The organism is Sphingomonas sp. Root720 (assembly GCF_001428605.1).
Lineage (GTDB): Bacteria > Pseudomonadota > Alphaproteobacteria > Sphingomonadales > Sphingomonadaceae > Rhizorhabdus.
Genome location: NZ_LMID01000011.1, coordinates 565,091 through 619,518, shown reverse-complemented (window position 1 = coordinate 619,518; position 54,428 = coordinate 565,091). Strand labels below are relative to the sequence as shown.

The 54,428-nt window shown below is 66.5% G+C and carries 63 protein-coding genes (2 of these 63 running past the window's edge); 19 read left to right on the top strand and 44 right to left on the bottom strand.

Annotated elements, in window-relative coordinates; genetic code table 11:
* On the bottom strand, positions 1–1,515 hold the 5' portion of the coding sequence (locus ASE22_RS13670; protein WP_056360268.1) for a TonB-dependent receptor domain-containing protein. The gene continues 1,266 nt to the left of window position 1, outside the view; the window shows 1,515 of its 2,781 coding nt (coding positions 1–1,515); it begins with the start codon at positions 1,513–1,515; its stop codon lies beyond the left edge, outside the window.
* Between the two features lie 367 nt (positions 1,516–1,882).
* Here ASE22_RS13670 and ASE22_RS13665 point away from each other — a divergent pair.
* On the top strand, positions 1,883–2,446 hold a 564-nt coding region (locus ASE22_RS13665), incomplete at its 5' end, for a VOC family protein (protein WP_235538157.1).
* Between the two features lie 186 nt (positions 2,447–2,632).
* Entirely contained in the window at positions 2,633–3,301 is a 669-nt protein-coding gene (locus ASE22_RS13660; protein ID WP_235536348.1) for a GntR family transcriptional regulator, read from the top strand.
* A 30-nt stretch (positions 3,302–3,331) separates the two neighbouring features.
* On the opposite strand, the gene ASE22_RS13655 is transcribed toward ASE22_RS13660, so the two are convergent.
* Genes ASE22_RS13655 through ASE22_RS13645 form a run of 3 tightly spaced genes read right to left on the bottom strand, consistent with a single transcriptional unit; the run spans position 3,332 to position 5,644 of the window.
* On the bottom strand, positions 3,332–4,291 hold the full coding sequence (locus ASE22_RS13655) for a quinone oxidoreductase family protein (protein WP_056360262.1): 960 nt from the start codon (positions 4,289–4,291) through the stop codon (positions 3,332–3,334).
* 34 nt (positions 4,292–4,325) lie between these two features.
* Positions 4,326–5,222, bottom strand: coding sequence for a fumarylacetoacetate hydrolase family protein (locus ASE22_RS13650; RefSeq protein WP_056360259.1), 897 nt, complete (start codon positions 5,220–5,222; stop codon positions 4,326–4,328).
* Entirely contained in the window at positions 5,219–5,644 is a 426-nt protein-coding gene (locus ASE22_RS13645; RefSeq protein WP_056360256.1) for a nuclear transport factor 2 family protein, read from the bottom strand. The genes ASE22_RS13650 and ASE22_RS13645 overlap by 4 nt, the downstream gene beginning before the upstream one ends.
* A 214-nt stretch (positions 5,645–5,858) precedes the next feature.
* Here ASE22_RS13645 and ASE22_RS13640 point away from each other — a divergent pair, with 214 nt between their 5' ends.
* Positions 5,859–6,632, top strand: a complete 774-nt coding sequence (locus ASE22_RS13640; protein WP_056360253.1) for a TetR/AcrR family transcriptional regulator — start codon at positions 5,859–5,861, stop codon at positions 6,630–6,632.
* Positions 6,633–6,641: 9 nt separating this feature from the next.
* On the opposite strand, the gene ASE22_RS13635 is transcribed toward ASE22_RS13640, so the two are convergent.
* Together ASE22_RS13635 and ASE22_RS13630 are read right to left on the bottom strand one after the other, a co-directional pair.
* The gene (locus ASE22_RS13635) at positions 6,642–6,833 is read right to left on the bottom strand and encodes an aromatic-ring hydroxylase C-terminal domain-containing protein (RefSeq protein WP_056360250.1); all 192 of its coding nucleotides are present in this window, start codon (positions 6,831–6,833) and stop codon (positions 6,642–6,644) included.
* 86 nt (positions 6,834–6,919) lie between these two features.
* Positions 6,920–7,702 (bottom strand): SDR family oxidoreductase, encoded by a 783-nt coding sequence (locus ASE22_RS13630; protein WP_235536347.1) that lies wholly within the window; start codon positions 7,700–7,702, stop codon positions 6,920–6,922.
* A 180-nt stretch (positions 7,703–7,882) separates the two neighbouring features.
* Here ASE22_RS13630 and ASE22_RS27315 point away from each other — a divergent pair, with 180 nt between their 5' ends.
* Positions 7,883–8,047: a hypothetical protein gene (locus tag ASE22_RS27315; protein WP_200933172.1), complete on the top strand. Its 165-nt coding sequence runs from the start codon at positions 7,883–7,885 to the stop codon at positions 8,045–8,047.
* A gap of 10 nt (positions 8,048–8,057) precedes the next feature.
* On the opposite strand, the gene ASE22_RS13625 is transcribed toward ASE22_RS27315, so the two are convergent.
* Genes ASE22_RS13625 through ASE22_RS26800 form a run of 3 tightly spaced genes read right to left on the bottom strand, consistent with a single transcriptional unit; the run spans position 8,058 to position 9,556 of the window.
* Positions 8,058–8,831, bottom strand: a complete 774-nt coding sequence (locus ASE22_RS13625) for an EAL domain-containing protein (protein WP_056360247.1) — start codon at positions 8,829–8,831, stop codon at positions 8,058–8,060.
* The gene (locus ASE22_RS13620; RefSeq protein ID WP_056360245.1) at positions 8,824–9,207 is read right to left on the bottom strand and encodes a response regulator; all 384 of its coding nucleotides are present in this window, start codon (positions 9,205–9,207) and stop codon (positions 8,824–8,826) included. Before ASE22_RS13620 ends, ASE22_RS13625 begins: the two co-directional genes overlap by 8 nt.
* Positions 9,208–9,214: 7 nt before the next feature.
* Complete coding sequence (locus ASE22_RS26800) at positions 9,215–9,556, bottom strand: hypothetical protein (RefSeq protein ID WP_156397223.1); 342 nt, start codon at positions 9,554–9,556, stop codon at positions 9,215–9,217.
* A gap of 478 nt (positions 9,557–10,034) precedes the next feature.
* Here ASE22_RS26800 and ASE22_RS13615 point away from each other — a divergent pair, with 478 nt between their 5' ends.
* A complete protein-coding gene (locus ASE22_RS13615) occupies positions 10,035–10,439 on the top strand; it encodes a hypothetical protein (RefSeq protein WP_056360242.1) in 405 nt (134 codons plus the stop codon).
* 137 nt (positions 10,440–10,576) lie between these two features.
* Positions 10,577–11,836, top strand: a complete 1,260-nt coding sequence (locus ASE22_RS13610) for an MgtC/SapB family protein (protein WP_056360239.1) — start codon at positions 10,577–10,579, stop codon at positions 11,834–11,836.
* Here ASE22_RS13610 and ASE22_RS13605 read toward each other — a convergent pair.
* Complete coding sequence (locus ASE22_RS13605; RefSeq protein WP_056360236.1) at positions 11,807–13,399, bottom strand: MBL fold metallo-hydrolase RNA specificity domain-containing protein; 1,593 nt, start codon at positions 13,397–13,399, stop codon at positions 11,807–11,809. The genes ASE22_RS13610 and ASE22_RS13605 overlap by 30 nt on opposite strands.
* 150 nt (positions 13,400–13,549) lie before the next feature.
* On the opposite strand from ASE22_RS13605, the gene ASE22_RS13600 reads away from it, so the two are divergent.
* Positions 13,550–14,104 carry a hypothetical protein gene (locus tag ASE22_RS13600; RefSeq protein WP_056360231.1) on the top strand — a complete coding sequence of 185 codons (555 nt, stop codon included), beginning with the start codon at positions 13,550–13,552 and terminating at the stop codon, positions 14,102–14,104.
* Between the two features lie 52 nt (positions 14,105–14,156).
* Here the strand turns inward: ASE22_RS13600 and ASE22_RS13595 are convergent, their stop codons facing one another.
* The 8 genes from ASE22_RS13595 to ASE22_RS13560 form a co-directional block, all read right to left on the bottom strand.
* The gene (locus ASE22_RS13595; protein WP_082545445.1) at positions 14,157–14,837 is read right to left on the bottom strand and encodes a PEPxxWA-CTERM sorting domain-containing protein; all 681 of its coding nucleotides are present in this window, start codon (positions 14,835–14,837) and stop codon (positions 14,157–14,159) included.
* Between the two features lie 68 nt (positions 14,838–14,905).
* Complete coding sequence (locus tag ASE22_RS13590) at positions 14,906–15,163, bottom strand: YdcH family protein (RefSeq protein WP_056360227.1); 258 nt, start codon at positions 15,161–15,163, stop codon at positions 14,906–14,908.
* A gap of 32 nt (positions 15,164–15,195) precedes the next feature.
* On the bottom strand, positions 15,196–15,738 hold the full coding sequence (locus ASE22_RS26225) for a TraR/DksA family transcriptional regulator (RefSeq protein ID WP_082545444.1): 543 nt from the start codon (positions 15,736–15,738) through the stop codon (positions 15,196–15,198).
* A 217-nt stretch (positions 15,739–15,955) separates the two neighbouring features.
* A complete protein-coding gene (gene arsH / locus ASE22_RS13580) occupies positions 15,956–16,657 on the bottom strand; it encodes an arsenical resistance protein ArsH (protein ID WP_200933171.1) in 702 nt (233 codons plus the stop codon).
* A gap of 62 nt (positions 16,658–16,719) precedes the next feature.
* Positions 16,720–17,781 carry an ACR3 family arsenite efflux transporter gene (gene arsB / locus ASE22_RS13575; RefSeq protein WP_056360221.1) on the bottom strand — a complete coding sequence of 354 codons (1,062 nt, stop codon included), beginning with the start codon at positions 17,779–17,781 and terminating at the stop codon, positions 16,720–16,722.
* Positions 17,778–18,209 carry an arsenate reductase (glutaredoxin) gene (arsC, locus tag ASE22_RS13570; protein WP_056360218.1) on the bottom strand — a complete coding sequence of 144 codons (432 nt, stop codon included), beginning with the start codon at positions 18,207–18,209 and terminating at the stop codon, positions 17,778–17,780. Before arsC ends, arsB begins: the two co-directional genes overlap by 4 nt.
* Positions 18,209–18,736, bottom strand: coding sequence for an arsenate reductase ArsC (locus ASE22_RS13565; protein WP_056360215.1), 528 nt, complete (start codon positions 18,734–18,736; stop codon positions 18,209–18,211). The genes arsC and ASE22_RS13565 overlap by 1 nt, the downstream gene beginning before the upstream one ends.
* Positions 18,737–18,747: 11 nt before the next feature.
* Positions 18,748–19,080 (bottom strand): ArsR/SmtB family transcription factor, encoded by a 333-nt coding sequence (locus tag ASE22_RS13560; RefSeq protein ID WP_056360212.1) that lies wholly within the window; start codon positions 19,078–19,080, stop codon positions 18,748–18,750.
* A gap of 123 nt (positions 19,081–19,203) precedes the next feature.
* Here ASE22_RS13560 and ASE22_RS13555 point away from each other — a divergent pair, with 123 nt between their 5' ends.
* From ASE22_RS13555 to ASE22_RS13545, 3 genes are read left to right on the top strand one after another with little or no spacing between them, the layout of a single operon-like run.
* Positions 19,204–20,241: a zinc-dependent alcohol dehydrogenase family protein gene (locus ASE22_RS13555; RefSeq protein WP_056360209.1), complete on the top strand. Its 1,038-nt coding sequence runs from the start codon at positions 19,204–19,206 to the stop codon at positions 20,239–20,241.
* Positions 20,238–20,912 carry a hypothetical protein gene (locus ASE22_RS13550; protein WP_200933170.1) on the top strand — a complete coding sequence of 225 codons (675 nt, stop codon included), beginning with the start codon at positions 20,238–20,240 and terminating at the stop codon, positions 20,910–20,912. Before ASE22_RS13555 ends, ASE22_RS13550 begins: the two co-directional genes overlap by 4 nt.
* Positions 20,913–20,940: 28 nt before the next feature.
* Positions 20,941–21,738: a universal stress protein gene (locus ASE22_RS13545; RefSeq protein WP_056360206.1), complete on the top strand. Its 798-nt coding sequence runs from the start codon at positions 20,941–20,943 to the stop codon at positions 21,736–21,738.
* A gap of 61 nt (positions 21,739–21,799) precedes the next feature.
* On the opposite strand, the gene ASE22_RS13540 is transcribed toward ASE22_RS13545, so the two are convergent.
* Positions 21,800–22,228: a BLUF domain-containing protein gene (locus ASE22_RS13540; protein WP_056360203.1), complete on the bottom strand. Its 429-nt coding sequence runs from the start codon at positions 22,226–22,228 to the stop codon at positions 21,800–21,802.
* A 151-nt stretch (positions 22,229–22,379) separates the two neighbouring features.
* Between ASE22_RS13540 and ASE22_RS13535 the strand changes: the two genes are divergently transcribed.
* Positions 22,380–23,177, top strand: a complete 798-nt coding sequence (locus ASE22_RS13535; protein WP_056360200.1) for a universal stress protein — start codon at positions 22,380–22,382, stop codon at positions 23,175–23,177.
* On the opposite strand, the gene ASE22_RS13530 is transcribed toward ASE22_RS13535, so the two are convergent.
* Together ASE22_RS13530 and ASE22_RS13525 are read right to left on the bottom strand one after the other, a co-directional pair.
* Positions 23,174–24,766, bottom strand: a complete 1,593-nt coding sequence (locus ASE22_RS13530) for a bifunctional aminoglycoside phosphotransferase/ATP-binding protein (protein WP_056360197.1) — start codon at positions 24,764–24,766, stop codon at positions 23,174–23,176. The two genes, ASE22_RS13535 and ASE22_RS13530, sit on opposite strands and share 4 nt — an antisense overlap.
* The gene (locus ASE22_RS13525; RefSeq protein ID WP_082545443.1) at positions 24,763–25,821 is read right to left on the bottom strand and encodes a zinc-dependent alcohol dehydrogenase family protein; all 1,059 of its coding nucleotides are present in this window, start codon (positions 25,819–25,821) and stop codon (positions 24,763–24,765) included. The genes ASE22_RS13530 and ASE22_RS13525 overlap by 4 nt, the downstream gene beginning before the upstream one ends.
* Positions 25,822–26,046: 225 nt before the next feature.
* On the opposite strand from ASE22_RS13525, the gene ASE22_RS13520 reads away from it, so the two are divergent.
* Together ASE22_RS13520 and ASE22_RS13515 are read left to right on the top strand one after the other, a co-directional pair.
* Complete coding sequence (locus ASE22_RS13520) at positions 26,047–26,778, top strand: ATP-binding protein (protein ID WP_056360193.1); 732 nt, start codon at positions 26,047–26,049, stop codon at positions 26,776–26,778.
* Entirely contained in the window at positions 26,775–27,428 is a 654-nt protein-coding gene (locus ASE22_RS13515; protein WP_056360190.1) for a BON domain-containing protein, read from the top strand. The genes ASE22_RS13520 and ASE22_RS13515 overlap by 4 nt, the downstream gene beginning before the upstream one ends.
* A gap of 63 nt (positions 27,429–27,491) precedes the next feature.
* On the opposite strand, the gene ASE22_RS13510 is transcribed toward ASE22_RS13515, so the two are convergent.
* The 3 genes from ASE22_RS13510 to ASE22_RS13500 all read right to left on the bottom strand — a co-directional run bounded on the left by ASE22_RS13510 (position 27,492) and on the right by ASE22_RS13500 (position 31,141).
* On the bottom strand, positions 27,492–28,076 hold the full coding sequence (locus tag ASE22_RS13510; RefSeq protein WP_056360187.1) for an NAD(P)H-dependent oxidoreductase: 585 nt from the start codon (positions 28,074–28,076) through the stop codon (positions 27,492–27,494).
* A 3-nt stretch (positions 28,077–28,079) separates the two neighbouring features.
* Positions 28,080–30,752, bottom strand: a complete 2,673-nt coding sequence (locus ASE22_RS13505; protein ID WP_056360184.1) for a bifunctional acetate--CoA ligase family protein/GNAT family N-acetyltransferase — start codon at positions 30,750–30,752, stop codon at positions 28,080–28,082.
* Between the two features lie 197 nt (positions 30,753–30,949).
* Complete coding sequence (locus tag ASE22_RS13500) at positions 30,950–31,141, bottom strand: hypothetical protein (RefSeq protein ID WP_056360181.1); 192 nt, start codon at positions 31,139–31,141, stop codon at positions 30,950–30,952.
* A 131-nt stretch (positions 31,142–31,272) separates the two neighbouring features.
* On the opposite strand from ASE22_RS13500, the gene ASE22_RS13495 reads away from it, so the two are divergent.
* The 5 genes from ASE22_RS13495 (at position 31,273) to ASE22_RS13475 (ending at position 35,236) form a co-directional block, all read left to right on the top strand.
* The gene (locus tag ASE22_RS13495) at positions 31,273–31,728 is read left to right on the top strand and encodes a potassium channel family protein (protein WP_056360178.1); all 456 of its coding nucleotides are present in this window, start codon (positions 31,273–31,275) and stop codon (positions 31,726–31,728) included.
* A gap of 221 nt (positions 31,729–31,949) precedes the next feature.
* Complete coding sequence (locus ASE22_RS13490; RefSeq protein WP_082545506.1) at positions 31,950–33,842, top strand: PAS domain-containing sensor histidine kinase; 1,893 nt, start codon at positions 31,950–31,952, stop codon at positions 33,840–33,842.
* Positions 33,835–34,449 (top strand): response regulator transcription factor, encoded by a 615-nt coding sequence (locus ASE22_RS13485; RefSeq protein WP_056361243.1) that lies wholly within the window; start codon positions 33,835–33,837, stop codon positions 34,447–34,449. Before ASE22_RS13490 ends, ASE22_RS13485 begins: the two co-directional genes overlap by 8 nt.
* A 111-nt stretch (positions 34,450–34,560) precedes the next feature.
* On the top strand, positions 34,561–34,929 hold the full coding sequence (locus tag ASE22_RS13480) for a response regulator transcription factor (protein WP_321163640.1): 369 nt from the start codon (positions 34,561–34,563) through the stop codon (positions 34,927–34,929).
* Between the two features lies 1 nt (position 34,930).
* Positions 34,931–35,236 carry a response regulator transcription factor gene (locus ASE22_RS13475; protein ID WP_056360172.1) on the top strand — a complete coding sequence of 102 codons (306 nt, stop codon included), beginning with the start codon at positions 34,931–34,933 and terminating at the stop codon, positions 35,234–35,236.
* A gap of 129 nt (positions 35,237–35,365) precedes the next feature.
* On the opposite strand, the gene ASE22_RS13470 is transcribed toward ASE22_RS13475, so the two are convergent.
* Entirely contained in the window at positions 35,366–35,614 is a 249-nt protein-coding gene (locus ASE22_RS13470) for a hypothetical protein (protein ID WP_056360169.1), read from the bottom strand.
* Positions 35,604–36,920: an oxygen-independent coproporphyrinogen III oxidase gene (gene hemN / locus ASE22_RS13465; RefSeq protein WP_056361241.1), complete on the bottom strand. Its 1,317-nt coding sequence runs from the start codon at positions 36,918–36,920 to the stop codon at positions 35,604–35,606. The genes ASE22_RS13470 and hemN overlap by 11 nt, the downstream gene beginning before the upstream one ends.
* Before the next feature lie 130 nt (positions 36,921–37,050).
* Between hemN and ASE22_RS13460 the strand changes: the two genes are divergently transcribed.
* Positions 37,051–37,704 carry an OmpW/AlkL family protein gene (locus ASE22_RS13460; RefSeq protein WP_056360167.1) on the top strand — a complete coding sequence of 218 codons (654 nt, stop codon included), beginning with the start codon at positions 37,051–37,053 and terminating at the stop codon, positions 37,702–37,704.
* A gap of 109 nt (positions 37,705–37,813) precedes the next feature.
* Here ASE22_RS13460 and ccoS read toward each other — a convergent pair whose 3' ends face one another.
* The 18 genes from ccoS to ASE22_RS13375 form a co-directional block, all read right to left on the bottom strand.
* Complete coding sequence (gene ccoS, locus ASE22_RS13455) at positions 37,814–37,966, bottom strand: cbb3-type cytochrome oxidase assembly protein CcoS (protein ID WP_056361237.1); 153 nt, start codon at positions 37,964–37,966, stop codon at positions 37,814–37,816.
* Complete coding sequence (locus tag ASE22_RS13450) at positions 37,963–40,083, bottom strand: heavy metal translocating P-type ATPase (protein ID WP_056360164.1); 2,121 nt, start codon at positions 40,081–40,083, stop codon at positions 37,963–37,965. The genes ccoS and ASE22_RS13450 overlap by 4 nt, the downstream gene beginning before the upstream one ends.
* Positions 40,080–40,523, bottom strand: a complete 444-nt coding sequence (locus tag ASE22_RS13445; protein ID WP_056360162.1) for a FixH family protein — start codon at positions 40,521–40,523, stop codon at positions 40,080–40,082. The genes ASE22_RS13450 and ASE22_RS13445 overlap by 4 nt, the downstream gene beginning before the upstream one ends.
* Positions 40,520–41,971 (bottom strand): cytochrome c oxidase accessory protein CcoG, encoded by a 1,452-nt coding sequence (gene ccoG, locus ASE22_RS13440; protein WP_056360159.1) that lies wholly within the window; start codon positions 41,969–41,971, stop codon positions 40,520–40,522. The genes ASE22_RS13445 and ccoG overlap by 4 nt, the downstream gene beginning before the upstream one ends.
* On the bottom strand, positions 41,968–42,837 hold the full coding sequence (gene ccoP / locus ASE22_RS13435; protein WP_056360155.1) for a cytochrome-c oxidase, cbb3-type subunit III: 870 nt from the start codon (positions 42,835–42,837) through the stop codon (positions 41,968–41,970). The genes ccoG and ccoP overlap by 4 nt, the downstream gene beginning before the upstream one ends.
* Positions 42,830–42,991, bottom strand: coding sequence for a cbb3-type cytochrome c oxidase subunit 3 (locus ASE22_RS26220; RefSeq protein ID WP_235536345.1), 162 nt, complete (start codon positions 42,989–42,991; stop codon positions 42,830–42,832). The genes ccoP and ASE22_RS26220 overlap by 8 nt, the downstream gene beginning before the upstream one ends.
* Positions 42,991–43,725, bottom strand: coding sequence for a cytochrome-c oxidase, cbb3-type subunit II (gene ccoO, locus ASE22_RS13430; RefSeq protein ID WP_056360154.1), 735 nt, complete (start codon positions 43,723–43,725; stop codon positions 42,991–42,993). The genes ASE22_RS26220 and ccoO overlap by 1 nt, the downstream gene beginning before the upstream one ends.
* Positions 43,726–43,737: 12 nt before the next feature.
* Positions 43,738–45,387, bottom strand: coding sequence for a cytochrome-c oxidase, cbb3-type subunit I (gene ccoN / locus ASE22_RS13425; RefSeq protein ID WP_056361234.1), 1,650 nt, complete (start codon positions 45,385–45,387; stop codon positions 43,738–43,740).
* 77 nt (positions 45,388–45,464) lie between these two features.
* Positions 45,465–45,647 (bottom strand): hypothetical protein, encoded by a 183-nt coding sequence (locus tag ASE22_RS13420; protein ID WP_056360151.1) that lies wholly within the window; start codon positions 45,645–45,647, stop codon positions 45,465–45,467.
* 223 nt (positions 45,648–45,870) lie between these two features.
* On the bottom strand, positions 45,871–47,850 hold the full coding sequence (locus ASE22_RS13415; protein ID WP_056361232.1) for a hybrid sensor histidine kinase/response regulator: 1,980 nt from the start codon (positions 47,848–47,850) through the stop codon (positions 45,871–45,873).
* Complete coding sequence (locus ASE22_RS13410) at positions 47,840–48,469, bottom strand: chemotaxis protein CheX (protein ID WP_056361228.1); 630 nt, start codon at positions 48,467–48,469, stop codon at positions 47,840–47,842. The genes ASE22_RS13415 and ASE22_RS13410 overlap by 11 nt, the downstream gene beginning before the upstream one ends.
* 8 nt (positions 48,470–48,477) lie before the next feature.
* On the bottom strand, positions 48,478–48,861 hold the full coding sequence (locus tag ASE22_RS13405) for a response regulator (RefSeq protein ID WP_056360148.1): 384 nt from the start codon (positions 48,859–48,861) through the stop codon (positions 48,478–48,480).
* A 67-nt stretch (positions 48,862–48,928) separates the two neighbouring features.
* The gene (locus tag ASE22_RS13400; RefSeq protein ID WP_056360145.1) at positions 48,929–49,174 is read right to left on the bottom strand and encodes a hypothetical protein; all 246 of its coding nucleotides are present in this window, start codon (positions 49,172–49,174) and stop codon (positions 48,929–48,931) included.
* Positions 49,171–51,099, bottom strand: coding sequence for a chemotaxis protein CheA (locus ASE22_RS13395; RefSeq protein WP_056360141.1), 1,929 nt, complete (start codon positions 51,097–51,099; stop codon positions 49,171–49,173). The genes ASE22_RS13400 and ASE22_RS13395 overlap by 4 nt, the downstream gene beginning before the upstream one ends.
* Positions 51,099–51,923, bottom strand: a complete 825-nt coding sequence (locus tag ASE22_RS13390) for a CheR family methyltransferase (protein WP_056360138.1) — start codon at positions 51,921–51,923, stop codon at positions 51,099–51,101. Before ASE22_RS13390 ends, ASE22_RS13395 begins: the two co-directional genes overlap by 1 nt.
* Positions 51,920–53,044: a chemotaxis-specific protein-glutamate methyltransferase CheB gene (gene cheB, locus ASE22_RS13385; protein ID WP_056360133.1), complete on the bottom strand. Its 1,125-nt coding sequence runs from the start codon at positions 53,042–53,044 to the stop codon at positions 51,920–51,922. Before cheB ends, ASE22_RS13390 begins: the two co-directional genes overlap by 4 nt.
* The gene (locus ASE22_RS13380; protein ID WP_056360131.1) at positions 53,041–54,396 is read right to left on the bottom strand and encodes a chemotaxis protein CheW; all 1,356 of its coding nucleotides are present in this window, start codon (positions 54,394–54,396) and stop codon (positions 53,041–53,043) included. Before ASE22_RS13380 ends, cheB begins: the two co-directional genes overlap by 4 nt.
* Before the next feature lie 5 nt (positions 54,397–54,401).
* Positions 54,402–54,428, bottom strand: partial view of a methyl-accepting chemotaxis protein gene (locus ASE22_RS13375; protein ID WP_321163639.1) — the final stretch only. Its footprint extends 1,680 nt past the window's final position; 27 of the gene's 1,707 nt are visible here — the last part of the coding sequence; its start codon lies off the right edge, out of view; the stop codon is at positions 54,402–54,404.

Here is a 54,428-nt window from a genome sequence, read left to right as displayed (position 1 = left end):
CGCCTCGCCAAGGATATAGTCCTTTGCAGCCCGGGATATGTTGCCCGTGCCGAAGACGTTGAACGGCACGCAGCCATTGCCCGGGTTCGCCAGGCTCGACCGGCAGACGATATTGCCGTTGGCGACCCCGTTCCGGATCAGCCCCTGGTCCACCGCATCGACCGCGTTGTTGTAGTTGGCGGTGATGACGTTGTTGATCGCGGCGGTGTCGAACAGCGTCCGCCCATATTGGTAATAGGCGTCGTAGGACCAGGTGCCGCCGAACGAGCCGGTCGCGCCGACCACGCCGCCGATCAGCTCGCGGCTGCTCTTGACCTTCGCCACCGGAAGGTCGGTATGGATCTTGCCGAGCTGGAAGCTCGTCTGCCCCGCCGCATCCATCCGCGCCGCCGTCGCGGGATCGAGATAGGCGTTCTGGCGGCTGATCGCGATATTGCCGTCGCGCTGGTACAGCCGCACCGAATAGGAGGAGTCCGCCTTCGCATAATTGCCGTCGGCGAACAGGGTGAGCGCCGGCGCAACCTCATATTCGGCGCGCGCGTAAACGGTGTCCCAGTTGACCGGGGTCAGCAGTTGCTGGTCCTGGCCCGCCAGATAGCCGTCGCCGCCATAGGAGAGCAGGCCGCTGACCGAGCCGGGATTGAACGGCGCGGGCTGGCCATTGGCCTGGAACTGGGTGTTCGCCAGCGGGCCCGCCGAGATCAGGCCTCCGGGCGTCGAGCGCGAAAGGCCGACATTGGGCACCAGCAGCCGCATCGGTGCGGAGCCGCCCGCGACATAAGCCGGGTTGTTGACGATGTTCCATCCCTTGTACCAGCCGCGCGAGCCGGCCCGGGGAATGTCCTTCAGCTCGCTATGCTCGACGCTGGCGATGAAATGCCCGCGTCCGTCCGCGAAGGGCGTCCCGAAGCTGAGGTTCGCCTTGAACTGTCCGCCGTCGCCATGGTCCGAGATGCCGTTGACGATTTCGCCCTTGAGGCCCTTGAACGCGCGGTCGAGCACGACGTTGACGACGCCCGCGACCGCGTCCGATCCCCAGGCCGACGAAGCGCCGCCCGTGACGATGTCGACCCGCTGTACGAGCGCCTGCGGCAGCAGGGCGAAATCGACATTGCCGGTCAGCGACGAGGGGGTGACCCTTCGGCCGTCGAGCAGGACGAGCGTGCGGTTGATCCCCAGGCCGCGCAGGTTGAGAAAGCTCGCGCCCGACGACGATCCGTTGCGATTGGTGGTCGGCGACAGCGAATTGGAGAGCTGCGGCAGCTGGTTGATATAGTCCGCCAGCTGGACCTGTGACGATTTCTGGATCTCCGCCACGCCGACGACGGTGGTCGGGGTCGGCGCGAGATAGCCGTCGCGCACCACGCGCGTACCGGTGACGACGATGTCGCTCGAGGCGGGCTCCCCCCCGGCCGGTGCGGGCGACGGCAGGCCCTGCGCCATGGCCGGCGGCGCGAGCAGCGCGATCGTCGCCGCGCCCGCCAGACATGCTTGCCGAAGATTCTTGTGCCTCATGCTGCTCCCTCCCTGGTGGCGCCATTGCGCCCGATCCTCCGATCGCACCCGCCGCTCGTAAACATTGTCGGATGCGTTCTTTATGATTGTCGACCATCGGACAACCTGAACAAGCCATGTTCGGCGCGATCCGTCAACCCCTTGTTGACATTAATATCGTATTATGGTCGACAATATCCAGATTGATGAGCGACGGATGTCGCTGTCAGCCGCGAACCGCGAAAGGACGAGCATGACCACCGCCGAGCCGCGGAGCCTTTCCGCCACCTATCCGGAGCCGGTGAAGCCGTCGAAGCTGGCGCATGTGGTGATCCGGACGCCGCGCTTCGAGGCGAGCAAGGCGTGGTGGTCGAGCGTGCTCGACGCNTATCCGGAGCCGGTGAAGCCGTCGAAGCTGGCGCATGTGGTGATCCGGACGCCGCGCTTCGAGGCGAGCAAGGCGTGGTGGTCGAGCGTGCTCGACGCGCAGCCCTCCTACGAGAATGCGCAGCTCAGCTTCATGACCTATGATGACGAGCACCACCGCATCGGCATCATCAACATGCCCGACCTCAAGGATCAGGATATGGCCAATGCCGGTCCCGAGCACATCGCCTTCACCTATGCGGACCTCGGCGCCCTGCTCGCCACCTATCGCCGGCTCAAGGCCGAGGGGATCGCACCCTTCTGGACGATCAACCACGGCCCGACCATCTCGATGTACTATCGCGATCCCGACGGCACCAAGGTCGAGCTCCAGTACGACGTCTTCGACGTCGACGGCGTCGAGCGCTTCTTCGCTTCGGGCGCCTATGAGGAGAACTTCATGGGCATCGTCTTCGACCCCGAAGCCATGATCGCCGACTTCGAGGCCGGCATCCCCCTCGACACCATCACCCGCCGACCGACACTCCCGGACGGGAAGACGCCCTGGGACATGCACAGGGCCTGANGAGAACTTCATGGTCATCGTCTTCGACCCCGAAGCCATGATCGCCGACTTCGAGGCCGGCATCCCCCTCGACACCATCACCCGCCGACCGACACTCCCGGACGGGAAGACGCCCTGGGACATGCACAGGGCCTGACGACGGATGGCACCTTGTCGACAGTATGCCGGATGCGATACCCAGCGTTCATGAACGACACCCGCATCCAGCGCTCTTCCCTCCAGTCCGAAGTCTGCAACCGCCTCCGGCAGGAGATCATCGACGGGGTTTGGCGCCCCGGCGCGCGGCTGCAGGAACGCGCGCTGTGCGAACGCTATGGCATTTCGCGATCGCCGCTCCGCGAATCCTACCAGAGCCTCGTCGCGGAGGGGTTGATCGAGGTGACGCCGAACCGCGGCGCCGTCGTGACAGCGCCGACGCGCGAGAAGACGATGCAGAATTTCGAACTGCTCCGCGCGCTCGAGCTGCTGGCCGTCCGCCTGGCATGTCGCAACGCCGACGAGGAAACGCTGGGCCGGATCGCCGGCCTCGACGAGGACATGCGCGACACCGTGGCGCGGAACGATATCCACGACTTCCTCAGGCTCAACAATTCGGTCCACCGGGCGATCGTCCTGGCCAGCGGCAACGAACCGCTGGCGGACGTCCACCTGGTCACGTCGCGCCAGATCATCCGGGTGCAGAATCTCGATCGCACCGTCACCCATCTCGCGAGCGAGGGCATGCACCAGCATGACGAGATCATCGCCGCGCTGGTAGCCCGCGACGAGGCCCGCGCGGTACGGCTGTTCGAGGAGCATCTCGACACGGTCGAGGAGAATCTGCGAAGCCGGCTTCGCGAATTCGAGCCGGCCTGAGAAGGATCGGGCGCCGCCCCCCTCCACCGTCTATCCGATCGTGACGACCGGCCGCCGTTCGGCGGCTTCCGCTTGCCGCCAGGCCTGCGCGACGTCGGCGATCGGCCAGGTCTCGATGTCCACCGCAAGACGCCCCTGCGCGGCCAGCGCCAATATGTCCGACGTGATCCGCTTCATCCGGTCGAGCGGCGGCATGTTGGCGGTGCCGCTGCCGAGCAACTCGATCCGCGATCCGCGCAGCATGGCCGATGGCAAGGTGATGCTGCCGCCGCCCATCTCCCCGACCGAGACCAGCCTGGTCGGCGTTCCCCGGCCAGCGGCATGGAGGTCCCCCGTCGCCAGGCTTTCGAGCAGCGCCTCGACGGGCGTGCCCCAGACATAGTCGACGATCACGTCCGGCCCATCGCCGATCACGGCCGAGAATTGCGCGACCAGTTCCTTGCGCGGCAGCGACAGGTCGACGGTCGCGTCGGCCTCAAGCCCGGCAAGGACCGCGCGGTTGCGGCCGGCGGCGATGACCCGTCCGGCCCCAAGCAGCCGGGCGACCGTCACCGCCATGCGGCCGGCATTGCCGGTGGCGCCAAGGATCAACACCGACTGGCCGGGCTCCAGCCGCCCGCGCCAGTCGAGCGGCAGCCAGGCGGCGATCGCCGGGTTCACTACCGCGGCGGCGGCGGCCGTATCCAGCGCGTCCGGCACCGGCACGGTCCATGCGGCCGGAGCCAACTCCGCCATCGCCCCATAAGGCCGGCGTGTCGCCATGAAATAGGCGCGCTCGCCCCGCGCGTCGGTGCCCACCCCGTCCATGCCGCACACCACCGGCAGCAGTTTCGGGCTGGCATAATGAGTGCCCGCCGCGATCGCCCGGTCGATCGGCTTGACCGCGGCGGCGGACACCCTGACCAGCGTCTCGCCGTCCCGGACATCGGGTTCGGCGAAATCGGCAAAGCGCGGCAGCGCGCCCAATCGGTCGAGAACCGCCGCCTTCATTCTCCTGCCTCCAGGCAGCACATCGCGGTTCTTCTCATTGGATGAAGGTGGTTTCGGCGAGGGGTTCGGCCACGACCCGGTTCTCGAGATGGCCGAGGCCCTCGATCTCGACGCGGACGATCTGCCCTTCGCGCAGCCAGGTCGGCGGCGTGTGGCCGGCGGCGACGCCCTTCGGCGTTCCGGTGAGCAGGATGTCGCCAGGCTCGAGCGTCATCACCTGAGTCAGATAGGCGATCATCGCATCGATGCCGTTGACCAGTTCGCTCGTCCGTCCGTCCTGCACGACCCTGCCGTCGACCAGCGTTCGGATCGCGAGATCGTCGGGGGCGGCGACTTCGTCGGCCGTCGTGATCCAGGGACCGATCGGGGCGTGGGTATCGAACGACTTGCCGAGCGTCGCGGTCGGCGCCTTGAGCTGCCAATCGCGTACGCTGACGTCGTTGCCCACCAGATAGCCCGCGATGACCTTGCGCGCATCGGCTTCGGGGACGTGGCGGCAACGCCGGCCGATGACGATGCCGAGCTCGCATTCATAATCGAGCTGTTCGGACACGGCCGGCAGATGGATCGGATCGAACGGGCCCGTGATCGCGCTGACCTGCTTGTTGAACCAGATCTGGTTGCGCAGGTCGGGAATCGGCAGTCCCTTGGCGCGAACCTCCTCGACATGGCTGGCATAGTTGAAGCCGATCCCGAGCAGCTTGCCGGGCCGAGACAGCGGCGCAAGCAGCCGCACCTCGTCCAGCGACAGCCCCTCGCCCGGCCGGTCGGCCGCGCGGCGTAATCGCGCGAACGCCTCCTCGCCGCCGGCGAACAGCGCCTCGATCGAGCCCGGCAGCTCCGGCGACAGATGCCGGAAGGCGATCGCCCTCCCGTCCCGGACGATCGCCGGCGCAGCCGCGCCATCGAGCCATATCGTCGCGAGCTTCATGCGGCGCCTCCGTCCACCGGCAGCCGTCCCTCGAAAGCGATATCGAGCTGGCGACGAGCGAACAGCGCACGCCCGCCCTCGAAGACCAGCTCGTCGGTCGAGGTACCCACCGCGACCCGCGCGGCCTCACCGGTCGGCAGCAATATCGTGACCATCGAGTAGGCGGTGACCTCCATCGTGCCGTCCTCGCGCTCGTCGAAGCGAAGGTTCGAGAGAAGATGGCGCACCGTTCGCTCGCCCGGCTTCGCGCGCTCGCTGAACCAGGCGTCGATCTGCTCGCGCCCCGCTAGGCGGAAATGCGGCGTCGCCACGGTAGCGTCGTCGGTGAAGAGTTCGGCGATGCCCGTCCCCGCCCCGCTGTCCGCGCGCCAGCAGAATTCATGCAGCAAATCGGCGGCCAGCGCCCGCTTCTCCAGATCCATTCGGCACCCTCCCAGTCGACTGGCGGCCACCTTGTATGATTGTCGACCATATTTCAATATGCGTTTCAGACAAATCAATGCGATGGATATTGCTGCCACGCGATGCAGTTGGCCTTTCCGCAGGCGTGATCGGACCGGGTGGCGCGCTCGTTGGTCTTGAACTACATCGTCAAGACAGCGGCCTTCACGACCCGCGGCAAAGGAGAATGAATCTTTGAAGGATGGAGCGTCGCGCCCGGAGTCGAGCGATTCCGCCAAGCCGGTCCGACGCAAGGCCAAGACGGCTGCCCGCTCGTCGCGCCTGAACCCCGTCCAGCTCGCCCGCAGGGTGGAGGTAGGCGAGCAGCGGCGCGCCAAGTCGCGTCACAAGCTGATGCAGGCCGCCTATCGGCTGTTCGCCGTCCATGGCGCCGAAGCGCCGACGATCGACGACGTCATCGCCGAAGCGAAGGTGGCGCGCGGGACCTTCTACAACCATTTCAAATCGCGCGACGAACTGTTCCGCGCGGTCGGCAACGACGTTTCCTTCGCGATCAACTCGGTCATCTCTGGCGCGATCGACGGCATGGAGAATCCGATCGAGCGGATCGTCCTGTTCTTCCGGCTGTTCGTCCGCTTCGCGGTAGCGGATTCGGCGCGCGGCTGGATATTGCTGCGGACGATGCCGCTGGCCGGGCCGTTGAACGCCGGCGCCAAGGATTTCATCGCCGCAGAATTCGAGGCCGCCTTCCAGACCGGCCGGCTGCGGCGAATGCCTATGGCGGTCGCGATCGACCTCGGCCTGGGCATGCAGATCATGACGATCCATCGGGTACTGGTCGAAAAGGTCGGCAATGATCACATCGACCTGGCTGCCGAGGGGATGGCGATCGCATTGGGCCTCGACGCGGCGGAGGCCCGGCGTCTCGCCTCTCTCCCGATCAAGGACGACGAGGGGCCGAAACCCGCAGTCGGCCGGGCCTATCCGCTATCGGCAGAGCCAGCTTAGAGCGCTGCGCTACGGCTGGCGTCCCAGCAAGGTCGCCACCCCATCCCGAAGCTCGCGGCCGGCCTCGACCGAGAAGCCGTGCGCCGTCCACGCGACATGCGTGTCGGGCCGGACGAGGATGGCCCCGGAACCGATGCCGCGCAGCTCGCGCCACCCCTGATAGCTGTCCCGATAGTCGCCGGCGGGGACGATCGACGTCACCGCGATGTCGAGTCCGAACCGGCGGCCGCGCGACGGCCGGTTGGCGGCGATGGCCGGCGGCCGGCGGGGAAAGAGCGCGGGACTGCTTATCCGCGGCCGAGGAACGGAATCTTGTTCTGGACGACCAGGGCTTCGTAGAAATTGAGGTGATCGGGCATGTCGGCCATGTGGACGATCACGTCGGCGATATCCTCCGGCTCGGCGGTGAGATCGGCGGGGCGTTTGGTGGCGCCACCGCCCAGTTCGGTCGCGACGATGCCGGGGTGCATGATCGAAACCGCGATATTATGCGCGCGGCCATCGATCGCCAGCGCGCGGGTGAGGCCGTCGAGGCCCCATTTGCTCGCGGTATAAGCGGGGCTTTCGGCGCGAGGGACACGGGCGGAGATCGACCCGACGTTGATGATCCGCCCATGGCCCCGGCGCTTCATGACGCGGATCGCCGCGCGGGCGCAGAGGAAGGCGGAGGTCAGGTTGGTGTCGATGATCTTGTGCCAGTGCGCAAGTTCGAGCTCGTCGGCGGGCGTGCTGTCGGCGATGCCGGCATTGTTGACCAGCACGTCCACCCCGCCGAACCGGTCCACCGCGCGCGCGAAGAGATGCGCGACCGATTCCTCGTCGGTCACGTCGGTCGCCACCGCCAGCGCCGCGCCACCCGCCTCTTCGAGCCGCGCCACCAGCGCGTCCAGCCTGTCGGCGCGCCGGGCGGCGAGGACCATTTTGGCCCCCTTGCGGGCGAAGGCGACGGCGCAGGCCTCGCCAATGCCGGAGCTCGCGCCCGTGATCACGACCACCCGATCCTGCAATATGCCCATGGCGCCAAGCTCCTCGCTGTCGTCCGGCGACCACGCCCGTCGCGGATCTTCCATCCCATTCTCCGCGATCGGCGCGGGAGGCGGCCTTGCCGATATCCTGTCGGTTATCATCGACCGGCGCGACCACCGTCCAATGCCGTATCTTCGGTCTTCGATAGCGGCTCGGCATGAATCGCGGACGGTCGCGGATCATTCCGCGGGATAGAGGATTATAGATCGGCAAGGAGCTCCATCATGCCCGATCTCGACCCCGCGGCGCTCGCCGCCGAAGCCGCCAAGATGACCGACGAAGAGCTGATCGACACCTGGCGAACGGCTTCCGACATGGAGACGGAAAATCTGCCTCCCCTTCTCCAGGCAGTCGTCGCCGAGATGGGAAAGCGCGGGATCGGCCTCTGACGATCCCCGATCAGAAGTTGGCCCATTTCAGGAGCGCTGCCGAAGACATGGGCCGGGCAAAATAGAAGCCTTGGCCCAGGTCGCATCCGAGTTCGGCCAATATCCTGCTTACCGGCGCCGTTTCCACGCCCTCCGCGACCACGCGCAGGCCAAGTTCGTGGGCGAGGTCGATCGTATTCCGCATGAACACCCGGCCCGCTTTCGTCACGTCCACGTCGGTAACGAACAGGCGATCTATCTTGACCTCCGAAAAGGGCAATTGCTTGAGGCGGACGAGCGAGGAATAGCCGGTCCCGAAATCATCCAGCGAAACGCCGATCCGCTTGATCCGGAGGCGACCCAGCGTATCGAGCAGATGGACCATATCCTGCGTGGCGCTTTCGGTCAGTTCGACCGTCAGGTGGTCGCAGGGCATCCCATGCGCCGCGCAGATCCGCTCAACGGTATCGGGGAAGTCGATCTTCCCGAGGTTCCGCGCGGAGACGTTGACGGCTATGCATGTGGTGAACCCCCGCCGGTGCCAGTCGGCCCAGTCCGCCGCAGCGGTCGCAACCACCCATTGTGTGAAGGGATGGATGAGTTCATCCTCCTCGACCAGGGGAATGAAGATGTCGGGCGAAACGTCGCCCCACACCGGATCGTGCCACCGGGCGAGCGCCTCGACGCCCCATATCTCATTCGAACCGATGACGACCTTCGGCTGGTAGACGAGCGACAGCCGCCCGATGCGCATCGCTTCGGCGAAGGCGCCGATGCTGACCGGCGGCGGCGGGGGCTCAGTCACGCCTCGACGCTTCCCGCACGCTTTCGAGCAGCGCATGCAGTTCGGCGAGGCATATCGGCTTGGAGATGACGCCCGCCATGGCGAGGCCACGGGCCTCGCCCAGGTCGCGCGCCGACTCCAGTACCTTATGGTCGAAGCCGCTGGCGATCAGGATCTGCGCCCGGCATCCGATTTCCGCCAGATAGCGCAGCAGTTCGATCCCGTCGCAATCCGGCATCGAAAGGTCGAGGCTGATGACGTCGGGATCGAATGCGGTACAGGCTGCCTTGAACGCGTTCGGCTCGGTGGTGATCTGAACCTCGAAACCGCTCGTCTCCGCGACCCGCCGAATGAAAACGCCAATCAGTGGTTCGTCATCGATCAAAAGCAGGCGCATGAACCCATCATCCCGACACTGTCCAGCCACGCGCGACCATGCCCGTCATCACGCGTGGGACTCGCTTCATGAACGGACCACATCCACCGAGCGTGCTCGGGATTCTCTCGGCAAGATCCAGCTCGCGATAGGGCTCGCCAATCACTTCGACTTGCTGCGCATCCCGCCCTCGCCTCTGACGAAGGCCTCCGAAGATCCCGTCGTCGGCAATATCTCGCTCCGGGAGCAGGAATCCCAGTCGACCGCCGCCACATTGAGTCCGGGCATAGCGATATCCGGGAAGATCGGATCCCGTCGCATGGCCGTCGCCTGCCCGAGCGGCCGGCTTGAAGTCGATCAGCGGCGCCATCGACGCCGATCTCCGCTTCTGGCCCCGGGAGCGAACCGACCCGAATGCGATCTCGCCATGGAAAGCCCATCCGTCCTTTCGCAGCCGCCCAAATGATGACGGCTCCCCCCCGCGCGACCGGCATATCGCGGGTTCATGCCACCGGCATGATGGCGTGCCCGTTCATACCGATCAGCCCCCTCGGGCGACGCCCGTTAACTTCGATTAAAGGCTGCTGAAATGGGTACAACATCGGGTTTGTGCGTATCGGAACGGCCGTTACGTCGGTCCCCGACAACCAAGGGGGAGCCGCCCCGTAGCCGGTACGAGGCCGATGGCGCGCCTCTGTCGCGCGACGACGACAGGGATGCGGCATCCCTGTCGTTCGGAGGCCAAATATCTTTCGTCCTAATGTCTAATTGCACGGCTCCCGTAACGGAAGCTAGATGGCCCCCAGTAATTTGCTTTCCCTGATGACACCATTCTTGGAAGGGTTACGATGATCGATCAAGCTGCCGCGACGCCGCACAATGATGAAGCCGGCCGTTCCAACAAGATATTCGTCCTGCGGGAAAAGCGCCACGACGTGAGGATCGAATCGCATGTCCGCATCGCGCTCGACAGCGAAACCGCGGACGGCGATGCGATAACAGACGTCACGCTCACCAACATGTCCTGTGGCGGCTTCGCCACCGAAGCCGGCTGCCTCGTGGCCGGAACGCGCGTGATGCTGAACGTTCCGCTGGTCGGCTGGCGGGAGACGGACGTTCTCTGGGTCGCCGAGACCCGCGCCGGATGCCGCTTCGTCACCCCCCTCACCCATGAAGAGCTGCGGACCGCGATCTCGACCGACGGTTCCTTCGCCCACTGTTTCCCCGGCATGGTTCCGGCCCTCGCGGCCTGATCGATCCAGCCTGGCCCGATGACCGATATCGCCACGCGACCGCGGATACCGCGCGGCACCGGGCGTAAGGGGAAATACGCATAGCGGCGCGCTCCTCGATCGCCTGTGGTTGCGACCAGCTACATTGAGGGGAGCCCTTGTCGATTCCCGATCTACCCTCCGCCCTCGTCAATCTGGGCTATGCAGGCGCAGCCGGCCTGCTCATCGGACTTGAGCGGGGCTGGACCCTCCGGGAGGGAGCGCAAGGCAGCCGCGTCGCCGGGGTGCGGACGTTCACGCTGCTCGGTCTCGGGGGCGGAATCTCGGCCCTGCTTCCGCCATTGCTCGCCGCGATACTGATCGCCGGCTTCGGCCTGAGCCTCATCGCCGGCTACGTCCTGATCGCGCGGCAACCCAATCGGCAGAGCATCACCGCGACGATCGCCGCTCTTTCGACGTTGGGACTGGGCGCGCTCGCAACCGCCGGCGCTCCGGACATCGCGATCGCCGGTGCCGCGACGATCACGATCGTCCTGGCCTCCCGCCAGCCTCTCCACCGTTGGCTCCGTGGCATGCATGAACCCGAAATCCGGGCAGGGGCCCGTTTCGCCGTGATCGCCTTCGTCCTCCTGCCGCTGGCACCCGACGTGGCGATGGGCCCCTATGCCGCATGGAACCCCCACAAGCTGTGGTTGATCGTGGTGCTCGTGTCCGGCCTGTCGTTCGTGGGTTACCTGTTCCATGCGCGCGCAGCGGGCCGACGCGGCGTCGTGGTCACCGCGCTCGCCGCCGCCGTCGTTTCCTCCACGGTCGCAACGGTCACCCTGGCCCGCCGGCTCGATGCCGCGCCAAAATCATCGCTGTTCGGCACCGCCATCGTCGCAGCGAACATCATCATGCTGATGCGCATCCTCGTGATCGTGGCGATGTTCGCTCCATCGATCCTGCCCCATCTGACGATCTTCCTGGCACCGGCGCTCGGCCTGTCGGTGCTGGGCAGCCTCCTCGGCCTTCGCCACATCCCCGTCGAGGACCCCGCCGAGACCGAAACCTCCATTCCGATCGGCAACCCCCTGGATCTCGGCGCGGCCATCGGGCTTGCCCTAGTGGTTGCCCTTGCATCGCTTGCCGGTCACTGGATCCTGGCGCGGTTCGGCAATCTGGCGCTCGGTGTCGTGCTGGCGCTGATCGGGTTGTTCGATGTCGACGCGGCCGTTTTCACGATCGCGGGATTGCCGGCCGATCGGATCCCGCCGCTCGCCGCCGCCGGGGCGCTCACGGTTCCGGTGCTCCTCAACATGCTGGCCAAGGCGGGACTGACCCTCGGATTCGCCGGTTATCGCGGTGGATACAGGCCCGCCCTCTGGCTCGGCGCCGGCGCCGCGCTATCAGCCGCGACGCTGGTGGCGATGCTGTGAGATCCTGCCCTTGGCACGCTGATACGTGACCAGAACCTGCCGCATTTCGCCAATGGCGCGCCGACGATCGGCGGGATCGTCGATCAGCTCGAGTTCCCGTTTCAGCCGAAGCGAGAACTCGGCATAGTCGTTCTGCCAATCGCGTTCGACGGATGCGTGGAGGACCGGATCGCCGGTCTTCGTGCGTCGCGCGGGTTCGCCGGGGTTCAGATGGAACCGCTCGCCCAGCGACGGGCATCGCACGTCGCCCTTTCCCGAGCAGGCGAGCGCCAGCGACGCGATCGCATCGGCCTCGCCATGGTTGAGGAACAGGCTGCCGCGGATCGGGCGCCGAGCCTCGATCCAACCGAGCAGATCGTCACGATCGGCATGTGCCGAATAGGTGTCGATCGAGCGGATCTGTGCGCGCACCGCGACATCATGCCCGGAGATGCGCACGCGATCGGCACCTTCCAGGATGAGCCGGCCGAGCGTTCCGTGCGCCTGGTAGCCGACGAACAGGATCGTGGAGTCCGGACGGGCGAGATTGTGGACGAGGTGGTGGCGAACGCGACCACCCTCGCACATGCCCGAGCCGGCCAGGATGATCGCGCCGGACATGGCGTTGAGCCTGATCGATTCGGCACTGCTCTCGGTGAAGTGAAACGCACTGTGCGAAAAGACCGCACCGTCTCGCGTGTTCTCGATCCCGCTGCTGGCGAACACCGAGGTGATGCGCGTCGCGAGAGGCGAGTCGATGAAGACCGGCCGGGGCTGCACGTCGCCGCCGTCGAACAGCGTCGCGATATCGAGCAGCAGTTCCTGGGTACGCTCGACCGCGAACACCGGGATGATCAGGTTGCCGCCGGCCCGCATCGCGCCTTCGATCTCGGTCTTGAGCGCGCGCCGCCGTTCGGCGAGATCGATGTCGGGCCGTACCCGGTCGCCATAGGTCGACTCGCAGATGACATGATCGATCCCGGCGGGACCGCAGGGCGGTGCTTCCAGGGACGCGATATTGCCGCCGAGATCGCCCGAGAAGAACAGCGACACGCCGCCTGCCTCGATCTCCACCGATGCCGCGCCCAATATATGTCCAGCGTCCCAGAACCGGGCGCGCACGTCGGGGCACGGTTCGAACCATTGGTTCAGCTCGGCCAGCCGCGCGAGGTCGACCGAGCGCTCCGCATCGATCGGGGTGTAGAGCGGTTCCTGCCTGCGCCCGTCGGCGCGGTCGCGGCGCAGATTGTGATGGCGTGCGTCGCCGACCTGGATGCGGGCGGCGTCGGCGAGCAGATAAGCGATAAGATCGCGCGTCGGCGGGGTCATCCAGATCGGGCCTTCATAGCCTTCGGCGGCGAGGCGCGGGAGCAGCCCGCTATGATCGATATGGGCATGGGTAAGAATGACCGCGTCGATCGACCGCACATCGAAGCCGAACGGCTGGAAATTGAGATGCTCCAGGCTGCGGGGGCCTTGAAACAACCCGCAGTCGACGAGCAGATGGGTATTGCCGACGATGACCTCGGTGCATGAACCCGTCACGGTCTGGGCCGCGCCGTGAAACTGGATGTCGAGCGCCATGAAATCTCTCCTTCACGGCGCTCGTGCCCGATCGGGCGACGAGCTCGAATAGGTGATTGTCCCAAGCGGGGCACGGCGCGCTTTCGTAGATTTCCCAATGGTGCCGGCCGCTGCCTGCGGGGAGACTGATCGTCGGCACAGGAGGTGAGCATGTTCAAGACCATCGTCGGTTCGGACCGTGACGAGGCCAGATTGCGACAGCGTTCGGTTTCGATCGGCGCGGCGCTTTTCATCCTTGGGATCACCGGTTGCGTCGCCCTGGTGCTGATCGACAAGCTCTCCACCGCGGAAATCAGCATCGCGATGCTGGCGGCCGGGGTCCTGCAGGTCAGCCACGCCCTGGCGGCGCATCGCAGGGGATGGCCGACCTTCACCGTCATCGCCGCCCTTCTCTACCTATGTGCGGCTCTGGCCATTCTCTTCCAGCCATTGGTCGCAATGGAATGGATCGAGCTGATCCTGGTCGGTTCGCTGGCCATGGCCGGTATCAGCCGGCTTGCCACGGCCGCGCGCCTGGACGCGTCGTTGCGCGGTTGGGAGGCGCTGTCGGGGCTCACGACATTGGGAGTCGCCGCCGCGATCGGAGCGGGCCTGCCCGAAATGTCGCTATGGCCGCTCGGCTTCGCGATCGCCCTCGACCTGATCGTCGAAGGCGGCGCGCTGGCCAATATCGGCTGGGCGATGCCCGGCGCGCGCGACCGGTAGTCGCCCCGGACGAACCCGAGGCCGTTTCAGCACCGCCACGGCCCGAGATCATTTATCCTGAACGTGCTTCGGTCCCGTCGCCCCCATCGCTCGACAGCCGCCGCCGGCGCAGCGCGATTCCAACCGCTGCGAAGCCGCTGACCATCATCAACCAGGTCCCCGGCTCGGGGGCGGCCGGCAGCGCCGGTTCCGGGCGATGGCGGCGAGGACGGCGCTGGCGCTTCTGGAGGAGCTTCTGGATCGCGACGTCATCAGTCGCGACCGGCTCCATGAGCCGCGCCATCTCATCGGCGAAGGGTTCGACCGTGACTATGCGCGGCTCGAAATAGAAGCATTCCACATGGGGCCGCGGCGTCGATGTCTTCGCCGCCAGGGGCGTCCGGGCCGCCCGACGATGGCGCACCTTGACGGGGCGGCGGACCTGGTGGTGCGCGCGTGCCGAGACCGCCTTGCGGCGCGGACTGCGCGCTTTCACGGGCGGAACCACCTCGACACCTGGTACGACCCAGCAGGTCGCAGCCAACGGGACGCGCGCCACTGCGGGCGTGGTCAATTGAGATCCCGAAGCCTCGGACAGCAGGGCGCCGTTGCCCGCTTCCGCGCTCAGCAGGAGCAGGACGGTCGAGCAGCCGACAAGGAAGCGGGCAGCGGGGAAGGAGAGTCGGGTCACGTTAAAGCTCATGCAACATGGATATTGTAATATGCCTTCCACGCGGACCGCGCGGCCGGCCATGCGTAGTAGCCCGAAGCTGGCGGCGGTCGCGGAGCCGCGATCGGCGATCTCCGCAGGCGAAAATCAGTTCATCCCTTTTCAGCCTGCCTCTTCGTCGCGATCATCGAGGCGACTTCGTCGAGCGATACCAAACGCTCCTTCTTGAGCGCCTCGAGGCGCTCGTCGGCCCCGGCGTCGAGCCCCGCGTCCAAATTGAAAATCTCCTCATTCAGCGCGTGATAACGCAGCCAGAGCTCGCGGAACTTCGCCGAATCGGTTTTCAGGGCGACCAGTATGTCGTGGTCGTCGGGAAAGGCTGCGTGAAGGTCGTGGCCATGTTCGCTCATATCGAAATCCTCGGTGGTGGATGGGTGCTCGATCAGGCGAGCCGGTCTTCCTCGGCGCACGCCATGCAAAGCGAAGCGGTGGGGAGCGCCTCAAGTCTCGCATCGCCGATCGGTCCGCCGCAGCGAACGCATGATCCATAATCTCCGCGCTCTATCCGCAGCAAAGCCCGACGGATATCGGCGACTTCCTTCAGCAACACGGCGTCGAGTTCTGCCAGGGCCTGGTCATCGGCGAGGTCGGTTGCCTGCTCGACGGAATCGGCATCCAGGCCGTGCCGAAGCTCATCTTCGACGTTATTGCTGCGGCGGAGGAGATCGCCGAGCCGCTGGGTCAAGGCCTCTGCGACAGCGTTGCGATCCGCCAAACATCCTGTCGACGGCGAACATTTGATCGTTCGGGCGTGCAGTTGCCAGTCGGTGACGTCCTCGGTCCGCTCGAACTCGGCGATCGCCTGCTCGATGGCTTGCGCTTCGTCCTGGGCTTCGGCGATTTCGATGGTGCGTTGGCATACATGATGATCGTGCCCGGTCGAGTCCGGCAGCTCGTTGTAGAACGCTACGGTGAAACGGGTCATGGGGTCGCTCCGTTCTGGCCCTGGTCGCCTGAAGTGGAAGCGCCGCGCGCTTCCGCAGCTGACCTGAATCGGGCTCGTTCACAGGGTTGCGGCCTGCTTCGACGATCAAGGCCAAGCCTGATCGATTGCGATAAGCATCACGCGAGGAAGCCGCCTTACGTAATGTTCCGGTCCATCCAGGACCGAGGAGAGTCCTGCGCCTCGGGAATCGCTGGGGTCAGGCGATCGATCTGGTGGCAAGGTCGCTTGTTGCGCCCTCGCTCGCGGCGGCCTTGCGTTCCGAATAGCGATCGACGAGCTTGCCGGCATGGCCCCGGGTGAGGACGGTGAACCGCACCAGTTCCTCCATCACATCGACGATTCGATCATAATAGCCGGATGGTTTCAGCCGGCCCGCTTCGTCGAATTCCTTCCACGCCATCGCGATGCTCGACTGGTTCGGAATCGTGAACATGCGCATCCAGCGACCGAGCAGGCGCAGGGTATTGACCGCGTTGAAGGATTGCGACCCGCCCGACACCTGCATGACCGCGAGCGTCCGGCCCTGGGTCGGTCGCAAACCGCCGAACTCCAGCGGGAGATGATCGATCTGCGCCTTCATGATGCCGGTAATCTGCCCATGGCGCTCGGGACTGCACCAGACCATGCCCTCCGACCAGAGCGCATGTTCGCGCAGTTCGTGGACCGCCGGATGATCGTCCCCTTTCACCTGATCGGGAAGCGGAAGATCCGAAGGATCGAATATCCTCGTTTCGGCCCCGAACAGGATCAGCAGCCGCGCCGCTTCCTCCACCGCGAGGCGGCTGAACGACCTTTCCCGCAGTGAGCCGTAGAGCAGGAGAATGCGCGGGGGACGATCGAGCGACCCCAGGCCGGCGGCAAGATCGGGGCGCACGATCGCGCGATCGAGCGCCGGCATATTGTCGGGGTCGGCAAGGACGCGAAGGCGGGACGAGCCGACTCTCGAAGCCGATGCCGCGGTCATGCCGGCACGCGCCGCTCGTACCAAGGACGCGTGGCCTTCGCGATCCGGACCACCGACAGCATTACCGGCACCTCGACCAGCACACCGACCACGGTCGCCAGCGCGGCGCCCGAATCCAGCCCGAAAAGGCTGATCGCCGCCGCGACGGCGAGCTCGAAAAAGTTCGAGGCGCCGATCAGCGCGGCGGGCGCCGCCACGCACCAGGCGACACCAAGGCGATTGCTGAGCCAATAGGCCAGCCCCGCATTGAAATAGACCTGGATGAGGATCGGCACCGCGATCAACGCGATCACCAGCGGATGGGCAATGATGGCCTGGCCCTGGAAGCCGAACAGCAGCACCAACGTCGTCAGCAGCGCGAGCAGCGATACGGGCCCCATGGCCCCGAGCAGTCGATCGAGGGCCTGCTGTCCGCCCACCGATATCAGCGCGTTGCGCAGGAGTTGCGCCGCGATCACCGGCACGACGATGTAGAGCGCTACCGAAAGCAGCAGCGTGTCCCAGGGAACCGCGATCGAGGCGACGCCGAGCAGCAGCGCGACGAGAGGCGCAAAGGCGAACATCATGATGACATCGTTCAAGGCGACCTGGCTGAGCGTATAGGTCGGCTCGCCGTCGCACAGGTTCGACCATATGAACACCATCGCCGTGCATGGCGCCGCCGCCAGCAGGATCAAGCCGGCGATGTAGGGGCCGATCTCCGACTGCGGCAGCAATGGCCGGAATAGAACGCCCAGGAACAGGGTGCCAAGCATCGCCATCGAGAAGGGCTTCACCGCCCAGTTGATGAAGAGCGTGACGCCTACCCCCTTCCAATGCCGGCGGACCGACCCCAGCGCGCCGAGGTCGATCTTGAGCAGCATCGGGACGATCATCAGCCAGATGAGCAACGCGACGACGAGGTTGACGCGTGCGATCTCGGCCGAAGCGATTGCGGCGAAAAGGGCGGGAAAGGCATATCCGAGCGCGATCCCCACGACGATGCAGAGCGCGACCCAGGCGCTCAGATAGCGCTCGAAGCCGCCGATCGCAGGCTTGGCCGAGACGGTCGCGTTCACGAGCCGACACCGTTGCCGGCAGTCTCGACGTCCTTTCCGCCATCCTCCGCGGCGGAAGCGCCTCGCCGGGCATCCGGCAGAAGATCGAGCACGGTTTCGGATGGACGACATAGCTTCACGCCGACCGGCGATACGACGATCGGCCGGTTGATGAGGATCGGATGCTCGATCATCGCATCTATGAGTTCGTCGTCGCTGAGCGTGGGATCGCCCAGGCCGAGATCCGCGAAGGGCGTGCCTTTTTCGCGCAGCAGGGCGCGAGGCGGAATCCCCATCCGGGCGATGAGCGAAACCAGGCGCGGACGATTGGGCGGCGTCTTGAGATACTCGATGACGTGCGGCTCGATGCCGGCGTTGCGGATCGCCGCCAGCGCGTTGCGCGACGTCCCGCAATCGGGATTGTGGTAGATCACGATATCGATGGACATCAGGCGGCATCCCCGCGACGTCTGCTCGCACCTTCGCCATGGCCGATTTCCCGGACGCGCGCCCGAAGTGCCATCGCGTCGAGCCGATCGAACGGCAGGGCGACGAAGAGCTTGATGCGGTTCTCGAGATAGCGGAGCGCGGTGACGAAGGCGGTCTCCCGCTCGACCGAGGTTCCCTGCACAAGGCTCGGGTCCTCGATGCCCCAATGCGCGGTCATCGGATGACCCGGCCAGATCGGGCAAATCTCACCCGCGGCGTCGTCGCAGACGGTGAAGACGAAATCCATGACCGGGGCGTCGGGTCCGGCAAACTCGTCCCAGCTCTTCGAACGCAGGCCGGCGGTCGGATATTCGATCCGCTCGAGCAGGGCGATCGCGTCGGGATTCACCGCGCCCTTCGGGAAGCTTCCGGCGGAATAGGCGCGGAAGCGACGGGCGCCCAATTCGTTGAGCGCGCTCTCCGCAAGGATCGACCGGGCGGAATTGCCGGTACACAGGAACAGGACGTTGAAGACGCGATCGGTCATGATGGGCTCCGTCAGCAGCAGGGGACGAGCTCGGCGACGAGCGGTTCGCACAATTCGGGTTTGCCGCCGCAGCAATCCTTGACGAGGAACAGGGTCAGCGCCCTCAGCCGATCGAGATCGGCGCGGTAGATGATCGAGCGGCTTCGACGCTCCGATCGGATCAGGCCGGCGCGCGAAAGCGCGGCGAGATGAGACGACATGGTGTTTTGAGGGGTGTCGAGCTGGCGGGCGACCTCCCCCGCGGCGAGGCCTTCGGGCTCGCATTTCACCAGCAGCCGGAAGGCATCGAGGCGCGTACCTTGCGCCAGCGCACCAAGACTCTCTATTGCCGACTCGATATCCATATATCCAGAATAGTGGATATATTGAGCGTATCAAGAGCGGACGTGCGGGAATCTACGAATGTCTCGAGGGCTTGCCCTCCCCCCATAAACCGCGAGGCGCATTCGACCCGAGGGAGCCCCGCAGTGAAGGCACTCATCTACCACGGTCCGGGGCTCAAAAGCCTCGACGATCACCCGAAGCCGCAAATCGTCGCACCGGGCGATGCGGTGGTCCGGATCTCGCACACCACGATCTGCGGGACCGACCTCCACATCCTCAAGGGCGACGTGCCGAGCTGTACGCCTGGCCGCGTCCTCGGCCATGAGGGAGTCGGCGTGGTCGATTCCGTCGGCGCGGGCGTATCGACCTTCAAGCCCGGCGATCATGTCCTGATCTCGTGCATCTCGAGCTGCGGGCGATGCGAGTCGTGCCGGCGCGGCATGTATTCGCATTGCGAAACCGGCGGATGGATTCTGGGCAATATGATCGACGGAACGCAGGCCGAATATGTGCGCATTCCCCACGCCGACACGAGCCTGTACCGCATTCCCGCCGGCGCCGACGAGGAGGCGCTCGTCATGCTCAGCGACATCCTGCCGACGGGCTTCGAGTGCGGCGTGCTCAACGGCAAGGTCCAGCCCGGGGCCAGCGTCGCGATCGTCGGCGCCGGGCCCATCGGGCTGGCAACCTTGCTGACCGCCCAATTCTACTCGCCGGCCACGATCATCATGATCGATATCGACGACCATCGCCTCGACATGGCGCGCCGCTTCGGAGCGACCCATGTCGTGAACAGCTCCCGAGAAGACGCCGCAGCCGTGGTGCGCGACATCACCGCGCAACGCGGGGTCGATACCGCGATCGAGGCGGTGGGCGTTCCCGCGACGTTCGAGCTGTGCCAGGATCTCGTCGCCGCGGGCGGCATCATCGCCAATATCGGCGTCCATGGCCTTAAGGCCGACCTTCATCTCGAACGGCTATGGTCGCAGAATATCGCGATCACCACGCGACTGGTGGACACCGCGACGACATCGATGCTGCTCAAGACGGTATCGGCGGGCAAGGTCGATCCCCAGAAGCTCATCACCCACCGCTTCACCCTCGATGCCATTCTCGACGCATATGACACATTCGGCCGTGCGGCCGAGACGCAGGCGCTCAAGGTGCTGATCACGCCATGACCAAGCGCATGACCGCGCTGGCCGACGAGATCGTCCGGCTGCAGGGCGAGTTGGACCGGGAAATCGAGCGCCGCCGCACGGTGCTGGGCTGGTCGCTCAAAGGCCGCCTGGTCTCCTTCGAGAAAGGTCTTGTCGCCGAGCACCGCAAGCTCCGCATGGGCCTCGCGCCCTATCTCGGCCGCGCGTCGCTCGGCGCGGTACTGACCGCTCCCATCATCTATTCGCTGATCGTCCCGATCGTCCTGATCGATATCTGGACGACGGTGTATCAGGCGATCTGCTTTCGGGCCTATGGCATCGTGCGGGTCCGGCGCGGCGACTTCATCGCTCTCGATCGAGGCCGGCTCGCCTATCTGAACGGCATCGAGGCGCTCAACTGTCTGTATTGCGGCTACGCCAATGGCGTGGTGGCCTACGTACGCGAAGTGTCCAGCCGCACCGAGCAATATTGGTGTCCGATCAAGCACGCCGTGCAGATCAGCCCTCCCCATGAGCGCTATCGCGCCTTTCTCGATTATGGCGATGCCGAAGGCTATCGGGGCCGGCTCGAGGCTTTCCGCGCCGCCCTGCGCGCGGAGGGGGATTCTGCGGCCGCCGAGGCCCCGCGCGCGGAAGGAGCGGCGGCTCCATCCGTATCATCACGCATTCCTGGCGGGCCGGGCGCGCCCTAGCCTGCTGTCGGCCAAGATGGAGGCGGCAATGAAGAATATCCTGTTGCTCGTGCATGACGATGCTGGCCAGGAGGCGCGGTTGCAGGCGGCGCTCGACGTCACGCGGGCGCTCGACGGCCATTTGCGGTGCATCGACGTCGCCGTCTTCCCGGCGATCGTCGGCGATCCTTACAGTGGTGCGGCCAGCGCGATGCTCCTCGCCGAGGAACGCGAGCGCGAAAGCGCCAACAAGACGGCGCTGACCGCGCGTCTCGCCCATGAGGATGTCGCCTGGGACTGGGCCGACGTCACCGGCGCGATCGCCGAAAGCGTCATCGCGGCGGCAACCCTCGCCGACATGATCGTGCTCAACCGCCAGCTCGACGACCTGCCCTACCCCGACATGCGCGACATCGCGAGCCGGATCCTGACGCAGGTGCGCAAGCCGGTGCTGGCGGTGCCTGACAGCCTCGAGCGCCTCAAGCTCGATCGCGCGCTGGTCGCGTGGGACGGCCGGGAGTCCGCCGCCGCGACGATGCGGGCCAGCGTGCCTCTGCTGGCGCTTGCCCAGGAGGTCGAGATCTTCATGGCACGTGATGGCGGCGAGCGCGCCGAGCCCACCGAAGCGGCCGAATATCTTTCCCGGCACGGCATCCACGCGTCGGTGCGGACCGTCGATGACCGACGGCAGGCGGCCGACCGTCTCATCGCCGAGGAGGCCGAGCGGTGGCGCGCCGACTATGTGGTCATGGGGGCGTATAACCATGGCCGCCTGATGGAAGCCTTCGGCGGCGTGACGAAGCGCCTGCTCTCCACGAGCGCCCTGCCGTTGCTGCTCGGCCATTGAGGACGCCCCTGGGGCTTTCGGCCGGGCGAGTCTGCGTCCCGGCGTCGATCCCGAGTAGCGGTCACAAGGGTGATCGAACGAATTCGCGGAGCAGGCGAATGAGCCGGTCTGTGTCGGGCAGGGAACCGAGCCCCGATCGCGTAAAGAGAGGCGCGATGTCGCGGTCGACATAGCCCGCTGCCCCGGAATAGGCCATCGACCAGCCATCGAAGCGACGGGCCGAAAGCGCCTCGCGGCGAACCACCGTCACCTCCCGGTGGCGCCAATCACGCGCTATGCTTGCCATGAGTTCGTCGAGCGCCGCATCCGGACCTTCGAGGATCTGCGCAAAGAAGCGGTAGGTCGCGATGAGGGCGCCCGTCACGTCGAGGGCGCGGTTCCTCTCGCGCGAGACCTCGATGATCCTGGCGATTTCGAGGTCGTCCCGCGGACGCACCAGGCAGCTGTGGCTGACATAGAGCAGCGACTGAGGATGGGACCCGTCGATCATCGGGCGATGATGGGACGGTGATGGCCATGTCTCCATCCGCAATCCTCCCAGCCGCGCTCCCCCCATTCGTATAATTCCCGATTTTTCGCCTCGGCCCGAGCCCATAGCGATACGGACATCGCTATTTCGCGCACGGCCGAAGGAGGCACCGATGAAGACGATCCTGCTTCTCGTTCATGACGACCCTGGCCAGGAAGCCAGATTGCAGGCGGCGCTCGATGTGACGCGCGCCTTCGAGGGCCACCTCGTCTGCCTAGACGTCGCGCTGATGCCCGTCGTGATGGGCGACTTCTATGCCGTCGCCGGCACCGTCGACCTGCTGGCCGAGGAGAGCGCCACCGAGACGATCAATCGCGCGAAACTCGAAGCCCGGTTCGCCAGCGAGGATGTGCCCTGGTCGATGATCGATATGACGGACCCGCTCATCCCCAGTCTCAAACGCGCGGCGGGCCTCGCCGACCTGATCGTGGTCAATCGCCACATCGACGCCTTTCCCGTTCCCGACATGCGTAGCGCCGTCGGCGAAATCGTGCTGGCCAGCGGCAGACCGGTGCTGGCGGTGCCGCAGGACACGCGCGGGATCGATGTCGGCGGGCGGGCGCTCATGTGTTGGGATGGCTCGGCGCCGGCCCATGCGGCCCTTCAGGCGGCGGTCCCGTTCCTTCAACGCGCCAGCGACGTCGATCTGATCGAGCTCGGAGATCGCCAGGCGGCGGTGCCCATCGAGGACGCGGCGGCCTATCTGTCGCGCTACGACATCCATGCCCAAATTTCGCGCCGTCCCGGTGTCAGGCATGTCGCGGATGCCATCCTCGCCCAGGCCAGCTCGGGCTACGCCTATGTCGTGATGGGCGGTTTCAACCATAGCCGTTTCCGGGAAGCCCTGTTCGGCGGCGTTACCCGCACGATGCTCGACAACAGCCCGGTACCGCTGCTTCTGGCGCATTAGTGCCGATGACCGGCGGGCCGGTCCGGTCCGAAAAGATCGAGGTTAAGCCTCGAACGAACCTCGGCGACGATCTCATCGATCGTACCGACGGCCGATACCGCTATCCAGTCCACCGGCGGTACGGCCGATGCCGCACCTTGTGCATGCACGACCGCCGGCGTCGCATCCGAGGGATCGGGACCGCGCGAGGCGACCCGCGCCGCACGCATGTCCTCGGGCGCATCGAGCCAGATCCCGCTGAAGTCGACCTGTGCCTCCGCCGCGACCGCGGCGATCGCCGCGCGGCCAACCTCATCTGCAAAGACGGCGTCGGCGATGACGGCCTGGCCATCGCTCAGAACCAGGCGCGCATGGTGCATAAGGTCCGCATAGACAGCACGCCGTTCTGCGGGCGTATAGGCGCCGGGCGGAAGCCGAACCTCGAGCAGAAGGCCCGCGCGCTGCTTGCGCAGCACGTCGGAGCGTAGGATGCGCGCGCCGGGCGGGCGTCCAAGCGCACCCGCTACCTGTCGCGCGACGGTTGACTTGCCGGTGCCCGACAGGCCGCCGATCGCCACGAGGCTCGGCTTGACCGGCTCGAGCAGCTTCTCGGCGAGGAGGAGATATTCCGCGGCCTCGGATCGAGCGGTTCGATCCTGCCCCTGCACCGACCGCGCCGCCGCGACATGCGCGCGAACCTGCGCGCGCACGGCCATGAAGAGCGGCAATAGTCCGATCGCGTCCTCTTCGGCTGGCATGAGATCGAGATAGCGGTTGGCCACAAGATTGGCCTCCACCGGCAGGTCCCGGTGCCAAAGGTCCATAAGCAGGAAGCCCAGGTCGTACAACACGTCGGTCGTGGCGAGCTCGTCGTCGAACTCAAGGCAGTCGAACGGCGTCGGCTTGCCGTCGATGAGGGCGATATTGGCGAGGTGGAGATCACCATGGCAGCGCCGGACATGCCCGCGCCGGCCTCGCGCTTCCAAGCGGGCGGCCTGCGCCTTGCCGAGGGCGGAAATCCGATCGCCAAGGACTTGCGTGCGCTCCGGATCGAGCTGGTCGGGATAGCGCGCCATCGCGACGCGATTGGCATCGGCGACCTTCTGGAATCGCCGCGCGGCGCCGGGTCCCAAGACGATCTCCGCCATGCCGTGGAAACGCGCGATAGAGTCGCCGAGCGCGAGACTGATGCCCGGTTCGAGCCGTCCCCGCGCCGCGCGATCGCTCAGGAGGGCGTCATCGGGAAAGCGCTCCATTTCGAGCAGCCAGTCGACAGGCGTACCGGGGCCGTCGAGCGAGAGTTCGTCATGCCCGTCTCGCGTGATCGCGCGGACCCCATGGTACAGCCCGGGCGCCGTGCGCCGGTTGAGCCGGTCCTCGGCGACGAGCGCGGCGTGGCGCGCCTCGATCGTGGAGAAATCGAGATAACCGAGATTGACGGGCCTCTTGAGCTTCCAGGCACGGGTCGCGGTGAGGAATATGCTCGCAGCATGGGTGTCGATCCGCCGCGACGGCCGCTCGCCGCCGAAGGCTTGCCCCGAGGTGAGAAACGCCGATATTTCCGGATCGATCGCGCCGCCGCGCAACGGCGGAATCCCCTCTGGGATCATGCCCCGACCCTGGCGCCGCGGCTCGGCACGGTGGTCTCGACATCGCTCGCGGGGCCGGCCAGGGGCGACGGGACCAACACCACTGCGCCATCGACACGTCCCTCGCGCAGGCTGGCGATCGCCGCTTCGGCTTCTTCCAGCGGAAACACATGCGTAACCGCGCGCACCTTGCTTTGCCCGACCGCCTGGAAAAAACCGACGCCGTCTTCCCGCGTCAGATTGGCGACCGACAGGATCGAGCGCTCGCCCCAGAGATCGGCGTAGGGGAAGGACGGGATGTCGGTCATGTGAATACCCGCGCAGACGACGCGGCCACCCTTTGTGACGGCCTTGAGCGCCAAGGGCACGAGCGCTCCGACGGGCGCGAAGATCAGGGCCGCATCGAGAAGCGCCGGCGGCATTTCGTCCGACCCGCCTGCCCAGGCGCAACCCAGCGACCGGGCGAAGGACTGCCCGCGATCGTCGCCCGGCCGGGTGAACGCATAGACGTCGCGCGCCTGGCCGATAGCGACTTGCGCCAGGAGATGCGCCGCCGCGCCAAATCCGTAGAGACCGATCCTCTTCCCTTCCCCCGCCAGCCGCAGCGCGCGCCAGCCGATCAGACCGGCGCACAGCAGCGGCGCCGCGGAGACGTCGTCTATCTCGGGCGGGATCGCGAAGCAGTAGCGCGCATCCGCGAGCGCATGCGTCGCATAGCCGCCGTCCACGGTGCATCCGGTAAAGACAGGCGCGTCGCAGAGATTCTCCCGTCCGCTGCGGCAGAAGGCGCAGCGACCGCATGTGCCGCCCAGCCACGGGACGCCGACGCGATCGCCCGGCAGGAAATTCGTGACGTCCGAGCCGATCGCCGTCACCCGGCCCACGATTTCATGGCCGGGTATGATGGGGTAATGGGCGGGGATATCGCCGTCGCAGACGTGAAGATCGGTACGGCACACGCCGCAGGCACCCACTTCGACAAGCAGCTGATGCCGCCCGGGCACGGGGATCGCCTCGACGACGCTTTCCAGACGCGCTCCGGGACGGGCCAGGCGCATGACGCGGCGATGCTGCATCGGAATCTCCTGTTTCGCTTTGCTTGCGCCGCCGGTGGCCTTCTGTCGCTACGTACACTTACCAGCTGCAGGCCGATCTGGGTGAGCGCATCGATATCGCGCGATGAGGTGTTGCGGTCGACCTCATGGCGTGCGGTTCGATTGCGAACCCTTAGGGACATCCCGGATTCATCCGCTTGCGACGGCTGAGCATCATTCCCCCGAAACCATCGGTAGGGCGACCCCATGACGATCATCGACTCGCTGAGCACCCGCACGACATCGGTCGAGCGTGGCCTCATCCATGACCTGCGCAACCTCTTTGGGGTCGTCGCGTCGGCCAAGCATATGCTCGCGGACGGACCGGCCGGCGCGCAGCGCGCCACGCTCCTTGCCGCGATCGAAGACGCCGCGCAGCGCGGCGGACAGCTTACGTCGAACCTGCTCGCCCGTGCCTCGGAGATCGATCTTCCCACATTGTTCGATATCGGAAACCGCCTTCTGGCCATGGCGCCGATGATCCGGGCGATCGCGGGGCACAACGCGACGGTTCGATTCGATCTCACCAGGGCCCGGCCGCTCGTGAAGCTCGTGCCGGCTCTGTTCGAGGCGGCGATCCTCGAACTCGTCGCGAATGCGAGCGCGGCACTCCTTCCTCCCGGCCGGATCGTCGTGCGCCTGCGCCTGGAGGGCAAGCGCGTGCGCGTCACGATCGCCGACGATGGCGTCGGCATGGATGCGGAAGGGGCCCGCCTGGCGTTCGCGGGCCATCGCCACGCCGCAGCCAGGGGTACGGGCCTCGGCCGGGTGCGCCATTTCGCCCGAACGAGCCACGGCGCCATGCGCCTGCGCAGCCGCGCCGGCCGCGGCACCGTCGTGGCGCTGACCTTGCCGATGGCCCTCGATCCGACCGTCGACGAGCCCGCCGTCCGCGTCGGACGACGTTCATCCCCCCGAACGAAAGGACTTCCATCATGAAAACCGATAGCCAATTGCAGCGCGACGTCATCGCCGAGCTGGAATGGGAGCCGAGCGTCGATAGCGCCGACATCGGCGTCGCCGTCAACCAGGGCGTCGTCACGCTTTCGGGCTATGTGACGAGCTACGCCGGCAAGATGGCGGCCGAAAAGGCTACGCGCCGCGTCTCGGGCGTGCGTGCGCTGGCCGAGGAGCTCAAGGTGCGCTTCGCCTCGGATCCGAAGACCGCCGATCATGAAATCGCCCAACGGATCCTCGACATGTTCAAGTGGAGCGCGCTGATTCCGGACAACGCGATCCAGGTGAAGGTCGAGCATGGCTGGGTGACGCTTTCGGGCACGGTCGACTGGCATTATCAGATGGAGGAGGCCCGGAAGGTCGCCGGCAAGATCAACGGCGTCATCGGCGTCGGCAACCTCATCGAGATTCGGCAGCGTGCCAATGCCAATGTGGTCAGGGACCGGATCGTCGCCGCCATCAAGCGGCAGGCAGATGCCGACGCCGCCGCAGTGACGGTGCACACCGACGGCAACAAGGTGATCCTCGCCGGCTCGGTCAAGGGCTGGCATGAACGGCAGATCGCCGAGCGCGCCGCCTTGGGGGCGCCGGGGGTCACCCGGGTGGAAGACAACATCACGCTTGCCGCCTGACAGCCGCAACGGGAAAGGGCCGCCGGCGATTCCGCGGCCCTTTCCTTGTCGAAGAGAAGGTGGTCAGCGCCCGCGCCGGCCCAGGGCCGCCGTTCGACGCAATGCCCGGCGGGCCGCCCCACGCCGGTCGATCATCCCGAACAGGCTAGCGCGCACTGGACCGATCCCAACGAAGCCGAGGATGTTGCGCCTCAGCAATCTTACTGCATGCGCCCCGAACCATAGCCGGTAGATCAGAGCCGGCATGCCCATCGTCACGATAAGGCGCGCCGAACGACGGGCGAGACGGGGACGAAGCCGTCCTTCCTGTTCGGCAAAGGCGTATCCGGGGCGCAGGAGCTGCTCGAACAACCCTTTCAGCAGACCGGGCATATCGCCGAGCCAGAGCGGAAAGAGGATGACGAGATGATCGGCCCACAGGAGATCCTGCTGCAGCGCGCCTATGGCCCGCGGCGCCTCACCCGTCTCCCATTCGGCCCGGCTGCCTAGAGGCGCAATATCGAGGGTCGCCAGCGTGACGGTACGCACCTCGTGGCCGCCGGCTTCCGCACCGGCACGGTAGGCGGCCGCCATGGCATGGCCGAGCCTTGCCATGTCGGCATCGGGATGGCCGTCGATGACGAGGACGTTTCGCCTGCGCTTCCGCATCGCTCAGGCGGCCGAGGGGGTCAGCACACGGCGGACGATCTTCAGGCTGGGGTCGTCCGGGCTCCTCCGGGGCTCGAAGCCGAGATCGCGCTCAAGGGTGATCGCCTCGTCATGGTCGGCGCTCTCGATCGCCTCAAGCGTCGCGATGCCCTCGGCGGTCGCATAGCGCAAGACATGCTCCAGCAGCGTGTAGCTGACCCCTTGGCCCTTCCAGTCGGAGCGGGTCGAGAGCGCGACCTCGGCACGACTTCGGTCGGCATCGGCAGCGAGCATCGCGACGGCGATGGCGGCGCCATCGGACGCCAGGGCAACGAAACTGATCGTTCGGCGATAATCGACCTGGGTCATCATCGCGAGATGGTCATGGTCGACCTCGCGAAGACTCGACAGGAAACGGAAGCGCAGATCCTCCGCGCTCACATGACGAAACATCTCGGCCAGCAAAGCCTCGTCTTCGGGAACGACGGGTCTGACATGGATATGCGCGCCCGATCGCGTGACCAGATCGGCGCTCCACAGGACGGGCACCGGACGAATGACGAGCCGGGAAGCCGGTGACACCTCGACACTGACGACCGCGCGCGCATCGAGCGCCATCACCCCATCGGCGTCGGCGATCAACGGGTTGATGTCGAGTTCGAGGATTTCGGGATGATCGACCGCGATCGCCGAAAGCGCACATAATGTATCGACGATAGCGGACATGTCGGACGGCAAGCGCGTGCGATAGCCTCGCAACTGGCGCGCGACACGCGTCCTGTCGATCATCGCCTCGGCCTGGGCGCGGTCGAGCGGCGGCAATCCGAGCGCCTTGTCGTCGATGATTTCGACGGCATGCCCTCCCGCGCCGAACAATATCACCGGCCCGAAGGTCGGATCGTTGGCGATCCCGGCGATAAGTTCGATCGCCTGGGGGCGCGTGCTCATCGTCTCGACGGCGAAGCCTTCGATCCTTGCCTCGGGATGAAGGCGATGGACACGCTCCGCCATGGTGAAGGCGGCGGTAGCGGCTGTACTGCCAGACGAAAGCCCGAGCGCAACTCCGCCGACATCGGCCTTGTGCGTGAGATCGGGCGAGACGATCTTGACAGCATAGGGCGGCGCCAGTCCGGTACATGCGTCGAGCACATTTTCGGCTTTCGCGGCAAAGCGGGTCGGGATGATCGGGACTCCATAGGCCGCAAGCAACGCCTTGGCTTCGATCTCGGTCATCTGCGTCCGGCCGGCTTGCCGCACGCCGGCGATGAGCCGGCGCGCTCCGGCGCGGTCGGGCGGGACCTCCCCTCGGGCCGGTTGCCTTTCGACGAGTCCGGCCTGTGCGCGACCCGCCGCCAAGAGATAGCCAAAGGCTCGAACGCTATCATCGGGGGTCGTGAAGAGGGGTATCCCCGCCGCCGCCAGCACGCCGCGCACCGCCTCGTCGGGCGCCCCCAGCCAACAGGCGATGACGGGCATGCGGCTGCCGGCGGCGCGCGCCGCGCGCACTTCGGCGGCGACCGCCTCGGCCACGGCCATCGGTGCCGATCCGCGGGTCGGGCAGTGGAAAAGAAGCAGCGCGTCGGTACCCGATGCGCCCAACAGGATCTTGAGCGCGGCGCCGTAGCGTGCGGGACCCGCATCGCCGAGCAGGTCGACCGGATTGCCGCGCGACCAGGCTGGAGGCAGGATCGCATCGAGCTGCGCGCGCTGTACGGCATCGAGGGGAGAAAGCACCGCGCCGGCGTCGCCCAGCGCATCGGCGGCGAGAATGCCCGCGCCGCCGCCATTCGTCATGATTGCGACCCGGTTGCCTCGGGGCGGTTTCAGCTTGGCGGTCACCTCGGCGGCATCGAGAAGTCCGGTGAGGCTGTCGACGAGGACCACGCCGCAGCGTTCGAGCACGGCTTCATACACCTCGGCCGAACCGGCGAGCGCGCCGGTGTGCGAGCGCGCGGCAGCGGCGCCATCGGCGGTCCGGCCCGCCTTGATGGCGATGACCGGCTTCAGACGGGCTGCGGCGCGCGCCGCGGAAATGAACTTCTCCGGCGCGGTCACCTGCTCGAGATAGAGCAGGATTGCGTCGGTCGCCGGATCGACGGCAAACAGGTCGATCAGGTCCCCCAGATCGACATCGACCATGTCGCCAACCGACACGATGCCGGAAAATCCGATCGGACGGTGCGCAGCCCAATCGATCATCGCCGCAATGATCGCGCCGCTCTGCGAGACGAGCGCCAGGCCGCCAGGCTTTGCCGCGCTGAGCGCGAAAGAGGCGTTGAGCGCGTTGCCGGGTGCGATCAAGCCGAGCGTGTTGGGACCGATGAGACGCACGCCGCAGGCCCGGGCCCGATCGAGAATGGCGGCGCGCGATGCCGCATCGGCTTCGAAGCCGGCCGACAGAATGACGGCGACACGAACGCCGAACCGGCCGAGACCTTCGACGATGGCGGCGACCGTTGCCGCCGGCGTGACGATCAGCGCTAGGTCGGGGACCTCCGGCAACGCTTCGATCGACGCGAACCAGCGAACGCCCGATGCTTCCACCGGATTCGGGTTTACCGCGAAAATGGGACCGCGAAATCCTCCTGCAGCGATGTTGGCGAGAAGATCGCTGCCGAGCGAGCCGGGGCGGGACGAGCCGCCGACGACGACCACCGAGCGGGCGTGAAGCAAAGACTGCAGATCGCGGATCGACATGGGACGTCCTCCCGTGGATGGCACTGCCGATCGCCAGCAGCAGCCTTGGTGATGGCGCGGCGGTCGCCTCGACCCTATTCGTAATCTCCACAGCCCGTCGGGATCTGCGAGCCCGATGCAGAGGTTGCGCCGACGGGGTGGCCGCCGGGAGCGCCAGATCGCGGGGCACCTCCCCGCGGGGCGGGCCCCCGAGTCCGTCAGTGGCGCAAAAGCGCGGAGCCGACGGCGGCGGCAACGCTGCCGCTGGTCGACGCGCTCTGCCGCGTCGCGTCGTGACCCGGCTCCAAGACAGCGCCCGTCGCGGTGATCATGAGCACCGCCGCGAGCGCCAGAACACCGATGCTGGTGCGCTGGCGGACGGGATCGGAAGACAGCCGTGGCAGGATCATGTGCGGGTCCCTTCTGGATCGGTGGCGAATGCGGACTTGCCGCTCGCCCCGACATTAGAAGACCTCCCCACAGCGATCGCTACGTAGACTCCCCAGTTGGTCGGTCGCGGCGGCAGGCCAACAATGTGCGGATGACGCTCGCAAACCAGCTGTTCCTTGCCTCGCTGATCGTGGCGACGACGGTGTTCTTCCACCTTCTCGGCCTCGCCGCCTTCCTCGCGCTGCTGCGCCGCCACCGCCGCGCACGGTCGCCGATGATCGACATGCTGACATCGATCGCCGTCGTGATGACGGTCGCCTTCGGCCTGTTCGGGCTCCACACGGCGGAGATCTGGGAGTGGGCCGCTGCCTATCGCTATCTGAGTATATTCGGCGATTGGGAGCGGGCACTTTATTTCTCCACCACCACCTATGTCACCATCGGCTATGGCGACGTTATCCTGCCGCGGGGCAGCCGTGTTCTGGGCGCCATCGAAGGCGCCAACGGGATCATCCTGCTGGGCTGGTCGACCGCCTTCTTCTTCAGCATCGTCGACCGTATGAAGCTGCTCGAGCGGCGGTTCGAAGACGAGCGCACGCACGCCTGACAACGCGATCTCCGCAGCAGATATCGTGCTGAGCCCTATCCGTAAAATCACGCATTTCGTACCTCCGTTTCGCCGGTTAGCGCTCCACCGACCCATACGGCACAATACTTATGCGAGGATTTCCCGAAATTCCCCGTCATGCTAATACAGATTATGAGCGAACTGTAGCGAGACGGGCCGAACGAATGGCGCCGAGCCGACCGTCGGCCGACATCGCGCGAATGGAATCCATGCCGATGATCAGGTTTGAATGTCGCTCCTTCGCGGGCCGTATCGGGGTGGCGCTCGCGCTGGTAGGCCTGACCGCCGCGCTGCGATATGCCGCGCAGCCATGGCTCGGGGATCATGCGGCCTTCCTGCCCTTCGCGCTGCCGATCCTGCTGGCGAGCATCTGGGCGGGCCCTGTCGCCGGAACTGTCGCTGCCGCCATAGCCCTTCCCATCGGCATCCACTTCGCCAACATCCACGGCTTCGCCATGAGCGCACTGGTGGAGACCGGTATCTTCGCGTTGACGGCGTCGGGAATCATCATCCTGGCCGGGGCGGTCAATCGGTCACGCAACCGCGCGCTCGCCAACGATGCGCGCGCCGAGCAGCGCAGCAAGGAGGCCAGCGCAATCGCCGAGGAGCTCAACCTGCTCATCGACGGCGCCCACGGCCATGCGATCTACATGCTCGATGTCGACGGCAACGTAACCATCTGGAACGAGGGCGCGGAGCGGCTCAAGGGTTGGTCCGAAGCCGAAATCGTCGGCAAGAGCAGCGCGCTTTTCTATCCGGCCGATGCGGTTGAGGCCGGAAAGCCGGCACATGACCTTGCGCGCGTGGCCTCCGCCGGCAAGATCGAGGAGGAGGACTGGCGGGTTCGCAAGGACGGGTCGGAGTTTCTGGCCAGCGTCACCATGACGGCGCTCCGCGATGCCGACGGCACGCTGCGTGGTTTTGCCAAGATCATCTCGGATATCACCGAACGACGGGCGACCGAGGAAGCGGTGCTGTCGCGAGAAAGCCACCTGCGCTCGATCCTCTCGACCGTGCCGGACGCTATGGTGGTTATCGATGACCAGGGCGTGATCATCTCTTTCAGCGCCGCGGCCGAACGGCTCTTCGGCTATGGCGAAGCCGAGCTGCTGGGGAGCAATGTCAGTTGCTTGATGCCGAACCCCGACCGCGAGCGGCATGACTCGTATCTCGCGCGCTATCTCCAGACCGGCGAGAAGCGGATCATCGGCATCGGCCGGGTGGTATTCGGTGAACGCAAGGACGGCACGACCTTTCCCATGGAACTGTCGATCGGCGAGACGACCGAGGGCGCGCAGCGCCTCTTCACCGGCTTCATCCGCGATCTGACCGAACGTCAGCGCACCGAGGAACGGCTCGAATCCCTTCAGGCCGAACTGATCCACGTCTCGCGCGTGAGCGCCATGGGCACGATGGCTTCCACCTTGGCGCACGAGCTCAACCAGCCGATCACCGCCGTCGCGAACTACGCCGAAACCGTCCGCGATCTGCTCGACCACCCCGATCCCGAGAACTTCCCGATGATGCGGGAAGCGCTCGACGACACAGCCAAGGAAGCGCTCCGTGCTGGCCATATCGTACGACGGCTGCGGGATTTCGTCGCACGAGGCGAGATCGAGAAGACGGTGGAGCGCCTGCCTCCGCTGATCAACGAAGCCGCCGTTCTGGGATTGATGGGGGCGAAGGAAAAGGGTGTGGAGCCCGCGTTCGATCTTGATCCCTATGCGTCGCCGGTTCTCGTCGACAAGGTCCAGATCCAGCAGGTGCTCATCAACCTCATCCGTAACGCTATCGAAGCGATGTCGGAGAGCGCTATCCGCAAGCTGACCGTGTCGAGCCGGCCCGATCAGCCCGGTTTCGTCAGGGTCACCGTCGCCGATACCGGTCCGGGCGTGGCTCCGGAGATCGCCGCCCAGCTGTTCACGGCCTTCGTGAGCTCGAAGACAGAGGGAATGGGCCTCGGACTTTCGATCTGCCGGACGATCGTCGAAGCCAATGGGGGACGGATCTGGATGCTTCCCGCGCCCGGCGGCGGCACCGAATTTCACTTCACGCTCGTACGTGCCGGAATGGAGGACGGGGATGATGATTGACAAGAGATTGGTCCATATCGTCGACGACGAGGATGCCATCCGCCGGTCGACGGGCTTCATGCTCAAGACCTCGGGTTTCGCCGTCGAGACCTGGCCGAGCGGGGTCGCGTTCCTCAAGGAGGTCCGTCATGCCGCCGAGGGATGCGTCCTGCTCGACGTGCGGATGCCGGAGATGGACGGGCTCGAGGTACAGCAAGCCATGATCGAGCGCGGGATCACGATGCCCGTCATCATCCTGACAGGCCATGGCGACGTGACCATCGCGGTCCGGGCCATGAAGGCCGGAGCTGTCGATTTCCTGGAGAAGCCCTTCGAGAAGGCGACGCTGCTCTCCTCGATCGAGACCGCGTTTCAACGGATTGCAGCATCGGACGAGATCGCCGTCCGCGCGTCCGAGGCTCGGACGCTCCTCGGCGTCCTGACCCCGCGCGAACGCGACGTGCTCGAAGGGCTTGCGCAGGGCCTTCCCAACAAGACGATCGCCTATGATCTGGGCATCTCGCCTCGCACCGTCGAAGTCCACCGTGCCAACCTCATGTCGAAGCTCGACGTGCGCAGCTTGTCCGACGCCCTGCGGATCGCCTTCGCAGCCGGCATGGGCATCTGACCTTATCGGGACCTTTACGTAACGACCTGCCTTTCCCCGTCTGCGAGAGCGGAGATCTTACAGGGAAAGACGAACATGGATGTCCCTCGCGGGGTAATGGCAAACGGGAAGGTGAGGCTCCTGCTGGTCGAAGACGACCCTGGCGTCCGCCGGTCGCTGCAACTTCTTCTCCAGGCCAATGGTTTCGATGTGCGCGCCTATGCGAGCGGCGCCGCGCTGCTCGCCGACCAGACCGCGCTTGATGCGAGTTGCCTGATCGCCGATTATCGCATGTCCGATTTCGACGGTGTCGACACGCTGACGGCGTTGCGTGCCAAGGGCTGGGCCGGGCCCGCCATTCTCATCACCGCCTTCCCGTCGTCCGATCTGTGCGCGAGCGCGAAGGATGCAGGCTTCGAGGAAATCTTCGAAAAGCCGCTGCGAAGACATGTGCTCGTCAAGGCGGTGGAACGCCTCGTGCGACCAGCCGCGCGGGGCTGAGATGGCACGACGCGCGGCCTCATCCGACCGTCAGCCATTTCGCGAAGCCCGCGCAAAACTCGCTCGCGGGCGCCCCTCGCTGGACATACTGACCGACCGCGAACGCGACGTGGTCGCCGGGCTCGTCCACGGGCTCACCAACAAGCAGATCGGCAGCGTGCTTGGCATTAGTCACCGGACGATCGAGATTCACCGTGCACGGCTTATGCGGAAGCTCGGCGTCGCGACCCTATCCGCCCTCCTCGAAATCGCATTTGCCCAGCGGCGCAAGCTTCCGGATCTTCGCCTGCACGACAGCGGCGATTAGCGCTCGGGCATCTCTGCGCGGGAATAAGGTGTCGGGCTTCGCACGACAGCGTCTGGCGCCCCGTCCGGCGACAGCGGAGTCCACGCCATCGCCCGCGGCGGCAACGGCGTCACCGGGACGGTCGCCCTTTCATTGGTCGTCCCCCGAATCGAGGTGCCGCTTACGTCCCGCACAGGCTGCGTGGCAGCCGGCCATGCATGGGCCGTCATCCTCCTGCGAACGACCCGGGATACGCCCGACCTCGATATCGATCGCCCCCGCCGAACCGCACTGCAGGCCGTGCAGGACCAGCCGCTTCGCCATCACGGGCGGGTGGACCAGCAGCAGGACCGCGCCCAATGCGGGAAGGGCGCCGCCGCGCAAGATCCTAGACCGCATGGCTGAACAGGCCGTTGCTGAGGGCGCGATAGCCATCGAAGCAGCTCGCGACGGCGCGCGCATAGGGCAGGCCTGTTGGCAGGAGGCGGACCCATGTGGGGCCGCAACGGACGAGCCCCCTCTCGACGAACGGCTCGAGCGCATGGCGCGTCCGAGCCAAGCGATCCTCGCTCATCCGGGCCTCGCCCGAACATAACAGCGCCTCGATCACCTCGCCGCGCCAGCGGTCGTCTCCATGGCGCACGACGCCGCGCCGCCCGGCCAATTGATGGGCGCCGACCAGCATGCGGTATCGCCCGGCCATCTTCTCATTCTGGACGATCAGCTCGGGAAACTGACTGATGGCGCTCACGCCGAGGCCCAGCAGGATGTCCGAGGGGTCATCGGTGAAACCCTGGAAGTTGCGATGGAGGCGCCCCTGAGCGGCCGCGACCGCGAGCGTATCCGATGGCCGCGCGAAATGATCGAAGCCAATCGCATGGTAGCCGGCGTCCGTCAGCAGCTTGTAGCCATGCGCGGCCTGTTCGAAGCGACGCCGGGCATCGGGCAAGCCGCTCGCGTCGATCCGCCGCTGACGAGGGATCACCGTGGGCAGATGGGCGTAGCCGAACAACGCTATCCGATCAGGCGCCATGCGCATCGCATCGATCAATGTCGCGTCGAGGTCGGCGAGATGCTGATGCGGAAGACCGTACATCAAGTCGAAGTTGAGCGATTCGATCCCGGCCCCGCGCAGGCCATCTACGGCGCGCTCGATCATCTCGATCGGCTGGATCCGCCCGATCGCCTGCTGGATATCGGGCGCGAGCGTCTGGACGCCCAGGCTCGCGCGGGTCACGCGGGTGTCGCGGAGGACGTCGAACCAGGGCGCGTCGAGCGAGCGCGGATCGAGTTCGATTGAGATCTCGGCGGCGGCGGCGTCGAGTTCGGTCACGATCCGATCGAGCAACCTGACGAAAGCCAGCGGGGATATCGCATTGGGGCTGCCGCCGCCGAACGCGATCCGGACGACCCGGCCGCGGCCGGCGAGGTGACGCGCGAGCAGATGAATCTCGGCCTCGAGCGCCTCCAGGTAGGAGGATATGCGGCCGGCACGGTTCGCGGCGCCCGTGTTGCACCCGCAATACCAGCAAATCTCCTGGCAGTAGGGTATATGCACGTAGAGCGAGAGTTCCGCGTGGGGAGCGATCGCTGCGAGCGCCGCCGCCTGGAGCCCGGCACCGACATCGGCGAATTCGGCGGCGGTCGGGTAGCTCGTATAGCGCGGCACCGGCCGCTCGATCAGGTCGGGATGATAAGGCCACATGCCACCCTGATCGGCCACATCGCGGCGGCCCACCTTGACGCAGGTCAAGAAAATCCTTGGCGCACGTCAATTCCTTCCCGAAACCTCGGGCCTAACGTTCCGTCATCGAAACCGATGAAAGGGATGTGTGATGTACCGCAGGATCATGGCCGCGCTCATGGCGACCGCGATGGCCGCGCCGGCGTGGGCGGCGCAAGGCGATGTTCTGATACGCCTGCGCGGCATAATGGTGGCCCCGAACGAGAGTTCCGGCGGCATAACGCCCACCTTCCCCACCGAAAAGGTCAAGGTCAGCGACAGCGTGATGCCCGAGGTGGACTTCACCTACATGCTGACGTCGCATGTCGGGACCGAACTCATCGTCGCGACCACAAAACACGAGGCGAGCGGGCGTACCGGCACGACGGGTGCGATCGGCAAGCTCGCGTCGACCTGGGTGCTGCCGCCGACGCTGACCCTGCAATATCATTTTGCCCCGGGAGCCAATATTCGCCCCTATGTCGGGGCAGGCGTGAACTATACGATCTTCTATTCGGAGAAGGCGTCGCAGGGGCTCGAGACCGCCGTCGGGAACACCAGAGTGCATATGAAGTCGAGCTTCGGCTATGCGCTCCAGGCCGGGGTCGACGTGCCGCTGACCGACCGCACATTTCTCAACTTCGACGTCAAATATATCGATATCGACACGACCACGCGTCTCGCCACCACAGCGATCGGGACGCAGCGGGTGAAGGTCCATCTCGACCCGCTGGTCGTCGGCGTCGGATTTGGCATGCGTTTCTGAGGAGACCTCCTCCCTCCTCCACCTGGGCGGGGAAGGCAGGCGCCTTCCCCGCATTTTTTCGGGTCGGGCATCTCATGGCCGATAATGCAGCGATGGCCACGCTGCCCGGCTATTCCTCGCCGTCCTCGTCATCGATCAGGATCCGCTCCGCCGCGCCCTCCAGATCGTCGAACTGGCCGTGCGACAGCGACCACATGAAGGCGGCAAGGCCGCTCAATCCGAGGAGCAGGGCGACCGGGATCAGCAACCCGATGCCGCTCATCGCGCGCACCGCGTCAGCCGCAGCGCGTTCGCCACGACGATGATGGACGATGTCGACATCGCGATCGCCGCGATCAGCGGCGTGACCAGCCCCAGCAGAGCGAGCGGCACAGCGAGAATATTGTAACCTATCGCCAGCGCGAAATTCTGGCGAACCACCCGCATGGTCCGATGAGCGGCCGCAACCGCAATCGGTACGGGAAGCAAGCTGTCGCCCAGGAAGACGATGTCGGCGGCGTTCTGCCCGACATCGCTCGCCGAGGACGGCGCGATCGAGACATGGCCCGCGGCAAGCGCCGGGCCGTCATTGAGGCCGTCGCCCACCATCAGCACGCGGTGGCCGGCCGCCGTCAGCCGCTGGACGGCTTCGAGCTTCTGGCCGGGAGTCATTCCGACCATTGCCGGGACATGGACCGCGGCCGCAATGGCGGCAACTGCCTCGCGCCGATCACCCGACAGGATGATCGGATCCATCGCCATGCGCGCTACGCGGGCCACGGCCGCCTCGGCATCGGGTCGCAGCTTATCGGCGAACAGGAGCAAATGGGGCTTCCGCCCTTCGATCGCGAAGGCGCAACTCAGCATCCGGTTGCCCGCCGACGACACGCCGATCCAACCGGGGCGACCAAGACGGACATGAACGCCGCCGACACGAGCCTCCATCCCCATCCCGGGGACCTCCCGCAGATCCGTGACGCCGGCCGGCCGGACCCCTTGGGCGTCGAAGGTACGCGCGAGGCTGCGCGACAGCGGATGGGTGCTGGCCCGGGCCAGCGCGAGCGCTGCGCTACGCTCCGCGCCATCGAGACCTTCGGCGCCGACCAGCTCGGGCCGCCCGAGGGTCAGGGTGCCGGTCTTGTCGAAACACACCCGATCGGCCTCGGCGAGGCGCTCGAGCGCCGAACCGTCCTTCACGAGCAGACCACGGCGCATCATCGCCCCAGAGGCGACGACCTGGGCGACGGGCACCGCCAGACCCAGCGCACAAGGACAGGTCACGATGAGAACCGCGATCGCGATCAGCAGCGAGGCGTGCCAGCCCGCGCCGGCGATCATCCAGCCGACAAAGGCCAGGGCTGCGAGGGTGTGGACGGCAGGCGCATAGTACCGCGCGGCACGATCGGCGATCCTGACGTAGCGCGACCGGCCCTGTCCCGCCGCCTCGACCAGCCGGACGATGCCGGCGATCGCCGTGTCGGGCCCCGTTGCCGTGACGCGCACCGTCACAGGTCCCGAGAGGTTGAGCGATCCGGCGATGACGGCCGCCCCCTTCCCGACCGGCTCGGGGCGACTTTCGCCGGTAACGAGCGACCGGTCGACGGCGCTCACGCCCTCCTCGATCGTCCCGTCGGCCGCGAAGCGTTCGCCCGCGCTCACCAACAACGCCATTCCGGGCGAGATACCGTCCGCCGTTCGCCATTCGGTCTTCCCGTCGCCCCAGACGATGGTGCCGCCGGGCGCGGTCTGCCGCAGCAGCGCCCCCGCTCCGTCGCGGGCTCGATCACGCATCGCGCTGTCCAGGAACCGCCCGGCGAGGAGAAAGAAGATCAGCGAGACTGCGCCATCGAAATAGGCGTGGGCACCGCCGGTGATCGTTTCGAACAGGCTCAGCGTCGTCGCCAGCAATACGCCGATCGAGATCGGAACATCCATGTTGGTGCGGCCGCGGCGCAGCGCCGCCCAGGCCGACCGGAAGAAGGGCCGGCCGGCATAAGCGATCGCGGGCATCGCGATCAGCGCCGAAAGCCAGTGGAACAGCTGCCGGGTCGCCCCGTCCGCTCCCGACCAGATCGACACCGAGAACAACATGATGTTCATCGCCGCAAAGCCCGCCACGCCCAGCGCCTTCAGCAGCTGGCGGCTTTCCTTCCGACTGGCGAGGTCGGTATCCTGGAACAGCACCGGCTCGGCGACGAAGCCGAGCGAATCGAGGGCGGCGCGGAGCGAGGGAAGATCGACCGCGGCCTCATGGTCGATGGCGACGCGCTTGGCCGCCAGGTTGACCCGCGCGCCGAGCACGCCCGGCACATGCATCAGGCCCCGCTCTATCTTGGCGATGCAGGCAGCGCACCGGACCCCGGGAAGGCTGAACTCGCTATGTTCGACGATCGCGGTCATGCGGGAATCTCGACAACGAAGTCCTTGGCCCGGACGCCTTGCCGCACGCGGATTTCGAGCCGCCAGCGGCCTTCGGGGAGAACATCGATCGAACGGAACTGGCCCGCCGACCGATGCCGGAAGTGCAGCCGCATCGCCGGGAGCCGCCCCAAGGGGTGGATGGCTGTCGCCTCGACCCGGGCGCCCTCCACGCCGGACAGCCCGACCACCGCATGGCCGCGCTCGCGCACGGCGGTCACCTGCCAGTCCAGAGCGGCCTGGGTGTGCGCCTCGTCGAGCCAGCGATTGAACTTCTGGCTGGCGACATAGCTGTTGTCGACCACCGTGCCGCCGAAGGTCCGGATAGCGAGCGTCGCCATCGTCACGTTCACGCCCACCACCACGCCGAAGAAGGCAACCGTCAGGCCCAGCATGTGGAAGCCGGTGAAGGGCCGGCTCATGGCCGTTTCTCCGGCCGATCGAACCGAACTTGCTCGGCGGCCCTGCCCTTCGAGCCATCCGCGGCGGCGATGATGAGCCGGAAATCCTGGGTCGGCGGGCCCTCCGCCGGCGCCCGCACATAGATGCGATGCGCCTCGACCTGGTCCGGCGCAACGACGAGCGCAACCGAACGGGAGGCGGCACCTGCGTCGCTGAGCGAGTCCCACATCAGGCCGGCCTCGAGCCCATCCATGGTGAGCCGGAGGCTTCGCGGTCTGGATTCCATGTTGCGGATCTTGATCGTGTAGGCATTGCGTACATCGCCGGTCGAGAGCTGCACCCATAACGGATTGCGATCATGCGCGGCGACGAGATCCAAACGCGTGCGCGCGCCGAGCGCGAACATCATCGACAGGCCCACCGCGCCCCAGAGCGAGAAATAGACGAGGGTGCGCGGACGCAGCAGGGTCCGCCGTACCGGTACCGGCGCTGCTCCGGCCGCCTCGGCCTTGCAATCCTCGAGTGTCGCATAGTCGATGAGCCCGCGCGGGCGCCCGACCTTGTCCATCATCTGGTCGCAGGCGTCGATACACAGCGCGCAGGTGATGCAGGCGAATTGCGCCCCGTCGCGGATGTCGATCCCGACGGGGCAAACCTGCACGCAGGCCTGGCAATCGATACAGTCCCCGCTGTCCTCGCTGCGCTTCACGCCATGGCTGCGCGGTTCGCCGCGCCAATCCTTGTAGGTGACGATCAGCGAACGCTCGTCGAGCATCGCTCCCTGGATGCGGGGCCAGGGGCACATATAGAGGCACACCTGCTCGCGCATGAAGCCTCCGAACACATAGGTGGTCGCCGTCAGGATCGCGATCGTGGCATAAGCGACATAGGCCGCCTCGCCATGGACGAGATCGCGCAAGAGCGTCGGTGCGTCCGCGAAATAGAAGACCCAGGCACCGCCGGTGACGAGCCCCACGAGCAGCCAACTGCCATGCTTGAGAAGCCGCCGGCCGATCTTGGAGGCTGTCCAGGGCGCTCGCTTCAACCTGAGCTGGGCATTGCGGTCGCCGTCGATGGCGCGTTCGATATGGAGAAAGAGGTCGGTCCAGACCGTCTGCGGGCAGGCATAGCCGCACCAGGCGCGCCCGACCGTCGTCGTTACCAGAAAAAGGCCGATCCCCGCCATGACGAGGAGACCGGCCACATAATAGAATTCATGTGGCCAGATCTCGATCGCGAAGAAATAGAAGCGGCGATGCGCGAGGTCGACCAGCACGGCCTGGTCGGGCGCGTAGGGGCCCCGGTCCCAGCGCAGCCACGGCGTGACGTAGTAGATCGCCAGCGTTGCCGCCATGACCAGCCATTTGAGCCGCCGGTAGAAGCCGTCGATCGCACGCGGGAAGATATCCGCCCGGCTTGCGTAGAGCTTGCGCGGCTTCGCGGGCAGGCCGGCCGGGGGGATGGTCATTCGCCGCCGCCCAGCGCGTGGACATAGGCGGTCAGCATGTTGATCGTGGCCGCGTCGAGCGTCTTTCCCCAGGCCGGCATCACGCCGTTGCGGGCGTTGACGACGGTCGCGATGAGCGACTCCCGATCGCCGCCATAGAGCCAGATCGCATCGGTAAGATTGGGCGCACCGAACTGCCGTCCGCCCTTTGCGTCGGCGCCATGGCACATCGCGCAATTGGCCGCGAAGAGCGCGGCTCCCCGGCGCGCCGACGCGCCGACCGAGTCCTGATGGGACACGGCACGGACGTAGGAGACGACGTCCTGGACTTCGTCGGGCTTGAGGATGCCGTCCCGACCGAAGGCGGGCATCTGCGACATTCGCGTTGCGTCGTCGCCGGGCTGACGGATGCCGTGGACGAGCGTCTGGTGGATCTCGACCCGGCTCCCGCCCCAAAGCCAATCATCGTCGTTGAGATTGGGATAGCCCTTGGTGCCGGCCGCCCCGGCGCCGTGACAGGCTGCGCAATTGATCTTGAACGCCGCGCGGCCACCTTCGACGGCGGCCTGCATGAGGGGCGAGCGAGCATCGAGCGTGGCGATGTCGACTTTTGCGAGCGCCGCCAGCGTGGATGCGCGCGCAGCCTGCGCCTTGGCGGTCTCGTCGGCGAGCTGGCCGCGGCTGGTCCAGCCCAGCGTACCGGCGGTGGCGCGCTCGAGCAGCGGGATCGCGGGATAGGCGATGCAATATCCGATGGCGAAGACGATCGTGGCGTAGAAGGTCCACAACCACCAGCGCGGCATCGGGTTGTCGAGCTCCTGGATGCCGTCCCACTCATGTCCCATGGTGGGCACGCCGGTGGCTTCGTCGATCTTCGGTTCAGTCATCACGAGGATCCTCGTCACGGAACGGGATTTGGCTGGCGTCTTCGTGCCGGGCGCGGGCCGAGGGCCTGAGCGCGAACCACAACGCCAGGAGGAAGACCAGGCCGAGGAACAGCATGCCCCATGTGTCGGCCGCGTGACGCAGCAGCTCGTACATCATCGCGCCTTCTCCACCGGTTCGGCGGCCCTGGTGTCGACGAGCGTACCGAGCATCTGCAGATAGGCGACGAGCGCATCCATCTCGGTTATCCGCCTGGGATCACCATCGAAGTCACGCGCCTGCGTCTTGGGGTAGCGCTTCTTGAGATCGGCCGCGTCGGCGTCCGGATCGGCCTGTGCCAGCGCGTCCGCGATCGCCTGGCCGATGTCGGCGTCGGTATAGGGGACGCCCACCCGCTTCATCGCCAGCAGATGCGCGTCGAGATGGCGGGTATCGAGGTCGCGCTCCTTCAGGAAGGCATAAGGCGGCATGATCGAGCCCGGCACCACCGAGCGCGGATCGACCAGATGCTGGACATGCCACTCGTCCGAATAGCGCCCGCCGACCCGCGCGAGATCGGGCCCGGTCCGCTTCGACCCCCATTGGAAGGGGTGGTCGTACATGCTCTCGGCCGCCAGGCTGTAATGCCCGTAGCGCTCGACCTCGTCGCGGAACGGCCGGATCATCTGGCTATGGCAGTTGTAGCAGCCCTCGCGGACGTAGATGTTGCGGCCCGCCAGCTCGAGCGGCGTGTAAGGCCGCATGCCCTGCACCTTTTCGACGGTGGAATCGATCCAGAAGAGCGGTGCGATCTCGACGATGCCGCCGATCGCGACCGTGATGAGGGAAAGGACCAGCAGCAGGGTGACGTTTCGCTCGATCCTGCCGTGATCGAAGATTTTGGAGGCCATCGGGCGCGTCCTTCAAACGGCTCGGGGCTGGAGGGGATGATCCAGCGCCGGGTTGTAGGGAGTGGCGGTGAGTGGGGCTTCGTCGCGAACCCGGCCGCGGATGGTCTGGACGACGTTCCACGCCATGATCACCGCGCCGCCGAGATAGAGCAGGCCGCCCGCGGCGCGGATCAGATAATAGGGCTTCATCGCCATCACGACGTCGACGAAGGCATAGACGAGATAGCCATTCTGGCCATATTCGCGCCACATCAGCCCCTGCATGACGCCCGCTACCCACATCGAGGAGACGTAGAGCACGATCCCCAGGGTCGCCGTCCAGAAGTGCCAGTTGACCATCCGGAGCGAATAGAGCCGCTCGCGGCCCCACAGGCGCGGGGTGAGGAAGTAGATCGTCGCGAAGGTGATCATGCCGTTCCAGCCGAGCGCACCGCTGTGGACGTGACCAATCGTCCAGTCGGTATAGTGCGACAGCGAATTCACGGCCTTGATCGACATCAACGGCCCTTCGAAGGTGCTCATCCCGTAGAAGGCGAGCGCCAGCACCATCATCCGGATGATGGGATCGGTGCGGACCTTGTCCCAGGCGCCGTTGAGGGTCATCAGGCCATTGATCATGCCGCCCCAGCTCGGCATCCAGAGCATGACCGAGAACACCATGCCGAGCGTCTGCGCCCAATCGGGCAGCGCGGTGTAGTGGAGGTGGTGCGGACCCGCCCAGATATAGAGAAAGATCAGCGACCAGAAGTGGACGATCGAGAGCCGATAACTGTAGATCGGCCGCTCGGCCTGCTTCGGCACGAAATAATACATCATGCCGAGGAAGCCCGCGGTCAGGAAGAAGCCGACCGCGTTATGGCCGTACCACCATTGGGTCAGGGCGTCCTGCACGCCCGCGAAGGCGGAGTAGCTCTTCGAACCGACCAGGCTGACCGGGATCGTCAGATTATTGACGAGGTGCAGCATCGCGATCGTCACGATGAACGAGAGATAGAACCAGTTCGCAACGTAGATATGCGGTTCGTTGCGTCTGACGATCGTGCCGAGGAAGACCGCCAGATAGCTGACCCAGACGATCGTCAGCCAGATGTCCACATACCATTCGGGCTCTGCATATTCGCGGCCCTCGGTGATGCCGAGCAGATAGCCGGTCGCGGCCAGGACGATGAAGAGCTGATAGCCCCAGAAGACGAAGTCCGCGAGCTTGGTGAAGGCCAGGCGCGCCCGGCAGGTCCGCTGGACGATGTAGAAGCTGGACGCGATCAGCGCGTTTCCGCCAAAGGCGAAGATCACCGCGGAGGTGTGGAGCGGACGCAGGCGGCCGAAGGTGGTGTATTCGAGGCCGAGATTGAGCTGCGGGAAGGCGAGCTGGAGGGCGATGTAGACCCCCACCAGCAGCCCCGCCAGCCCCCAGAACACCGTGGCGATCACGCCCAGCCGGATGACGTCGTCATAATAACCGGTCGCCTTGGGCCTGGTCGAGAGCCCGAGGACCGCGTCATAATCGGTGCGGACCAAGGTCACCCCCAGACCGACGAGCGCCGCCACGGCGACGATCCACATCTGGAAGGCGAAGCCGGAATCCACGGCGTAGGCCGCCCCGCCGATTGCGAGCAGCAGGGCCAGCAGCCATGCTCCCGACTTCATGATCACCATGTCCATCGTCATTCTCACCTGGTCCATCTGAGGGTCGCCATGCGCGCCGCGGCAGAGCCTTGCCTTGCGCCAGATCAAAATTTTCAGCCGGTCGCGATCCGCGCGAGACCGCTCCGGCCGAGCCGGCGCGCGCCGTACATGCAGGGCAGAGCGATCAGCCGCGCCGCATCGAGCAAGCCGCGGATGGCGGACGCGCGCATCGCGCGATCGACGCGGCGCCCCGTGGCGAAAAACGCATCACGGCGCGAAATCGCAAGCTGCAGCACTGAGAGGGGCCCCCGCGTCCAAGCCCCCGCCCGGGACCGTCAGCGCCGCTTTTCCGGGCTTTACGGCGTTTCCGATATACGGATATGTACGAGTGTCGCGACCATCCCCGGGGCGTGGCGCGCTACGCTCCCTTGCCGTTCGACCGACAAAGCGGCGGGACGACAGCGATGCGCCGCCCCACCCTAAATACGCGAGGCGACCAAGCCCCACGCAGTGCTCGTCCTACCGATCGAGCAGTTCGCGCACCTTCGCGGCGAGGGTCATGAAGGTGAAAGGCTTGGCGATGAGGTCTACGCCCGGCTCGAGCTTGCCGTCGCGCATGATCGCGTCTCTGGTGTAGCCCGAATTGTAAAGCACCTTGAGGTCGGGCTGAAGGCGGCGCGCTGCCTCGACGAGCGCCGGTCCCGACATTTCGGGCATGACGACGTCGGTCAGGAGGAGCTGGATGCTGCGATCCTGCTTTTCGAGCAGCCGAAGCCCCGCCGCGCCGTCATAAGCCTCGATCACCCGGTAGCCGAGCTCGCGGAGAACACCCACCGTATAGGCGCGAACATCGTCATTATCCTCGACGACAAGCACTGTCTCCGATGCGCTTCCCATCGGTACCACCGCCTCGACGGCCTCGGCCGGCGCAGCCATTTCGCTGATCGCGCGCGGGAGATACAGCGTGACTGTCGTGCCTTCCCCGATCACGGAGTCGATATAGACGCCGCCCTTCGACTGTTGTGCGAAGCCGTAGACCATCGAAAGGCCCAGCCCGGTCCCCTTGCCGACCTCCTTGGTGGTGAAAAATGGGTCGAACACCTTGGCGATCGTCTCGGCCGACATGCCCGAGCCGGTGTCGGTCACTCCGATCGCGACATAGTCGCCTGGCGTGAGTTCCTTGGCGCCTGCGCCACTGACCGTCACATTGCGCGCGGCGACGGTAAGCGCGCCCGAACCGTCCATCGCATCGCGCGCATTGACCGCGAGGTTGAGGATGGCGTTCTCGAGCTGGTGCGCATCGGCTTCGATTGGCCAAAGCTCGGCCGTGCTGGTGATCTGGATCGAAACCGCCTCGGTGATCGAGCGCGTCAGCAGGTCCGACATCCCCGCAAGCAGACGCGCCACGTCGATCGCGCGCGGGTCGAGCGGTTGCTGGCGCGAAAAGACCAGCAGACGCTGGGTCAGCGCCGCGGCGCTCTCGGCGCCCTTCATCGCGTTGTCGAGCGAGCGCATCAGGCGGGGGTCGCCGCTGGCATCGATCCGTCGCCGGACGGTGTCGATGTTGCCGATGATGATCATCAGCAGGTTGTTGAAATCATGCGCGATCCCACCCGTCAGATGCCCAACCGCCTCCATCTTCTGGGCCTGACGGAGCGACTCCTGCGCCTGGTGCCGCTCAACCACCTCGGCTTCGACCCGCGCTTCCAAGGTGTCGTTGAGATCGCGCAGCTGCGCCTCAAGCTCCTTCGCCTTGGTCACGTCATAGATGACGCCGACGAGCCGGTAACCCGCACCGTCGCGCACGACTTCGCCCCGCCGGGCGATCCAGCGCTCGGCGCCGTCGTCCGCGCGGAGGATACGGAACTCGGCCTCGAGCCCCGAGACGCCCGCATCGGGCAGATGCGAGGGGATGAGCGGCGCTTCACCTGGCAGCATCACCGCGTTGACCGTCTGGACGGGCAGCACCGGCGCGGGATGAAGGCCGAGAACCCGGCAGAACTCCTCCGATACGGCCATCGTCGCGAAGCCATCGCTGTGCTCGAAGGTTCCCACGCCGCCCGCACTCTGCGCGATTCGCAGCCGCTCTTCGGTCCGCTTGCGATCGGTCACGTCGACGAGCAGGCCGGTGAACCGCACCGGTTGGTCGTCGGCATCCTGCTCGCACTGGCCGCGGCCGTGCATCCAAAGCACCGCCCCATCAGGCGCAACGACCCGGAACTCCTTGGAGAAGAGCTCCGCACCGCCCAGGATGCCCGCGACGGCGATCCGAATCCGCGCGCGGTCTTCGCGGTGAATCGCGCGGAAGAAGACGTCGGTTGGCAGGCCGGTCAGGCCGTCCGCGGGGTCAACCCCGCACAGTTCGGCGAAATGCGCGTCGAGATAGAGGCGCTCGTCAAGGATATCCCAGTCCCATGTCCCGCTCGATCCCGCCGCTGCGCGGATCGCCATCATCCGCTGTTCGCGGTTTTGCCGTCCGGTCGAGGGCTCAGCGGTCATCATCACCCACGACGCGCGCGATGAACTCCTCGAGCAGTTCCTTGAGCGTCGCCAGCGCCGGCAGGTCCATCAGCATCGCGATGTAGCCGCGGATGTCGCGCTGTCGGACGGCGAAGTCGATATAGAGGAAGAGGACCAGACCATCGGCGCTCCCGGTCTCGTCGACCTCGAACAGCATCGCGCCATTGCCCCGCAGCACTTCGGGGATGGTCATCGTCAGCGACCGTTTGAGCATGTTCGCCATCGTCGCGAGGCACGAGTTGAGAATGATGTTGCCGGTCTCGCCGAGCGCTTCATGCTCCATGTCGAGGACCTCTTCCGGGCTCAGCGCGTCGCCGGTCACGGCGCGGACCATCTCGAGGCTGTTGGCTTCGGGAAAGATCAGCAGCGCCCGGCCGGCGAAGGCGCCGTCGAAGCCCTGGCGGACGGCGACCAGCGCTTCGAGCTCGCGTTCGCCGATCAGGCGCGCGGCACGGCGCTGGCTGACCACCTCGATCGACGGCACGGAGAGATGGACCTCGTGACCAACCATCTTGCGCAGGGACGAGGCCGCTCGGCTGACACCGATGTTGACGATCTCGGTAAGCGCATCGCGCTCGAGTTCGCCGAGCGCAATCATATCCTGGTTCACGGGGCTTTGCGGAGACGCAGCGCCGCCCCGGAAATGAAGCCCTGCAAAGCCTCGGAAGTGACGGGCTTGGGGACGAAGGTGGCATCGATCGCGCGGGCGCGCGCGATAACCTCGTCCTGGATGTTCGCGGTGATGATCGCGATCGGCATGGTCGGCTGCGCCGCGCGCAGCTCGCCGGCGAATTCGAGACCGTCCTTCTCGGTCATGTTGAAGTCGACGAGCGCGATATCGACGATCTCGCCGGCATCGAGCAGCTCATGCGCCTGCGCCGCGCTCCCCGCCTCGACTTTGGTCCACTCGGGCTGGAGTTCCGCCAGCGCCTTCGCCGCGACGATCCGCGCCAATTTGCTATCGTCAACAATCAGGACTTTCACCGCCACGAAAAGGCTCCACGCTTCAGAACTCGTTACTCCCTCATATCTGCTCCCGTTTGAGGGCGATAGCCGCTTAAGAGTTAACCTGGAGCAACAATGGCAGGAGGCGGTCGCGAAGGATCGGGTCGTCGGGCACGCCGATCAAGGTCGGCCGGGCGGCGAGCAGGAGCTGCACCACCGCGAGATGTAGCCGTGTGGCGCCCGTGACATCGACCGAACGGCGCGGATCGGCCTGGAGAGCGACGAGCAAGGGCTCGGCATCCTCGACGAGGCAGGTCCCCGAGAGCGCGATGACGTCGCCGGTGACGGTCACGCTCATGCTGCAAGCTCGGGGAGATCGAGGACGAGCAGCACGGCGCCGTCGCCGAGAAGGGCCGTTCCCGCTATCCCGGGCAGCACGCCCAGCAGGCCCCGCGCCTCGCGCACCAGCGCGTCGATCTGCGCGTCGAACGCCGCCACCCGGACCGCCACCAACTCGCCGCCGCTTTCGGTGACGACGAGGCGCACCGCATTGTCCCGCGTCGCGGCGCGACCAAGAAGGCTCGCCAAATCGAGAATTGGAACGGTCCGATCGCGCAGGACACAAGCCTGGCCGCCGCCGATCGGCAGAATCGCGTCGGCGGCGATCCGCGCGGTCTCGACGATCTGGTCGAGCGGTATGCCGTAGCGTTCGTCACCCGCCCGGACGACCAGCAGGCGGGTCGTGATCGCATCGAGCGGAAGCCGGATCTCGATCCGGGTCCCTTTGCCGGCGCGACTTTCGATAGCGAGGCGTCCACGCAGTCGCTCGACCGCGCGCTGAACGGCGTCCATGCCAACGCCGCGGCCCGACAGGTCGGTGACGGCCGCCGCGGTCGAGAAGCCCGGTGTGAGAATCAGCCGCAGCGCCTGTGCGTCGGACAGCGCTGCGGCGGCCTCGGCGGCAAGTATGCCGCGTTGGACCGCGGCCGCCCGGATCCGGTCGGGATCGATCCCGGCGCCGTCGTCGCTCAAGCCAAGCACGACCTCGTCGCCCTGGCGGTTGATCAGGAGCTCGAGACTCCCTTCGACCGGCTTTCCCGCAGCCTGACGGATTGCGGCGGACTCGAGCCCGTGATCGAGCGCGTTGCGTATGATGTGGAGGAGCGGTTCGAAAACGCCATCGGCGATGGCCTTGTCGACCTGCGTGAGCTCTCCGCGCATCGTGAATCGCACCGGCTTCGCTACGCCCTGTGCGATCTCGCGGACGAGCCGCGGTAGCCGGCGCAAAGAGGCGGCAAGCGAAACCCGTCGGACGGCGGAGACGCCATGATGGAGGCGCCCGGTGATCCGATCGATATCGCCTTGGAGCGCGCGCAAGATCTGCGCGAGCGCGGGATCAGTCCATTCAGCTCGGCGCACGGCATGGGCAAGGCCGTTGGCAGCCACGGCCAGTTCGCCGACCTCGTCGGCAAGCCGGTCGAGCCGGGCTCCATCGACGCGCACGATACGCGCCGCGTCCGAGGCGACCACGGCGTCGGTTTCGATGGGCTGCGGGGTTATCTCGGCAAAGGCCAGTTGATCGGGCACGAGCCGAAACGCCGCGCGAACGGCCTCGATCGGCGCGCTGCTGACGCCCTCGAGCAGGACCTGGCAGCGAAACGGGTCCCAATCCATGATCGGGGCCAGCCCTCCCACCGGCACGATGGCGAGATCGACGAGGTCGGGGACAGCCAGCGCGAGCGCGAGCGGGTCGTCCCCGCGAAAGAAGCAGTCTGGGTCGGGGGTGTAGCGGAAGGCGACCAGGTTCTGATCGGTCGCGCCGATCGCGGCGGCGGCGCGCGCGGCAGGCCCCGAAACCCATTCCGCCGCGCTGGCCACCGGCGCGGTCGAGGTTCCTACCGGCCGCGGGCCGCCAACAAGTCTTGCGATCAGCTGCTCCGCCACGCTGGCGGCGTCCTCGCCGAGCGCACCGCCCTGCTCGAGCTCGTCGATCCAGCGGTCGATCGCGTCGATACAGGCAAGCAGCGTCTCGATCCCATCGGGACCCAGGATCGCGCCGTTGCTGCGCGCGACGCCCAGCCTATCCTCGGCGCGATGCAGCAGCGCTTCGGCGGGTTCCATGTCGAACACCGCCACCGACCCCTTCAGGGTGTGGACCGCACGAAACAGCGCGTCGAGCGCGGCGGCATTGTCCGGCTCAGCAGCGAGCCGGCTCAGTTCGGCCTCCGCGTCGGCCACGAGCTCACGGCCTTCGATCAGGAACTGGGTGAGCAGCTCGTCCATCACGGCCGACGATAGACGATTGCGTCGTCGAGGCGAACGAAGTCGAAGCGATCGGTGATCCGGCTCATCGACTCGCTGTGCCCGAGCAGGAGGAAGCCGCCGGGATGGAGCCGGTCGTAGAGCGTGTCGGCGGCGACCCTCCGCGAAGCATCGTCGAAATAGATCAGCAGATTGCGGCACAGCACCACGTCGAACCGGCCTTGCGCGGCGGCGGCGGCGGGATCGACGAGATTGGTGACCGTGAACTGAACCGACTCGCGCAAGTCGTCGATGATCTTGCGCTGGTGGCGGTGCTCCGGCTCGAAATAGCGCTCGACGAGCGACTCGGGCAACTTCGCCAGCGCGCGAGCGGCATAGCGCCCTTCGCGCGCCGCCCCGACCGCCGCGGTGTCGATATCCGAGCCGACGATCTCGACATTATAGGCGTCGACCATCGGCCAATGTTCGAGCAACCAGATCGCGATCGAATAGGCCTCGTCGCCGGTCGAGCAGGGCAGCGACCAGATCCGGATGAGATCGCCCGGGCGCTTGGTCTGCACGATCTCGGGCAGGATCTGGTCGGCGAGCGCCCGCAGCTGGTGATCTTCGCGGAAGAAATAGGTCTCGTTGATCGTGAAGGCATTGATCAGCGCCTGGCGCTCGGCAGCATCGATCCCGAGCCGGGCGAGATACGCCCGCGCATCGGCTGATCCGCTGCGCTTGAGACGATCGGCGAAGCGGCGCTCGATATAATAGCGCTTGCTCTCGCCGAAAGTCATGCCGGTCCACAGATAGAGCAGATCGGTCAACGTCTTCAGCTCGTCGGGGGAGAGGAAAGCGCTCATCCCGCAACCAACGCGGCGAGCGCGCCCGCGATCCGTTCAAGCGGCGCGACCTGCCCCGCACCGCCCTTCGCGACCAGCGCCCCCGGCATGCCCCATACGACCGCGCTCTCCTCGGCCTCGGCAATGGTTTCGCCGCCGGCCTTGTGCAGCGCGGTCATCGCGGTCGCGCCGTCGGTCCCCATCCCGGTCATCAGCACACCGATCAGCTTTGACGGTTCGACGTGCAGCATCGCGCTCTCGACGAGCCGCTCGACGCTCGGATGCCAGTGATGATCGGGACTGCTCGGCGCGGCGAGAGCCACGAGCCGGCCGGCGCGCCGGCTGATAAGGAAATCGGCGTCGCCGCGGCCGATATAGACATGGCCGGCCAGGACCGGGGTCACCGCCGTCACCTCGGCGACCGGCAGCGCGCAGAGCTTGTCGAGACGGCGTGCGAGCGGCCCGGTGAAGCTCGCCGGCATATGCTGCGCGACCAACACCCCGTAGGCGAAGTCGGCGGGAAGCGCGCCGAGCACCGCATCGAGCGCGGGCGGTCCGCCGGTCGATGTCCCGATCAGGACGAGGTGTTCCGCAGGCGCGCCCGGCGTTACGAGCCGTTCAGGCGCGATAGCCGGGGCCGGGGCCGCAGCGGCGCGGCGAGGCGATGCCGCTGGCATCGTGCGCGCCCGTCTCTCGACGATCTGGCCGCGCAGCCGCACACGCTCGGTGAGCCGGGTCGTCCGTGAAATCCGCGCTTTTGCGGCCTGACGTACCGTCGCTACCAAGTCGGGAGCGACTTCCTCGATCGCGATCGAAACCGCCCCGCGCGGCTTGGGGAAGAAATCGACCGCGCCGAGCGCGATCGCGTCGAGCGTCTCCTCGGCGCCCTCCTCGGTGAGCGAAGACACCATCACCACCGGACAGGGGCGCTCGATCATGATACGGTCGAGGCAGGCCAGGCCATCCATGCCAGGCATATGGATGTCGAGGGTCACGACGTCTGGTTTGAAGGTGCCGAGCCGAGCCAGCGCTTCGTCGGCGTCGCGGGCGACCTCCACCTCGAAATCCCCCGCGGCGGAGAAAATTCCGCTGAGCAGCCGCCGCATCAGCGGGCTGTCGTCGACAATCAGGAGACGAGTCATCGGCGCCGCGACCGCCCGGTGAGATCGACCGCAGCGAGCAGATGACGCTCGGTTTGGGCGAGAAGGGCAAAGGGGCTCATCAACAGCGTCATCGGTCCGCCATCGGCGGTCAGCAAGGACTCGAAGAGCTGCGGCTCCTCGCCCACCGCCGGCGCGTCGCTACGCGCCGCGCGCGGCACGCGGACGACACCGCGGATCCGGTCAACGAGGAAGGCCGCCTCGAGGTCGCCCGCGGCAGCGACGATCAGTCGCTGTCCGGTGGCGGTTGCTCCGAACCGTGCCGCCTGGTCCACCACCGCGAGCGCGCGACCGCGCAGATGCATCACCCCGCGTATGAAGGCCGGTGCGCGCGGCAGGGCTGTCAGCGTTTCAGGAAGTCGGGCGACCTCCGAGATCGCGGCGAGCGGCAGACCATAGGCCGCATCGCCGATCGTGAAGAGGAGCAGAGCCTCGGTCGCCGCCTCGGTCCGTTGCTCGGCGCGTATTTCCTCGGTGCCGACCGCACGTAGCCGCGCGCCAAGGCTCGGGTCGACGAGCGCGTCGCATGCGAGCAGCGACAATAGTCGCTTACCGCCGTCGAGTCTGGCGATGGCGGCAATCCGCGCCTCGCCGCCGCCGCGCTGGAGCAGCGCGGGAACCGAGTCGACGCTTTCGTCGGGGACGGCAAGCACCTCGCCGATCGCGTCGACGACGAGGCCCGCGGGATGGCCTTCGATCCGCACCACGATAATCCTGGCGCCGGTCGCGCGCGTACCGCCACACCCGAGGAGGGCGGCGAGCGACAGCAAGGGAAGCAGGCTATCGCGCCAGGCCATCGTCCCGATCACCGCTGCATCGGCATCGGGAATCGTTGCGATCTGGGCGCCGAGCGGAATCACCGCCTCGATACGCTCGAGCGGAAGCGCATAGCTCTGGCCCGCCACGTCGAACGACAGCATTCGCGTCTCGGAGCGCGCGGCACTGCGGGCGCGCCGAGCCGCCACCCGCTCCCCGCGTCGCGCCGAGCGCGAAGCCAGTCCGGCGAACTGCGCTGCGATGAGCGGCGCGACCGCGAGCGCCTCGGCTTCGCCGGCCGGAGCCAATCCGAGCACCTGGTCGACGGCGAGGCCGATCGGCGAGGCACCCTCGAGCACCACGATCCGCCGCGCGGGTCGGGCATCCTGCTCGAGCAAGACGGCGAGCGACAGGACGGGGATTGCGGCGCCCCGCAGGTTGCAGAGGCCGAGCAGGCTGGGCGGGGCCTGCGGCACGGGCGTCAGGCGCCGGCTTTTGAGCACCTCACGGACATCGATGGCCGGCAGTCCGAGGCGACGGCCCGCCACCTCGAGCGCAAGCAGCTGAGGAGCCGCCACCGCGCTCAGGACGGCTGTTCGAGCAGGGCGGC

Coding starts and splice junctions, on each gene's coding strand:
- ASE22_RS13660 (WP_235536348.1), top strand. CDS start 2,633: ATGAACGACACCCGCATCCAGCGCTCTTCCCTCCAGTCCGAAGTCTGC.
- ASE22_RS13655 (WP_056360262.1), bottom strand. CDS start 4,291: ATGAAGGCGGCGGTTCTCGACCGATTGGGCGCGCTGCCGCGCTTTGCC.
- ASE22_RS13650 (WP_056360259.1), bottom strand. CDS start 5,222: ATGAAGCTCGCGACGATATGGCTCGATGGCGCGGCTGCGCCGGCGATC.
- ASE22_RS13645 (WP_056360256.1), bottom strand. CDS start 5,644: ATGGATCTGGAGAAGCGGGCGCTGGCCGCCGATTTGCTGCATGAATTC.
- ASE22_RS13630 (WP_235536347.1), bottom strand. CDS start 7,702: ATGGAAGATCCGCGACGGGCGTGGTCGCCGGACGACAGCGAGGAGCTT.
- ASE22_RS27315 (WP_200933172.1), top strand. CDS start 7,883: ATGCCCGATCTCGACCCCGCGGCGCTCGCCGCCGAAGCCGCCAAGATG.
- ASE22_RS13620 (WP_056360245.1), bottom strand. CDS start 9,207: ATGCGCCTGCTTTTGATCGATGACGAACCACTGATTGGCGTTTTCATT.
- ASE22_RS26800 (WP_156397223.1), bottom strand. CDS start 9,556: ATGGCGCCGCTGATCGACTTCAAGCCGGCCGCTCGGGCAGGCGACGGC.
- ASE22_RS13615 (WP_056360242.1), top strand. CDS start 10,035: ATGATCGATCAAGCTGCCGCGACGCCGCACAATGATGAAGCCGGCCGT.
- ASE22_RS13605 (WP_056360236.1), bottom strand. CDS start 13,399: ATGGCGCTCGACATCCAGTTTCACGGCGCGGCCCAGACCGTGACGGGT.
- ASE22_RS13600 (WP_056360231.1), top strand. CDS start 13,550: ATGTTCAAGACCATCGTCGGTTCGGACCGTGACGAGGCCAGATTGCGA.
- ASE22_RS13595 (WP_082545445.1), bottom strand. CDS start 14,837: ATGGCCGGCCGCGCGGTCCGCGTGGAAGGCATATTACAATATCCATGT.
- ASE22_RS13590 (WP_056360227.1), bottom strand. CDS start 15,163: ATGAGCGAACATGGCCACGACCTTCACGCAGCCTTTCCCGACGACCAC.
- ASE22_RS26225 (WP_082545444.1), bottom strand. CDS start 15,738: ATGACCCGTTTCACCGTAGCGTTCTACAACGAGCTGCCGGACTCGACC.
- arsH (WP_200933171.1), bottom strand. CDS start 16,657: ATGCCGGCGCTCGATCGCGCGATCGTGCGCCCCGATCTTGCCGCCGGC.
- arsC (WP_056360218.1), bottom strand. CDS start 18,209: ATGTCCATCGATATCGTGATCTACCACAATCCCGATTGCGGGACGTCG.
- ASE22_RS13565 (WP_056360215.1), bottom strand. CDS start 18,736: ATGACCGATCGCGTCTTCAACGTCCTGTTCCTGTGTACCGGCAATTCC.
- ASE22_RS13560 (WP_056360212.1), bottom strand. CDS start 19,080: ATGGATATCGAGTCGGCAATAGAGAGTCTTGGTGCGCTGGCGCAAGGT.
- ASE22_RS13550 (WP_200933170.1), top strand. CDS start 20,238: ATGACCAAGCGCATGACCGCGCTGGCCGACGAGATCGTCCGGCTGCAG.
- ASE22_RS13545 (WP_056360206.1), top strand. CDS start 20,941: ATGAAGAATATCCTGTTGCTCGTGCATGACGATGCTGGCCAGGAGGCG.
- ASE22_RS13540 (WP_056360203.1), bottom strand. CDS start 22,228: ATGATCGACGGGTCCCATCCTCAGTCGCTGCTCTATGTCAGCCACAGC.
- ASE22_RS13535 (WP_056360200.1), top strand. CDS start 22,380: ATGAAGACGATCCTGCTTCTCGTTCATGACGACCCTGGCCAGGAAGCC.
- ASE22_RS13530 (WP_056360197.1), bottom strand. CDS start 24,766: ATGATCCCAGAGGGGATTCCGCCGTTGCGCGGCGGCGCGATCGATCCG.
- ASE22_RS13525 (WP_082545443.1), bottom strand. CDS start 25,821: ATGCAGCATCGCCGCGTCATGCGCCTGGCCCGTCCCGGAGCGCGTCTG.
- ASE22_RS13520 (WP_056360193.1), top strand. CDS start 26,047: ATGACGATCATCGACTCGCTGAGCACCCGCACGACATCGGTCGAGCGT.
- ASE22_RS13515 (WP_056360190.1), top strand. CDS start 26,775: ATGAAAACCGATAGCCAATTGCAGCGCGACGTCATCGCCGAGCTGGAA.
- ASE22_RS13510 (WP_056360187.1), bottom strand. CDS start 28,076: ATGCGGAAGCGCAGGCGAAACGTCCTCGTCATCGACGGCCATCCCGAT.
- ASE22_RS13505 (WP_056360184.1), bottom strand. CDS start 30,752: ATGTCGATCCGCGATCTGCAGTCTTTGCTTCACGCCCGCTCGGTGGTC.
- ASE22_RS13500 (WP_056360181.1), bottom strand. CDS start 31,141: ATGATCCTGCCACGGCTGTCTTCCGATCCCGTCCGCCAGCGCACCAGC.
- ASE22_RS13495 (WP_056360178.1), top strand. CDS start 31,273: ATGACGCTCGCAAACCAGCTGTTCCTTGCCTCGCTGATCGTGGCGACG.
- ASE22_RS13490 (WP_082545506.1), top strand. CDS start 31,950: ATGGAATCCATGCCGATGATCAGGTTTGAATGTCGCTCCTTCGCGGGC.
- ASE22_RS13485 (WP_056361243.1), top strand. CDS start 33,835: ATGATTGACAAGAGATTGGTCCATATCGTCGACGACGAGGATGCCATC.
- ASE22_RS13475 (WP_056360172.1), top strand. CDS start 34,931: ATGGCACGACGCGCGGCCTCATCCGACCGTCAGCCATTTCGCGAAGCC.
- ASE22_RS13470 (WP_056360169.1), bottom strand. CDS start 35,614: ATGCGGTCTAGGATCTTGCGCGGCGGCGCCCTTCCCGCATTGGGCGCG.
- hemN (WP_056361241.1), bottom strand. CDS start 36,920: ATGTGGCCTTATCATCCCGACCTGATCGAGCGGCCGGTGCCGCGCTAT.
- ASE22_RS13460 (WP_056360167.1), top strand. CDS start 37,051: ATGTACCGCAGGATCATGGCCGCGCTCATGGCGACCGCGATGGCCGCG.
- ccoS (WP_056361237.1), bottom strand. CDS start 37,966: ATGAGCGGCATCGGGTTGCTGATCCCGGTCGCCCTGCTCCTCGGATTG.
- ASE22_RS13450 (WP_056360164.1), bottom strand. CDS start 40,083: ATGACCGCGATCGTCGAACATAGCGAGTTCAGCCTTCCCGGGGTCCGG.
- ASE22_RS13445 (WP_056360162.1), bottom strand. CDS start 40,523: ATGAGCCGGCCCTTCACCGGCTTCCACATGCTGGGCCTGACGGTTGCC.
- ccoG (WP_056360159.1), bottom strand. CDS start 41,971: ATGACCATCCCCCCGGCCGGCCTGCCCGCGAAGCCGCGCAAGCTCTAC.
- ccoP (WP_056360155.1), bottom strand. CDS start 42,837: ATGACTGAACCGAAGATCGACGAAGCCACCGGCGTGCCCACCATGGGA.
- ASE22_RS26220 (WP_235536345.1), bottom strand. CDS start 42,991: ATGTACGAGCTGCTGCGTCACGCGGCCGACACATGGGGCATGCTGTTC.
- ccoO (WP_056360154.1), bottom strand. CDS start 43,725: ATGGCCTCCAAAATCTTCGATCACGGCAGGATCGAGCGAAACGTCACC.
- ccoN (WP_056361234.1), bottom strand. CDS start 45,387: ATGGACATGGTGATCATGAAGTCGGGAGCATGGCTGCTGGCCCTGCTG.
- ASE22_RS13415 (WP_056361232.1), bottom strand. CDS start 47,850: ATGACCGCTGAGCCCTCGACCGGACGGCAAAACCGCGAACAGCGGATG.
- ASE22_RS13410 (WP_056361228.1), bottom strand. CDS start 48,469: ATGATTGCGCTCGGCGAACTCGAGCGCGATGCGCTTACCGAGATCGTC.
- ASE22_RS13400 (WP_056360145.1), bottom strand. CDS start 49,174: ATGAGCGTGACCGTCACCGGCGACGTCATCGCGCTCTCGGGGACCTGC.
- ASE22_RS13395 (WP_056360141.1), bottom strand. CDS start 51,099: ATGGACGAGCTGCTCACCCAGTTCCTGATCGAAGGCCGTGAGCTCGTG.
- ASE22_RS13390 (WP_056360138.1), bottom strand. CDS start 51,923: ATGAGCGCTTTCCTCTCCCCCGACGAGCTGAAGACGTTGACCGATCTG.
- cheB (WP_056360133.1), bottom strand. CDS start 53,044: ATGACTCGTCTCCTGATTGTCGACGACAGCCCGCTGATGCGGCGGCTG.